At 69.4% G+C, this 54,517-nt stretch carries 57 protein-coding genes and 2 pseudogenes; 32 read left to right on the plus strand and 27 right to left on the minus strand.

Going from position 1 to position 54,517, the window contains the following annotated elements:
* Positions 1 to 71, minus strand: a pseudogene (locus ABZ420_RS22710) (signal peptidase II); the annotation flags it as partial.
* Positions 72 to 168: 97 nt separating this feature from the next.
* Here ABZ420_RS22710 and ABZ420_RS22715 point away from each other — a divergent pair.
* A complete protein-coding gene (locus tag ABZ420_RS22715) occupies positions 169 to 537 on the plus strand; it encodes a DUF3817 domain-containing protein (protein WP_062971737.1) in 369 nt (122 codons plus the stop codon).
* A 61-nt stretch (positions 538 to 598) separates the two neighbouring features.
* The gene (locus ABZ420_RS22720) at positions 599 to 1,447 is read left to right on the plus strand and encodes a tetratricopeptide repeat protein (RefSeq protein ID WP_357126321.1); all 849 of its coding nucleotides are present in this window, start codon (positions 599 to 601) and stop codon (positions 1,445 to 1,447) included.
* A 443-nt stretch (positions 1,448 to 1,890) separates the two neighbouring features.
* Here the strand turns inward: ABZ420_RS22720 and glgB are convergent, their stop codons facing one another.
* From glgB to ABZ420_RS22740, 4 genes are all read right to left on the minus strand, one after another.
* Positions 1,891 to 4,044, minus strand: coding sequence for a 1,4-alpha-glucan branching protein GlgB (glgB, locus tag ABZ420_RS22725; RefSeq protein ID WP_357125992.1), 2,154 nt, complete (start codon positions 4,042 to 4,044; stop codon positions 1,891 to 1,893).
* A complete protein-coding gene (locus ABZ420_RS22730; protein WP_357125995.1) occupies positions 4,041 to 6,044 on the minus strand; it encodes an alpha-1,4-glucan--maltose-1-phosphate maltosyltransferase in 2,004 nt (667 codons plus the stop codon). The genes glgB and ABZ420_RS22730 overlap by 4 nt, the downstream gene beginning before the upstream one ends.
* Before the next feature lie 223 nt (positions 6,045 to 6,267).
* Positions 6,268 to 6,909 (minus strand): LysE family translocator, encoded by a 642-nt coding sequence (locus tag ABZ420_RS22735; RefSeq protein ID WP_357125998.1) that lies wholly within the window; start codon positions 6,907 to 6,909, stop codon positions 6,268 to 6,270.
* A gap of 151 nt (positions 6,910 to 7,060) precedes the next feature.
* Positions 7,061 to 7,504, minus strand: a complete 444-nt coding sequence (locus ABZ420_RS22740) for a hypothetical protein (protein ID WP_157172668.1) — start codon at positions 7,502 to 7,504, stop codon at positions 7,061 to 7,063.
* A gap of 293 nt (positions 7,505 to 7,797) precedes the next feature.
* Here ABZ420_RS22740 and glgP point away from each other — a divergent pair, with 293 nt between their 5' ends.
* From glgP to ABZ420_RS22755, 3 genes are all read left to right on the plus strand, one after another.
* A complete protein-coding gene (gene glgP / locus ABZ420_RS22745) occupies positions 7,798 to 10,371 on the plus strand; it encodes an alpha-glucan family phosphorylase (RefSeq protein WP_357126001.1) in 2,574 nt (857 codons plus the stop codon).
* A 109-nt stretch (positions 10,372 to 10,480) separates the two neighbouring features.
* The gene (locus ABZ420_RS22750) at positions 10,481 to 11,842 is read left to right on the plus strand and encodes an NCS2 family permease (protein WP_357126005.1); all 1,362 of its coding nucleotides are present in this window, start codon (positions 10,481 to 10,483) and stop codon (positions 11,840 to 11,842) included.
* Between the two features lie 161 nt (positions 11,843 to 12,003).
* Complete coding sequence (locus ABZ420_RS22755) at positions 12,004 to 12,537, plus strand: DoxX family membrane protein (RefSeq protein WP_357126008.1); 534 nt, start codon at positions 12,004 to 12,006, stop codon at positions 12,535 to 12,537.
* Positions 12,538 to 12,603: 66 nt separating this feature from the next.
* On the opposite strand, the gene ABZ420_RS22760 is transcribed toward ABZ420_RS22755, so the two are convergent.
* Positions 12,604 to 14,652 (minus strand): ATP-dependent DNA helicase, encoded by a 2,049-nt coding sequence (locus ABZ420_RS22760; RefSeq protein WP_357126010.1) that lies wholly within the window; start codon positions 14,650 to 14,652, stop codon positions 12,604 to 12,606.
* Between the two features lie 57 nt (positions 14,653 to 14,709).
* Positions 14,710 to 15,276: a nicotinamidase gene (locus ABZ420_RS22765; RefSeq protein WP_357126013.1), complete on the minus strand. Its 567-nt coding sequence runs from the start codon at positions 15,274 to 15,276 to the stop codon at positions 14,710 to 14,712.
* 183 nt (positions 15,277 to 15,459) lie between these two features.
* On the opposite strand from ABZ420_RS22765, the gene ABZ420_RS22770 reads away from it, so the two are divergent.
* Positions 15,460 to 15,651, plus strand: a complete 192-nt coding sequence (locus tag ABZ420_RS22770; protein WP_357126016.1) for a hypothetical protein — start codon at positions 15,460 to 15,462, stop codon at positions 15,649 to 15,651.
* A 2-nt stretch (positions 15,652 to 15,653) separates the two neighbouring features.
* Here ABZ420_RS22770 and ABZ420_RS22775 read toward each other — a convergent pair whose 3' ends face one another.
* A complete protein-coding gene (locus tag ABZ420_RS22775) occupies positions 15,654 to 16,964 on the minus strand; it encodes a nicotinate phosphoribosyltransferase (protein ID WP_357126019.1) in 1,311 nt (436 codons plus the stop codon).
* Between the two features lie 123 nt (positions 16,965 to 17,087).
* Here ABZ420_RS22775 and clpS point away from each other — a divergent pair, with 123 nt between their 5' ends.
* The 10 genes from clpS (at position 17,088) to rdgB (ending at position 24,361) form a co-directional block, all read left to right on the plus strand.
* Positions 17,088 to 17,438, plus strand: coding sequence for an ATP-dependent Clp protease adapter ClpS (clpS, locus tag ABZ420_RS22780; RefSeq protein WP_039796380.1), 351 nt, complete (start codon positions 17,088 to 17,090; stop codon positions 17,436 to 17,438).
* A gap of 22 nt (positions 17,439 to 17,460) precedes the next feature.
* Positions 17,461 to 18,030 carry a DUF2017 domain-containing protein gene (locus ABZ420_RS22785; protein ID WP_062971711.1) on the plus strand — a complete coding sequence of 190 codons (570 nt, stop codon included), beginning with the start codon at positions 17,461 to 17,463 and terminating at the stop codon, positions 18,028 to 18,030.
* Between the two features lie 61 nt (positions 18,031 to 18,091).
* Positions 18,092 to 19,156, plus strand: coding sequence for a P1 family peptidase (locus ABZ420_RS22790; protein ID WP_357126022.1), 1,065 nt, complete (start codon positions 18,092 to 18,094; stop codon positions 19,154 to 19,156).
* 110 nt (positions 19,157 to 19,266) lie between these two features.
* The gene (locus ABZ420_RS22795) at positions 19,267 to 19,686 is read left to right on the plus strand and encodes a M67 family metallopeptidase (RefSeq protein ID WP_062971793.1); all 420 of its coding nucleotides are present in this window, start codon (positions 19,267 to 19,269) and stop codon (positions 19,684 to 19,686) included.
* Between the two features lie 33 nt (positions 19,687 to 19,719).
* A complete protein-coding gene (locus tag ABZ420_RS22800; protein WP_357126025.1) occupies positions 19,720 to 19,992 on the plus strand; it encodes a MoaD/ThiS family protein in 273 nt (90 codons plus the stop codon).
* A gap of 8 nt (positions 19,993 to 20,000) precedes the next feature.
* Positions 20,001 to 20,963, plus strand: coding sequence for a cysteine synthase (locus ABZ420_RS22805; RefSeq protein WP_357126028.1), 963 nt, complete (start codon positions 20,001 to 20,003; stop codon positions 20,961 to 20,963).
* A gap of 58 nt (positions 20,964 to 21,021) precedes the next feature.
* The gene (locus ABZ420_RS22810; protein ID WP_357126031.1) at positions 21,022 to 21,744 is read left to right on the plus strand and encodes a rhomboid family intramembrane serine protease; all 723 of its coding nucleotides are present in this window, start codon (positions 21,022 to 21,024) and stop codon (positions 21,742 to 21,744) included.
* 69 nt (positions 21,745 to 21,813) lie between these two features.
* Positions 21,814 to 22,578, plus strand: coding sequence for a cyclic nucleotide-degrading phosphodiesterase (locus ABZ420_RS22815; RefSeq protein WP_357126034.1), 765 nt, complete (start codon positions 21,814 to 21,816; stop codon positions 22,576 to 22,578).
* A 401-nt stretch (positions 22,579 to 22,979) separates the two neighbouring features.
* Complete coding sequence (gene rph, locus ABZ420_RS22820) at positions 22,980 to 23,750, plus strand: ribonuclease PH (protein WP_357126037.1); 771 nt, start codon at positions 22,980 to 22,982, stop codon at positions 23,748 to 23,750.
* The gene (rdgB, locus tag ABZ420_RS22825; protein WP_357126040.1) at positions 23,750 to 24,361 is read left to right on the plus strand and encodes an RdgB/HAM1 family non-canonical purine NTP pyrophosphatase; all 612 of its coding nucleotides are present in this window, start codon (positions 23,750 to 23,752) and stop codon (positions 24,359 to 24,361) included. Before rph ends, rdgB begins: the two co-directional genes overlap by 1 nt.
* A 21-nt stretch (positions 24,362 to 24,382) precedes the next feature.
* Here rdgB and ABZ420_RS22830 read toward each other — a convergent pair whose 3' ends face one another.
* The 4 genes from ABZ420_RS22830 to ABZ420_RS22845 form a co-directional block, all read right to left on the minus strand.
* Positions 24,383 to 24,682, minus strand: a complete 300-nt coding sequence (locus tag ABZ420_RS22830) for a DUF3817 domain-containing protein (protein ID WP_245659928.1) — start codon at positions 24,680 to 24,682, stop codon at positions 24,383 to 24,385.
* A gap of 62 nt (positions 24,683 to 24,744) precedes the next feature.
* Positions 24,745 to 25,212, minus strand: coding sequence for a transcriptional regulator (locus ABZ420_RS22835; RefSeq protein WP_357126042.1), 468 nt, complete (start codon positions 25,210 to 25,212; stop codon positions 24,745 to 24,747).
* Between the two features lie 162 nt (positions 25,213 to 25,374).
* Positions 25,375 to 26,250, minus strand: a complete 876-nt coding sequence (locus ABZ420_RS22840) for an oxidoreductase (RefSeq protein ID WP_357126045.1) — start codon at positions 26,248 to 26,250, stop codon at positions 25,375 to 25,377.
* 114 nt (positions 26,251 to 26,364) lie between these two features.
* On the minus strand, positions 26,365 to 27,777 hold the full coding sequence (locus ABZ420_RS22845) for a lipase family protein (protein ID WP_357126048.1): 1,413 nt from the start codon (positions 27,775 to 27,777) through the stop codon (positions 26,365 to 26,367).
* A 161-nt stretch (positions 27,778 to 27,938) separates the two neighbouring features.
* On the opposite strand from ABZ420_RS22845, the gene ABZ420_RS22850 reads away from it, so the two are divergent.
* The 4 genes and pseudogenes from ABZ420_RS22850 (at position 27,939) to ABZ420_RS22865 (ending at position 31,201) form a co-directional block, all read left to right on the plus strand.
* Entirely contained in the window at positions 27,939 to 28,601 is a 663-nt protein-coding gene (locus ABZ420_RS22850) for a TetR/AcrR family transcriptional regulator (protein ID WP_357126052.1), read from the plus strand.
* 97 nt (positions 28,602 to 28,698) lie between these two features.
* Positions 28,699 to 28,958 (plus strand): annotated as a pseudogene (locus tag ABZ420_RS22855) (MFS transporter); the annotation flags it as partial.
* 216 nt (positions 28,959 to 29,174) lie between these two features.
* Positions 29,175 to 29,819 carry a PadR family transcriptional regulator gene (locus ABZ420_RS22860; protein ID WP_357126055.1) on the plus strand — a complete coding sequence of 215 codons (645 nt, stop codon included), beginning with the start codon at positions 29,175 to 29,177 and terminating at the stop codon, positions 29,817 to 29,819.
* 179 nt (positions 29,820 to 29,998) lie between these two features.
* Complete coding sequence (locus ABZ420_RS22865) at positions 29,999 to 31,201, plus strand: FAD-dependent monooxygenase (protein ID WP_357126058.1); 1,203 nt, start codon at positions 29,999 to 30,001, stop codon at positions 31,199 to 31,201.
* Positions 31,202 to 31,369: 168 nt separating this feature from the next.
* Here ABZ420_RS22865 and ABZ420_RS22870 read toward each other — a convergent pair whose 3' ends face one another.
* A complete protein-coding gene (locus ABZ420_RS22870) occupies positions 31,370 to 32,161 on the minus strand; it encodes a helix-turn-helix transcriptional regulator (protein ID WP_357126061.1) in 792 nt (263 codons plus the stop codon).
* 86 nt (positions 32,162 to 32,247) lie between these two features.
* Between ABZ420_RS22870 and ABZ420_RS22875 the strand changes: the two genes are divergently transcribed.
* Both ABZ420_RS22875 and ABZ420_RS22880 read left to right on the plus strand, forming a co-directional pair.
* On the plus strand, positions 32,248 to 32,691 hold the full coding sequence (locus tag ABZ420_RS22875; RefSeq protein ID WP_357126064.1) for a hypothetical protein: 444 nt from the start codon (positions 32,248 to 32,250) through the stop codon (positions 32,689 to 32,691).
* Positions 32,688 to 33,707, plus strand: coding sequence for an NAD(P)-dependent alcohol dehydrogenase (locus ABZ420_RS22880; protein WP_357126067.1), 1,020 nt, complete (start codon positions 32,688 to 32,690; stop codon positions 33,705 to 33,707). Before ABZ420_RS22875 ends, ABZ420_RS22880 begins: the two co-directional genes overlap by 4 nt.
* Positions 33,708 to 33,710: 3 nt before the next feature.
* Here the strand turns inward: ABZ420_RS22880 and ABZ420_RS22885 are convergent, their stop codons facing one another.
* Positions 33,711 to 34,433, minus strand: coding sequence for an HNH endonuclease family protein (locus tag ABZ420_RS22885; RefSeq protein WP_357126070.1), 723 nt, complete (start codon positions 34,431 to 34,433; stop codon positions 33,711 to 33,713).
* A gap of 691 nt (positions 34,434 to 35,124) precedes the next feature.
* On the opposite strand from ABZ420_RS22885, the gene ABZ420_RS22890 reads away from it, so the two are divergent.
* Together ABZ420_RS22890 and ABZ420_RS22895 are read left to right on the plus strand one after the other, a co-directional pair.
* Positions 35,125 to 35,997 carry a haloalkane dehalogenase gene (locus tag ABZ420_RS22890; RefSeq protein ID WP_357126073.1) on the plus strand — a complete coding sequence of 291 codons (873 nt, stop codon included), beginning with the start codon at positions 35,125 to 35,127 and terminating at the stop codon, positions 35,995 to 35,997.
* A 64-nt stretch (positions 35,998 to 36,061) separates the two neighbouring features.
* Positions 36,062 to 36,922: an RNA polymerase sigma factor gene (locus ABZ420_RS22895; protein WP_357126076.1), complete on the plus strand. Its 861-nt coding sequence runs from the start codon at positions 36,062 to 36,064 to the stop codon at positions 36,920 to 36,922.
* 33 nt (positions 36,923 to 36,955) lie between these two features.
* On the opposite strand, the gene mmuM is transcribed toward ABZ420_RS22895, so the two are convergent.
* Together mmuM and ABZ420_RS22905 are read right to left on the minus strand one after the other, a co-directional pair.
* Positions 36,956 to 37,900: a homocysteine S-methyltransferase gene (gene mmuM, locus ABZ420_RS22900; RefSeq protein WP_357126324.1), complete on the minus strand. Its 945-nt coding sequence runs from the start codon at positions 37,898 to 37,900 to the stop codon at positions 36,956 to 36,958.
* A 24-nt stretch (positions 37,901 to 37,924) separates the two neighbouring features.
* Positions 37,925 to 38,587, minus strand: a complete 663-nt coding sequence (locus tag ABZ420_RS22905) for a PhoU domain-containing protein (RefSeq protein ID WP_357126079.1) — start codon at positions 38,585 to 38,587, stop codon at positions 37,925 to 37,927.
* Positions 38,588 to 39,137: 550 nt separating this feature from the next.
* On the opposite strand from ABZ420_RS22905, the gene ABZ420_RS22910 reads away from it, so the two are divergent.
* Together ABZ420_RS22910 and ABZ420_RS22915 are read left to right on the plus strand one after the other, a co-directional pair.
* Entirely contained in the window at positions 39,138 to 39,533 is a 396-nt protein-coding gene (locus tag ABZ420_RS22910; protein ID WP_357126082.1) for a nitroreductase/quinone reductase family protein, read from the plus strand.
* A gap of 70 nt (positions 39,534 to 39,603) precedes the next feature.
* Positions 39,604 to 40,695 carry an ionic transporter y4hA gene (locus tag ABZ420_RS22915; protein WP_357126085.1) on the plus strand — a complete coding sequence of 364 codons (1,092 nt, stop codon included), beginning with the start codon at positions 39,604 to 39,606 and terminating at the stop codon, positions 40,693 to 40,695.
* Between the two features lie 40 nt (positions 40,696 to 40,735).
* Here the strand turns inward: ABZ420_RS22915 and ABZ420_RS22920 are convergent, their stop codons facing one another.
* Together ABZ420_RS22920 and ABZ420_RS22925 are read right to left on the minus strand one after the other, a co-directional pair.
* Positions 40,736 to 41,116, minus strand: a complete 381-nt coding sequence (locus ABZ420_RS22920; RefSeq protein WP_357126088.1) for a DUF5313 family protein — start codon at positions 41,114 to 41,116, stop codon at positions 40,736 to 40,738.
* Entirely contained in the window at positions 41,116 to 41,604 is a 489-nt protein-coding gene (locus ABZ420_RS22925; RefSeq protein ID WP_357126091.1) for a MarR family transcriptional regulator, read from the minus strand. Before ABZ420_RS22925 ends, ABZ420_RS22920 begins: the two co-directional genes overlap by 1 nt.
* 117 nt (positions 41,605 to 41,721) lie before the next feature.
* Here ABZ420_RS22925 and ABZ420_RS22930 point away from each other — a divergent pair, with 117 nt between their 5' ends.
* Positions 41,722 to 42,726 carry a DUF418 domain-containing protein gene (locus tag ABZ420_RS22930; protein ID WP_357126094.1) on the plus strand — a complete coding sequence of 335 codons (1,005 nt, stop codon included), beginning with the start codon at positions 41,722 to 41,724 and terminating at the stop codon, positions 42,724 to 42,726.
* A gap of 43 nt (positions 42,727 to 42,769) precedes the next feature.
* On the opposite strand, the gene ABZ420_RS22935 is transcribed toward ABZ420_RS22930, so the two are convergent.
* Together ABZ420_RS22935 and ABZ420_RS22940 are read right to left on the minus strand one after the other, a co-directional pair.
* Positions 42,770 to 43,210 (minus strand): hypothetical protein, encoded by a 441-nt coding sequence (locus ABZ420_RS22935; protein WP_357126096.1) that lies wholly within the window; start codon positions 43,208 to 43,210, stop codon positions 42,770 to 42,772.
* A 724-nt stretch (positions 43,211 to 43,934) separates the two neighbouring features.
* Positions 43,935 to 44,129: a heavy-metal-associated domain-containing protein gene (locus tag ABZ420_RS22940; RefSeq protein WP_062971665.1), complete on the minus strand. Its 195-nt coding sequence runs from the start codon at positions 44,127 to 44,129 to the stop codon at positions 43,935 to 43,937.
* Between the two features lie 113 nt (positions 44,130 to 44,242).
* On the opposite strand from ABZ420_RS22940, the gene ABZ420_RS22945 reads away from it, so the two are divergent.
* Genes ABZ420_RS22945 through ABZ420_RS22955 form a run of 3 tightly spaced genes read left to right on the plus strand, consistent with a single transcriptional unit; the run spans position 44,243 to position 45,045 of the window.
* Complete coding sequence (locus ABZ420_RS22945; protein ID WP_062971663.1) at positions 44,243 to 44,683, plus strand: hypothetical protein; 441 nt, start codon at positions 44,243 to 44,245, stop codon at positions 44,681 to 44,683.
* Positions 44,684 to 44,706: 23 nt separating this feature from the next.
* A complete protein-coding gene (locus tag ABZ420_RS22950) occupies positions 44,707 to 44,862 on the plus strand; it encodes a DUF6131 family protein (protein WP_085994835.1) in 156 nt (51 codons plus the stop codon).
* Positions 44,863 to 44,871: 9 nt separating this feature from the next.
* Positions 44,872 to 45,045, plus strand: a complete 174-nt coding sequence (locus ABZ420_RS22955; protein WP_083863269.1) for a CsbD family protein — start codon at positions 44,872 to 44,874, stop codon at positions 45,043 to 45,045.
* Positions 45,046 to 45,124: 79 nt separating this feature from the next.
* Here ABZ420_RS22955 and ABZ420_RS22960 read toward each other — a convergent pair whose 3' ends face one another.
* From ABZ420_RS22960 to ABZ420_RS22975, 4 genes are all read right to left on the minus strand, one after another.
* A complete protein-coding gene (locus ABZ420_RS22960; protein WP_357126099.1) occupies positions 45,125 to 45,853 on the minus strand; it encodes a VIT family protein in 729 nt (242 codons plus the stop codon).
* A gap of 57 nt (positions 45,854 to 45,910) precedes the next feature.
* Complete coding sequence (locus ABZ420_RS22965; protein WP_357126102.1) at positions 45,911 to 46,285, minus strand: hypothetical protein; 375 nt, start codon at positions 46,283 to 46,285, stop codon at positions 45,911 to 45,913.
* 107 nt (positions 46,286 to 46,392) lie between these two features.
* Entirely contained in the window at positions 46,393 to 48,333 is a 1,941-nt protein-coding gene (locus tag ABZ420_RS22970) for a UvrD-helicase domain-containing protein (protein ID WP_357126105.1), read from the minus strand.
* Between the two features lie 136 nt (positions 48,334 to 48,469).
* Positions 48,470 to 49,504: an AraC family transcriptional regulator gene (locus ABZ420_RS22975; protein WP_357126108.1), complete on the minus strand. Its 1,035-nt coding sequence runs from the start codon at positions 49,502 to 49,504 to the stop codon at positions 48,470 to 48,472.
* Positions 49,505 to 49,574: 70 nt separating this feature from the next.
* Between ABZ420_RS22975 and ABZ420_RS22980 the strand changes: the two genes are divergently transcribed.
* The gene (locus ABZ420_RS22980) at positions 49,575 to 51,080 is read left to right on the plus strand and encodes an NAD(P)/FAD-dependent oxidoreductase (RefSeq protein ID WP_357126111.1); all 1,506 of its coding nucleotides are present in this window, start codon (positions 49,575 to 49,577) and stop codon (positions 51,078 to 51,080) included.
* Between the two features lie 55 nt (positions 51,081 to 51,135).
* Here the strand turns inward: ABZ420_RS22980 and ABZ420_RS22985 are convergent, their stop codons facing one another.
* Positions 51,136 to 51,945, minus strand: coding sequence for a DUF1460 domain-containing protein (locus ABZ420_RS22985; protein ID WP_357126114.1), 810 nt, complete (start codon positions 51,943 to 51,945; stop codon positions 51,136 to 51,138).
* Positions 51,946 to 52,122: 177 nt separating this feature from the next.
* Between ABZ420_RS22985 and ABZ420_RS22990 the strand changes: the two genes are divergently transcribed.
* Positions 52,123 to 52,500: a hemophore-related protein gene (locus ABZ420_RS22990; protein ID WP_357126117.1), complete on the plus strand. Its 378-nt coding sequence runs from the start codon at positions 52,123 to 52,125 to the stop codon at positions 52,498 to 52,500.
* Positions 52,501 to 52,593: 93 nt separating this feature from the next.
* On the opposite strand, the gene ABZ420_RS22995 is transcribed toward ABZ420_RS22990, so the two are convergent.
* Positions 52,594 to 53,757, minus strand: coding sequence for a HAMP domain-containing sensor histidine kinase (locus ABZ420_RS22995; RefSeq protein WP_357126120.1), 1,164 nt, complete (start codon positions 53,755 to 53,757; stop codon positions 52,594 to 52,596).
* On the minus strand, positions 53,754 to 54,410 hold the full coding sequence (locus ABZ420_RS23000) for a response regulator transcription factor (RefSeq protein WP_357126123.1): 657 nt from the start codon (positions 54,408 to 54,410) through the stop codon (positions 53,754 to 53,756). Before ABZ420_RS23000 ends, ABZ420_RS22995 begins: the two co-directional genes overlap by 4 nt.
* Positions 54,411 to 54,517 lie beyond the last annotated feature (107 nt).

Consider the following 54,517-nt stretch of genomic DNA (forward strand, 5'->3'; position numbering starts at 1 on the left):
ACTCCGACGACGACGGCGGCGGCGACCAGGGTGAGCAGCCAGGTCATGCCGGTGGCCATGGAGAACGCCGCCCGCGAACCCGCAGCGCCGCAGGCGCTGCAAATCGAACACAGCAAATTAGACAGAGCTCACTACGACAGTGTGTAGTGCATCCGGCACAATGGGCGCATGGGCAATGTCTTCGACCTGAGCACGGTGGCCAAGCGGTTTCGATTCGTCGCGGTGCTGGAGGCGATCTCCTGGTTTCTGCTGATCATCGGGATGGTGTTCAAGCGGATTCCCGAGCCGGTGCTGTGGCCGGTCAAGGTGTTCGGCATGACGCACGGCATCGTGTTCGTGCTGTTCGTGATCACCGCGATCGTTGCCGCGCGCGAGCTGGGCTGGAGTGCCAAGACGACCGTTCTCGCGCTGCTGTCGAGCATCCCGCCGTTCTGCACGGTGCTGTTCGAGGTGTGGGCGGTGCGCTCGGGGCAGTTGGGTGAGCTGAGCAACGCCGGTTCGGCCGAGTCCGGGGCACCCGCATCCGCCACGTCGTGACAAACTGGAAGTCGTGAATCGACCAGCCGCACGCCGTCCTTCGCCCGCTGTCGCCGCCGCCATGTCCGGCGCGGTCGATCTGTCCAGCCTGAAGCAGCCCGTGGCAAGCGCGGGCGGTGCGGCAGGCGGCGACCACGCGGTGTCGGAGGCGGATTTCGAGACCAAGGTCCTGCGCCGTTCCATGCAGGTGCCCGTGGTGGTCGTGCTGTATTCGCAGCGCAGTCCGGGCAGCGTCGAACTGGTGCGGACGCTGGAGCATCTGGTGGCCGCCGACGGCGGTACCTGGGACCTGGCCACGGTCGAAGCCGAGGCCAATATGCGGATCGCGCAGGCGCTGCGGGTGCAGGGCATCCCGACGGTCATCGCGATCGCGGCCGGGCAGCCGCTGGCCGATTTCGAGGGCGCGCAACCGGAGCCGCAGGTACGGCAGTGGCTGAACGCGGTGGTCGACGCGGTCGCGGGCAAGCTGGAAGGTGGCGAGCAGCCACAGGAGCCTGCCGAGGACCCGCGTTTCGCGGCGGCCGAGGCGGCGCTGGAGCAGGGTGACCTGGCCGGCGCGGAGGCCGCCTACCAAGCGATCATCGACGCCGAACCCGCGAACGAGGAGGCCAAGGGCGCGCTGCGCCAGCTCCGCTTCCTCGCCCGGGCACAGGAACTGCCGGAGTCGGCCATCGCGGATGCCGACGCCGACCCGTCGAACGTCGACGCCGCGATCCAGGCCGCCGATCTCGAGTTGTTCCAGCAGCGGCCCGAGGCGGCCTTCGATCGCCTGATCGCCGTCGTGAAGCGCACTTCCGGCGACGAGCGCACCAAGGCGCGTACCCGTCTGCTGGAGTTGTTCGAGCTCTTCGACCAGGCCGAGCCGTTCGTCGTGGCCGCGCGCCGCAAGCTGGCCGCAGCGCTGTACTGAGTTCGCCGGTCCGCCGGGTGGCCCGTGTCGCGGGCGCTGGGGCAGGTCGTCCGCTCGGAGCGGGCGGGGCGGATGCGCTGGGTCCGAATCGGCGGCGCGATCCGCTCGCTGCCCTCCCTGGGGCCCAGCCGCGAACCGCGCACTCACGTGCTCGATTACGCGGTGAGTGGGTCTGCCCCCGAGTCCGTTCGTCGCCTATCCGGCGCAGTGCCGACGCGGATGTTCATCCCGGTCGGCGGCGCAATTCGGGCGTCGCTGCGGGCCCTGCGGCCGACGCCGGTCCGGTAGGGGGATGTGGTGTCGGTCGATTCGTCGCTGGTGTGATGCGACTGCCGCGCACGTGCCATGATCGAGCATCGCAGTCGGCGGGCTCGGAGCCGCGCCCTCGGCCGTACCCGGTGTTGCCGGACGGGTGTGCCAGGGCTGGAAGTGGTGTTCGGGTTCTAGACCGGACGCAGCCAGACCGCGCTGTGCGGCGCGAGCGTCACGGCGGCCGAGGCGGGACGGTCGTGCCACGGCTCGTCGGTCGCCAGCACCTCGCCCAGGTTGCCGAGGCCGGAGCCGCCGTAGTTCTCCGCGTCGGTGTTGAGGATCTCGCGCCAGCGGCCCCGGTGGGGCAGGCCGACCCGGTACGCGTCGTGCGTCGCCCCGGAGAAGTTGTAGACGCAGGCTAGGACGGAGCCGTCGGAGCCGTAGCGCAGGAACGCCAGCACGTTGTTCGTCGCGTCGTTCGCCTCGATCCAGGCGTGGCCGCCCGGGGTGGTGTCCTGGCTCCACAGGGCGGGGTGGGCGCGGTAGACCGCGTTCAGGTCGCACACCAGCGCGGTGATGCCCTGGTGCAGCGGGTTGTCCCGTTCGTGCCAGTCCAGGCCGCGATCGTGCGACCACTCTTGGACCTGGCCGAAGTCCTGGCCCATGAACAGCAGTTGTTTACCGGGGTGGGCCCACATATAGGCCAGCAGCGATCGCACACCCGCGGCCTTGGCGAAATCGTCGCCGGGCATTCTGGTCCATAGCGTGCCTTTGCCGTGCACGACCTCGTCATGGCTGATCGGCAGCACGTAGTTCTCGCTCCATGCGTAGACCAGCGAGAAGGTGATCTCGTTGTGGTGCCAGGAGCGGTGCACCGGGTCGCGGCCGAGGAACCCGAGGGTGTCGTGCATCCAGCCCATGTTCCATTTCATGGTGAAGCCGAGACCGCCGACGTCGGTCCCGCGGGTGACGCCGGGCCAGGTGGTGGACTCCTCGGCGATCGTCACGACGCCGGGGTGGTGCCGATGCAGGGTTTCGTTGAGGTCCTGCAGGAAGTCGACGGCCTCCAGATTCTCCCGGCCGCCGTGCACGTTGGGCTCCCACTGACCTTCGGGACGCGAGTAGTCGAGGTAGAGCATGGAGGCGACCGCGTCGACGCGCAGGCCGTCGATGTGGAATTCCTCGATCCAGTACCGCGCGTTGGCGATGAGGAAGTTGCGCACCTCGTGCCTGCCGAAATCGAACACATAGGTGCCCCAGTCGAGTTGCTCGCCCCGGCGCGGGTCGGCGTGCTCGTAGAGCGGTGTGCCGTCGAAGCGGGCCAGCGCCCATTCGTCGCGCGGGAAGTGCGCCGGGACCCAGTCGAGCAGGACGCCGATATCCGCCGCGTGCATGCGGTCGACGAACGCGCGGAAGTCGTCCGGGGAGCCGAAACGCGCCGTCGGCGCGTAGTAGGAGGTGACCTGATATCCCCAGGAGCCGCCGAACGGATGCTCGGCGATGGGGAGCAACTCGATATGGGTGTATCCGGTCGCTTGCACGTACTCGGCGAGCTGCTCGGCCAGTTCGCGGTAACCGAGGCCCGGTCGCCATGAACCGAGATGCACCTCGTAGACGCTCATCGGGGCGCGGGTGGGGTCGGTGGCGGCGCGCCGCTCGAGCCACGCGCGGTCGCGCCACGCGTGGTGGCTTTCGGTGACCACTGACGCGGTCGCCGGAGGATGTTCGGTGGCGAAGGCGAGCGGGTCGGCGTGATCGACGGTCCGCCCGTCGGCGCCGTGCACGCGGTATTTGTACTTGGTGCCCGGCTCGACACCCGGGACGAAGACTTCCCAGATACCGGACGAGCCCAGCGCGCGCATCGGCGCGGTGTCACCGCTCCAGCCGTCGAAGTCGCCGAACACGGTGACGCCGCGCGCGCTCGGCGCCCACACCGCGAACGACGTGCCCGTGACCTCACCGTCGAGGGTGGTGTAGCGGCGCGGGTGCGCGCCGAGCACCTCCCACAGGCGCTCGTGACGTCCTTCGCCGATCAGATGCAGGTCGAGTTCGCCGAGTGTGGGCAGGAAGCGGTAGCCGTCGGCGCTGACGATCGTCTGACCGCCGGGATAGGTCGTCACGACGCGATAGTCCATGAGTTCCGGGTACGGCAGCACCGCGGCGAATACGCCGTGATCCAGGGACTTCAGCGCGTGATCGACGCCGCCGACCCGCACCGACACGGTCTGCGCGTGCGGGCGCAGCACCCGCACCGCCGTGCCGTCGGGATGGGTATGCGCGCCGAGCACGGTGTGCGGGTCGGGATGGGTGCCCGCGGCGAGCAGCATGAGATCGCGCCGTTTCATCGCAGGGTCCTGCGGTAGGCCAGCTCGGTGCGAGCCTGCTGGGACACCGGGGGCAGCGCGATGATGTGCGCGACGGTATGCGCGGGGTCCAACCGCACGTAATTGGTCTGGGCCCAGTGGTATTCCTCACCGCTGACCTCGTCGTACACCACCGGATGGTCGTGCCACTCGCGGCCGATCGCGGGCAGATCGAGCGAGAGCATGCCCCATTCGGCGGCGTAGGGGTTGAGATTCACCACGACCAGCACCGCGTCGCCGCCGACGGGGTCGATCTTGGAGTAGGCGAGCAGCGCGTCGTTGTCCACGTGATGGAAATGCAGGCAGCGCAGCTGTTGCAAGGCGGGGTGCGCCCGACGGATCTCGTTGAGCCGGGTGAGCCACGGCTCCAGCGATTCTCCGCGCGCGAGCGCCTCGGCGAAGGGGCGCGGCCGCAGTTCGTACTTCTCCGAGTCGAGGTACTCCTCGCTGTCGGGGCGCACCGCCTGATGCTCGAACAGCTCGAAGCCGGAGTAGACGCCCCAGGTGGGGGCGAGGGTGGCGGCCAGGACGGCGCGGATGGCGAACATCCCCGGTCCGCCGTGCTGGAGGCTCTCGTGCAGGATGTCCGGGGTGTTGACGAAGAGGTTCGGACGGGCCTCGTCGGCCTTCGCGGCCAATTCGTTGCCGAACTCGGTGAGTTCCCACTTGGCCACCCGCCAGGTGAAATACGTGTAGGACTGGCTGAACCCGCGCCGGGCGAGTCCGTAGAGCCGGGCGGGGCGGGTGAACGCCTCGGACAGGAAGATGACCTCGGGGTCGGTGCGCCACACGTTGCCGATCAGCCACTCCCAGAAATCGGCGGGCTTGGTGTGCGGGTTGTCGACGCGGAAGATCCTGACGCCGAGGTCGATCCAGTGCCGGGTTACCCGCAGCACCTCGGCGTAGAGGCCGTCGGGATCGTTGTCGAAATTGACCGGGTAGATGTCCTGGTACTTCTTCGGCGGGTTCTCCGCGTAGGCGATGGTTCCGTCGGGCAGCGTGGTGAACCACTCCGGGTGCGCCTGCACCCAGGGATGATCGGGCGCGCACTGCAAGGCGAGGTCGAGCGCCACCTCGAGGCCGAGTTCGCGGGCCGCCGCGACGAATTCGGCGAAATCGTCTTCGGTGCCCAGATCCGGATGCACGGCATCGTGACCGCCGTGCTTCGAGCCGATGGCCCACGGCGAGCCGACGTCGCCCGGCTCGGCGGTGAGCGCGTTGTTGCGGCCCTTGCGGTTGATTTCGCCGATGGGGTGGATGGGTGGCAGGTACACCACGTCGAAACCCATGGCCGCGATGCGCGGAAGCTCCTTCGCCGCCGTGGCGAAGGTGCCGTGCACGGGTTTGCCGGTGCCGTCGCGGCCGCCGGTCGAGCGTGGGAAGAACTCGTACCAGGAGCCGTAGAGCGCGCGGTGCCGCTCGACCTGGACGATGTGCTGCGGCCCCCGGGTGACCAGGTCGCGCAGCGGCGTGGCGCGCAGGATCTCGGCGACCTCCTCGGTGAAGGCCGGTGCCACCCGCGCGGGCAGTTGGTCGTCACCGCGCAGCGCCGCCGCGACCGCGCGTAAGCGCTGGAATTGCTTCTTGGGTACGGCCTGGGCAGCGCGATCGAACAGGCGGGCGCCCAATTCGAGGTCGTTGGCCAGATCGGCGGCGCTCTGCCCGACCGCCAGCTTCGCCTCGATCGCCGAGCGCCAGGTCGCGATCGGATCGCTCCAGCCTTCGATCCGGTAGGTCCACACTCCAGGAGCGTTGGGTGTGAAGGTCGCGTTGAAGACGTCGGGCTCGTAGTCCGGCGTCATGCGGATGCGGGAGGGCCGCGAGGCGCCGGGGCCGCGGACGACGAGGGTGGCGGCGACGGCGTCGTGCCCTTCGCGCCACACCACGGTGCGCACCGGGAATACCTCGCCGACCACCGCCTTGGCGGGCCGGCCGCCTGGGATGGACGGTGCAGTGTCATCGATAGCGATGCGGCCGGTCACGGGACCCAACCTACCGGTTACCGGCCTTCCGGACGGGATCGGCGAGGTTTCGCGCCCGCCCCGGCCGAGGTCGCGGCTGCTGAATCCGCATCGGCTCGCCGCGCGGTTGCCGAAGCGACCCCGGCGGTCGAGCCGGGAGCGTTGCCGGCCGCACCTCCGCATTCCGGTGGGGCGTGCGGTCGAGCCGACGAGTGCCGCCGGCGCAGCTACTGCGCTGTTCCGGTCAGCGCGCGTCGGCGGCGAGGCCGAGGCCGAGCGCGACCAGGACCGCGCCGAGTGCGCGTTCGACCCGCTGCCGGATCCCGGTGCGGCGCAACCACGCGCCCGCGCGGTCGGCGGCCAGGACCACGCCGACGCACCACGCGGTGTCGAGCACCAACTGGATCAGCGCCAGGATCACCACGGTCGGCAGCACCGGACCGTCGGACGGAAGGAATTGCGGAAGGATCGTCAATCCGAAGACGGCCGCCTTGGGATTGGCCGCGATCGACACCAGCGAGGCGCGGAAGGCGGCGGCGGGCGTGCGACCAGCGGGCAGCATCTTCGTCATCGCACTGCCGAACTCGTCGCCACCGCGCGCACCTCGCCATGCCTGCACGCCGAGCCAGATCAGCACGAGCGCGCCGATCACGTGCACCGCCGTGTTCACGGCTCGGTTCGCGACGAGCAGGACCGACAGCCCCGCCCCACCCGCCAACGTCCAGCCGAGCACGCCGATCTCGTTTCCGGCCACCGCCGCCAGGCCCGCGGTGCGACCGTCACGCACCGCGCGCTGGAGGAACAACGCGGTCGCCGGGCCCGGCAGCGCGGCGAGGAGCAGGCAGGCCGTCAGGAATTGCGGAAGAACGTCGACCCAGTGCGGCATCAGCCGATGCTGTCACCTCGGCTTCACTCGGGCCACGAATTTTCGCGCGTGCGCGCACCGTGCGGCAATTGCGAGGTGCCCGGGTGGCCGCGGCCGGAGAGCACCGCGCTGGTGGCCACCCGGGCGCTCACCTGCCTGCCGGAAGTCGCGCTTACGGCATGACCATGCAGGCGAAGCCGAGATTCATGCCGTTGCCCACCGTCATCACCGGTGAGGTCCAAGCGGGACCGGTGCCCTGCACCGCGGAGATCGTGTGTTGCCCGGTCGCGTCGGGCATCCAGACGGTGGTCGCCTGATTGCCGACCACCGGCGCGGGATTCGGGGAGAACGTGCCCGCGGCGCTGTCGGTGAACTGGACGGACTCGGACGACGGAATGTTGTCCACCGTGGCCGTTACCCGGTACTGGCAGTTGGTCCCGTAGTTCCCGAAACCGAGAGTCATTCCTTGGGCCGGGCTCGCCGTTGCCGTCGTGACCGCCGCCCCGGCGGTGGGCGCGACGAGAACGAACGCCGCCGCGAGAGCTCCGAACCCCGTGAGCGCTGCTCCAGTGCGTGACCAGCGCCGATCGCGGGCGCGATTTGGGTGTGCTGTCATCCACATCTCGATCACTCCCGTACTGATTTCGGTTGGTGCGGCCGGTTGGTCCGCACAGCTTGTGGGTTTGCCCGGCGTTCTCGGGTTCACAAGCGAGTGCGGGTCTCGATCGGGTAGCGGGAGCGGGCGCGTCGGTGCGCGTCGTGTGGCCGTTCTGTGACGGTAGAGCGCGTTACGCACGATCGGGTGGGCTGATCTCATCGCGACCTGACCGGGAAACATGCTGGTGGAAAGGTTTTCCGGGGCCTGATCACGCGGGGCGGCCGCTCCCGGCGCCGTGTAGTTTCTACCGAATGAAGGCATTGCGTCGTTTCACCGTCCGTGCCCATCTGCCCGAGCGCCTGGCGGCCCTTGGTGAGCTCGCCACGAATCTGCGCTGGTCGTGGCATCCGCCGACGCAGGACCTGTTCGCCGCGCTCGACCCGCGGCGGTGGCAGGAGATGGGGCACGATCCGGTCCGGATGCTGGGCGAGGTACCCGCGGCGCGGCTGGACGAGCTGGCCGCAGATGCCGGCTATGTCGCGCGAGTCGACGCCGCGGCGGCGGAGCTGCGCGATTATCTGGCGGCGCCGGGCTGGTTCCAGCGCCGGGCGGGGGAGGAGGGTGTGCGGGGCATCGCCTACTTCTCGATGGAGTTCGGCGTCACCGAGGTGCTGCCGAATTACTCGGGCGGCCTCGGCATCCTGGCGGGCGACCATTTGAAGGGCGCCTCCGACCTCGGCCTGCCGCTGATCGGGGTGGGATTGCTGTACCGCTCGGGTTACTTCCGGCAGTCGCTGACGACCGACGGCTGGCAGGCCGAGCACTATCCGGCGCTGGACCCGCAGGGCTTGCCGTTGCGGGCGCTCACCTCAGACGGCTCGCCGGTGCTCGTCCACGTGGCGATGCCCGACCGCAGGGTGCTGCGTGCGCGGGTGTGGATCGCCCAGGTGGGCCGGGTTCCGCTGTTGCTGCTGGACTCCGACATCGCCGAGAACGACCCGGAGTTGCGCGCGGTCACCGACCGGCTCTACGGCGGCGATCAGGAGCATCGCATCCGCCAGGAGATCCTCGCGGGCATCGGCGGTGTTCGCGCGGTGCGCGCATACACCGCGTCCGCGGGGCTGCCCGATCCCGACGTGTTCCACATGAACGAAGGCCACGCGGGTTTCCTCGGTGTGGAGCGCATCCGCGAATTCGTCGCGGCGGGGCAGGATTTCGATTCCGCACTCGCCGCCGTGCGGGCGGGCACGGTGTTCACCACGCATACACCGGTCCCGGCGGGCATCGATCGTTTCCCTATGCCGATGGTGCGGCGCTACTTCGGCGGTGCGCACGGAGAATCCGAATCCGCTCTGCTGCCCGGTCTTTCGGTGGACCGCATCGTGGCGCTCGGCCGGGAAGCCGACCCCTCCGTCTTCAATATGGCGCACATGGGTCTGCGACTGGCGCAGCGCGCCAACGGTGTCTCGAAGCTGCACGGCGCGGTGAGCCGGTCGATGTTCGCCTCGCTGTGGCCGGGTTTCGACCCGGCGGAGGTGCCGATCGGTTCGGTCACCAACGGCGTGCACGCCACCACGTGGGCCGCGCGCGAATGGGTGGACAAGGCGCGCGAGCACATCGGCGCGGAACTGCTCGAGGAGGGGCGCGGCTGGGAACGGCTGCGCGACGTCGATCTCACCGAGCTGTGGTCCACCCGTAACACCCTGCGCGGCATCCTCGTCGACGAGGTGCGCCGCAGGGTGCGCGCGTCCTGGTTGGAGCGCGGCGCCGCGGAGGCCGAACTCGGCTGGGTGAACGGGGTCTTCGACCCGAATGTGCTGACCGTCGGATTCGCCCGCCGGGTGCCGACCTACAAGCGCCTCACTCTCATGCTGCGCGACCCGCAGCGGCTGCGTGCTTTGCTGCTGGACCCGCGGCGGCCGATGCAACTGGTCGTCGCGGGCAAGAGCCACCCGGCCGATGACGGCGGCAAGGCGCTCATCCAGCAGGTGGTCCGCTTCGCCGACGATCCCGAGGTGCGGCACCGGATCGTCTTCCTGCCGGACTACGACATGTCGATGGCCCGCTACCTGTACTGGGGTTGCGACGTCTGGCTGAACAACCCGCTGCGCCCGCTGGAGGCGTGCGGCACATCCGGCATGAAATCCGCGCTGAACGGCGGGCTCAATCTGTCCATCCGGGACGGCTGGTGGGACGAGATGTACGACGGCGAGAACGGATGGTCCATTCCGACCGCGGAGGGCGTCCGGGACGAGCACCGCCGCGACGATCTGGAGGCCGCCGCGCTCTACGACCTGTTCGAGCGGGCGGTGGCGCCGCGCTTCTACGAGCGCGACGCGTCCGGGATGCCGGTGCGCTGGGTCGAGATGGTTCGCCACACTTTGCAGACCTTGGGGCCGAAGGTCCTGGCTTCCCGGATGGTGCGCGACTACGCCGTGGAGTACTACGCTCCCGCCGCCGCGGCTCATCAGCGGGCGACGGCCGACGATTTCGCCGTCGCGCGGGCCGTCGCCGAGTACCGGCACCGGGTCGAGTCGGCCTGGCCCTCGGTCAAGGTGATCCAGGTCGACAGCGCGGGGCTGCCGGACACGCCGGTCATCGGGGCGCGGCTGTCGCTGACCGCGCGGGTCGAGCTCGGCGGATTGAGCGTGCCCGACGTGGTGGTGCAGGCGGTGCTCGGCCGGGTGTCGGCGACCGACGACCTCTCCGACACCACGACGGTCCCGATGACGCACACCGGGTCCGACGCCGGCGCCGAGCTGTTCACCGTCGACACTCCGCTGCCGCTGTCCGGCGCGGTCGGCTACACCGTGCGCGTGCTGCCGCACAACGAGCTGCTGGCCTCCGACGCCGAACTCGGGTTGGTCTCCGCGCCGAGCGCCTAGTCCCGGTGGCGCCGGTCACGATGGCGCCACCGCGGGTTGCCCCAGGTAGTGAACCGTCGGTTACCGTGCCCTTGGCACGCCCCGATTCGTTCCTCGACTGGAGTCACCCATGGTCACCGATGTTCTGCACCGGACTCGAGGACGCCTCGACGGGTACTTCGGCGTCCGCTCGAACGGCTCGACCGTCAAGCGCGAACTCATGGCGGGCACGGTCACGTTCCTGGCCATGTCGTATGTCCTCGCGGTGAATCCAGCGGTGCTCGGCGATCAGGGCGCTCTGGGCGACAAGGGCATCCCGATGCAGGCGGTGTTCACCGCCACCGCCGTCGCGGCGGTGTTCGGCACGCTGGTCATGGGGCTGTGGGCCCGGTATCCGATCGCGCTCGCACCGGGTATGGGACTCAACGCGTTCTTCGCGTACACGGTGGTGCTCGAGATGGGGATTCCGTGGCAGGTGGCGCTGTCGGGCACGTTCCTGTCCGGCGTCATCTTCTTCGTCCTCGCCGTGACCAAGGTGCGCGAACGCATCCTCAACGCGATCCCGATGCAGCTGAAGCTCGCCGTCGGCGCCGGTATCGGGTTGTTCGTGGCCTTCCTCGGCCTGAAGAACGCCGGGATCGTGGTGAACAGCGAGGCGACGCTGGTCACGCTGGGCGACTTCACCAAGGGCACCACGCTGCTCGCGCTGTTCGGCCTGCTGGTGACCGTGGTGTTCCTGGTGCGGGGCTGGCACGGCGCGGTGCTCTACGGCATCGTGCTGACCACGATCGTCGGCATCGTGAGCGGCTTGGTCGATCTGCCCAAGGGCGTCTTCGCCGCGCCACAGGGGCTCGAGCACACCTTCGGTCAGGCGATCGTCCATCTGCCCGACGCGTTCACCGGCCAGATGGCCGTGGTGGTGCTGACCATGCTGTTCGTCGACTTCTTCGACGCGTCGGGCACCCTGATCGGCGTCGCGAACCAGGCGGGCCTGCTGGACGACAAGGGCAAACTGCCGCGTGCCGCGAGCGCGCTGGCGGCGGACTCGGTGGGCACCATGGCAGGCGCGGTCATCGGCACCTCGACCACGACCGCCTATGTGGAATCGACCGCGGGCGTCTCGGCGGGCGGCCGGACCGGGCTGACCGCCGTCACCACCGCGGGCTGGTTCCTCGTCGCGATGTTCTGCTATCCGATCTTCGCGGTGGTCGCGGGCTCGGGTGAGGTGACCGCGCCCGCGCTCATCGTGGTCGGCATCCTGATGGCCCGCGCGCTCGGCCAGATCGACTGGAACCGTCTCGAATACTCGGTGCCCGCGTTCGTCACCGTCGTGATGATGCCGCTGACGTACTCCATCGCCAACGGCCTTGCCATGGGCATGCTGCTGTATCCGGTGGTCATGGCGGCCAAGGGCCGGATCAAGGACGTGCACCCGGCGATGTGGGCGTTGATGCTGGTGTTCCTCGGCTACTTCTTCTTCCTCGCGGAGTAACCCTCCGCTCGCTTGCGCGCTGAACCGTCCTTCCCACCCGGACGTGGAATACACCGAAAGGTTGGGTAGTTGGCTCCTTCGTGCGAGAATCGGACCGTAGTCCGTTTATTCGCCGAGCTAACGATCGTGCCCCGAACGGCAGCACAGGGATGAGGACCAGCATGACCATGAGATCCGTACTCGACAGAACCGGCACCCGCACCGAGTTGGACGGCGTCGCCACCGACATCGGCCTGCTGATCGTGCGAGTCGTCTTCGGCGGTTTGCTCGCGGCACACGGAGCGCAGAAACTCTTCGGCTGGTGGGGCGGCCCGGGCCTGCAGGCCAATGCCGACGGCTTCGAGCAGATGGGCTACAACCCGGGCAGGGTGTTCGGCACCCTGGCGGGCCTGAGCGAACTCGGTGGTGGCCTGCTCCTGCTGCTCGGACTGCTGACGCCGCTGGCCGGTGCGATCGTGGTGGGCACGATGATCAACGCCATCAACGCCACCTGGGCCGGTGGTCTGCTGGGTGGTTACGAAATGGGTCTGCTGTTCGCGGTGGTCGGTGCTGCGCTGCCCTTCACCGGGCCCGGCAAGTTCTCGTTGGACGCCGGGCGTCCGTGGGGACGTCACGGATTCGCGTGGGGAGTCGGCGCGCTGATTCTCGCGGTCGTGACGGGCGCGCTCACGCTGATCCTGAAGTGGGCTCTCTGAATCTCCGGCACAGCCGGATCAGCGGCGCGGTGACCTCGGTCGCCGCGCCGCGGCCGATATCACATATCACACCGTCGCGGCGGCGGACAGCCGCCGCAAGGCCTTGACCACGACCTCCGGGTCGGCCGTCTCCCAGTACGGCGGCAGCGACGCGCGCAGGTAGCCGCCATAGCGGGCGGTGGCGAGGCGGGAATCGAGGATGGCGACCACGCCGCGATCGTCGACGCTGCGCAGCAGGCGTCCGGTGCCCTGCGCGAGCAGCAGAGCCGCGTGGCTGGCGGCTACCGTCATGAACCCGTTTCCGCCCCGCATCTCCACGGCACGCTGCCGGGCCGCCAGCAGCGGATCGTCCGGCCGGGGGAAGGGGATGCGGTCGAGGATCACCAGGCTCAGCGACGGTCCGGGCACGTCGACGCCCTGCCACAGCGACAGCGTGCCGAACAGCGAAGTCTCCGGGTCGTCGGCGAATTTGCGGACCAACGCGCCCGTCGAGTCGTCGCCCTGGCACAACACCGGGGTCTGCAACCGTGGGCGCAGCGCGTCGGTGGCCGCGCGGGCGGCGCGCATCGAGGAGAACAAGCCGAGGGTGCGCCCGCCCGCCGCGGTGATGAGCCGCTCGATCTCGTCCAGGTAGGCCGGTGCGAGCCCGTCGCGGCCCGGCGCGGGCAGGTGCTTGGCGACGTAGAGAATGCCGGACTTGGCGTGGTCGAACGGTGAGCCGACATCGAGCGAGCTCCAGCGCACGGTCTCGGTGTCCGCTGGCGGCTGGGCCCCGTTCGCGGTGGCCGGATCGGTGCGACTGCCCGACTGCGCGGGCAGGCCCCACGTCACCGCCAGGCCGTCGAAGGAACCGCCGATCTGCAACGTGGCGGAGGTCAGCACGACGGTCGCGGTGCCGAAGAGCCTGCTGCGCAGCAGCCCGCCCACCGACAGCGGCGCCATCCGCAGCGAGCGGCGCACCACGCCGCGGATCTCGTCGGCGGCCAGCCAGATGACGTCCCGGCGCGCGGCGGGATCGGGCTCGTCGAACGCCGTCAGCGCGCGGACCGCGCTGTCGTGCACCTCGTCCAGCGCGGCCACTGCCATGGTGCGGGCGGCGGAGGTCTCCGGATCGCCCTGCGCGGTGGTGCTACCCGGCGGCGCGAGCGCGGTGCGCGCGTTCCAGGCGGCATCGCGGATCAGGGCCAGCACCGGGGCGACGCCGTCGGGCAGGGTGTCCCACCGGGCGGCGGGCAGCTCGTCCAGCACGGTGTGCCAGGCCTCGGCGGCGCCCTCCAGGCGGTCCACCTCCCGCTCATCGATGAGCTTGGCGCAGCGCCGGGCCGCCGCGCTGATCGCGGCGGAGGCCAGTTCGGCGGTGGCCACGCCGGTGACCCGGTCGACCAGCTCGTGCGCCTCGTCGATGACCACCACGTCGTGCTCGGGCAGCACCTGGATGCCGCTGATCGCGTCGATGGCCAGCAGCGCGTGGTTGGTCACCACCACATCGGCCTGCGCCGACTCGGTCCTGGCCCGCTCGGCGAAGCAATCCTGGCCGAAGGAGCAGCGTGACTTGCCGAGGCACTCCCGCGACGACACGCTGACCTGCCGCCAGGCGCGATCGCTCACCCCGGGGGCGAGTTCGTCGCGGTCACCGGTCTCCGTGTCGGAGGTCCACTCGTTGAGCCGTTGCACTTCGCGGCCGAGGCGGGAGATCGCGAACGCGTCGAACAGCTCCGCCTCGGCGGGCTCGTCGGGAATCGCGCTGTTGATCTTGTTCAAGCACAGGTAGTTGTTGCGCCCCTTGAGGATCGCGAACTTCGGCGTGCGCCCCAGCGGCGCGCTCAGCGCGTCGGCCAGCCGGGGGAGATCGCGGTCGACCAGCTGCCGCTGCAGCGCGATCGTCGCGGTGGAGACCACCACGGTGCGGCCGGTGCGCACGGCGTGGCGCAGGCTCGGCACCAGATACGCCAGCGACTTACCGGTGCCCGTCCCGGCCTGCACCGCGAGGTGTTCCTTGGTATCGATCGCGTGGTCGACCGCGGCGGCCATCGTCGTCTGCCCGGCGCGCTCCTTGCCGCCGAGCGCCTGCACTGCGGTGGCCAAAAGGTCGGAAACGGGCGGGAGTTCGGGCACGCGAGCAGCCTACTCGTCGCCTCCGACAGGGCAGGACGGTCGCCGAGACCGGGCGGTCTACCGGTTGACGCTCCCCTCCAGGTCGACGCCCGCCCCGCGCATGCGGTCCAGCGCGGCGGCGACCGTATCGGGGGCGACACCCGCGGTGAGGTCGAGCAGGACGCGGGTGTCGAAACCCTCGATGCGCGCGTCCAGCGCGGTGGCGCGCACACAATGGTCGGTCGCGATGCCGACCACGTCGACCGCGTCGACGCCGCGCTCGCGCAGCCAGTCGGCCAGCCCGGTGCCGTCCTCGGTCGTGCCCTCGAACCCGGAGTAGGCCGCCGAGTACTCGCCCTTGGAGAAGATCGCCTGGACGTCTCCGGTGGCCAGCGCCGGGTGGAAATCGGCGCCCGGCGTGCCGACCAGGCAGTGCGGCGGCCAGGTGTCGACGTAGTCGGGCGCGTCGGAGAAGTGCGCGCCGGGATCGACGTGATAGTCCCGGGTCGCGATGATCGCGCCGTACTTCGCCGCCGTGAGGTACTCGCTGATCCGGGCCGCCACGGCGGCTCCGCCGGTGACCGCGAGTGAACCGCCCTCGCAGAAATCGTTCTGGACGTCGACGATGATCAGTGCCCGGGTCATGGTGACCTCCCGCGGTGTGCTGAATGACTGTTTCAGATTCTGCCGCGCGGTCGCACGCTCGTTCGCCCGACTCGCGGGAATTCCGCGCCTCGCGATGTAAACGCGACCACCGCCCGGGGTGATTACCGAGTGCCCCTTTCGTCGGCGGCGCGGTTCGCCGCCTTTCCGTTCGGAGACCTTCTCATGAGTCCTGCCAAACTCTTCCGCAGCGTGATCACCGGCACCACCGTGTTTCTCGCGGTCCTCTTCTTGCTGGGCTCCCGTCCCGCCGAACCGTCGGCCTGGGTGTGGTTCGGGATCACCGGCGTGGTGTTCGCGCTGCTGTTCGCCGCCGGACTGCTACTGGTCTCCCGAGTCGACCCGCGCAGGCGCTGACCTCAGGCGAAGGTGGTCACCACGGCGGGCTCACCCGCCGAGAGCTTGAGGCCCTCCCACGGCAGGCTGATCAGGCCGCGCGCGACCAGATCCCGGCTCTCGGCGAGGGTGGGCAGGTCCTCGACCTGCTCACCGCCGCGCACCAGCGGGACGAGCGGCTGCCTGGCTTCGAAGCCGTTCGCGGGCGGCACCGGTCCGGCCGCCGGGTAGACGATCTCCTCGACGATCGTTCCGGTGTCGCGGGCCAGGCGGATCACGTTCTTGGTGCCACCGCGGGATTGCTTGTGGCTGCTGCGTTTGGCGACCGGCACCCCTTCGACCTCGACCAGCTTGTAGACCATGCCCGCGGTCGGCGCGCCGGAGCCGGTGACCAGCGCGGTGCCGACGCCGTAGACGTCGACCGGCTCGGCGCGCAGCGCGGCGATGGCGTACTCGTCGAGGTCGCCGGAGACCACGATGCGGGTGTTGGTGGCCCCGAGCGCGTCGAGTTGGTCGCGCACCTGCCTGGCCAGGACGCCGAGATCGCCGGAGTCGATCCGCACGCCGCCCAGTTCGGTGCCCGCGACCTCGATGGCGGTCGCGACGCCCCGTGTGATGTCGAAGGTGTCCACCAGCAGTGTCGTCCCGACCCCGAGCGTCCGCACCTGGCTGCGGAACGCTTCGGCCTCGTGCGCCCCGTCGGGGCCGCTGTGCAGCAGGACGAACGCGTGCGCGCTGGTGCCCGCGCCCGGAATCCCGTAGCGACGCACCGCCTCCAAGTTGGAGGTGGCGTCGAAACCGGCCAGATACGCAGCGCGTGCGCAGTCCGGGGCGGCCAGCTCGTGGGCGCGCCGCGAACCCATTTCGATCATCCTGCGGCCGCCGGCGGCGCTGACCATCCGCGCGCCCGCGGCCGCGATCGCGCTGTCGTGATTGAGAATCGCCAGGATCAGCGTCTCCAGGACGACGCATTCGGCGAAGCTGCCGCGCACCGACAGGATCGGGGAGCCGGGGAAGTGCAGCTCGCCCTCGGCGTAGCCGTCGATGTCGCCGGTGAACCGGTAGTCGCGCAGCCAGTCGAGCGTGCGCCGGTCGGAGAACGAGGCGGCGACGGCCAGCTCCGCCTCGCCGAAGCGGAACTGCCGCAGCGCGTCGAGCACCCGGCCGGTACCCCCGACAACGCCATAGCGACGACCGTTCGGCAAACGCCTAGCAAACACTTCGAACGTGCACTGCCGATGCGCTGAACCATCGGCGAGCGCCGCGGCGAGCATGGTCAGTTCGTACTGGTCGGTCAGCAGCGCCGTGCTGGCGACGCCGTCACGCAGGTCCACGCTGTCACTGTAGACAGAACGGTCGGCTCACGGTGTCCGGCATCGGCTCGGTGAACTGGTGGAAACGCGAATCGGGGCTGCGTGGGTGGTGTTTATCCGGGGTCGAGTCGTACCCTTGACCGTATGGCCTTGTGCAACACAGTCCGGGGTGACGTCGTTGTGGACGCCGCGAACGCGACATTGTCGGCGGCACAGGCGACACCCGAAGCGGTCGAATACACCGAGATCCTGGAGGCGGAGGACCGCCCCTGGGTGACCGTCGTCTGGGACGACCCGGTCAATCTCATGCACTATGTGACCTACATCTTCCAGAAGCTGTTCGGCTACAGCAAAGCGAAGGCGACCGAACTGATGCTGAAGGTTCACAACGAGGGCAAGGCGGTGGTCTCGTCCGGTTCGCGGGACAAGATGGAGCACGATGTCCAGCGGCTGCACGCCGCGGGGCTCTGGGCCACCATGCAACGGGACGACTGAGCTGGACGACTACCCTGACGCCGTGCGCAAGTGGAGCAGGAAGAACTCGCTGAGCGGTCTCAAACTGCGATCCGAGATGGACGCACGTGAGGCCGATGTGCTTCGGTCGCTGGTCGGTGCGGTCTCCGGGCTGCTGAACGAGCGCGCCGAGTCCGCGCCCGACGACGACTTGGCCGCCCTCACCGGACTGCGATCCGGCAACACCATCCCGCCGGAGGATCCGCGGCTGCGCAGACTCCTCCCCGACTTCCATCGCAGCGAGCCCGGCTCGCCGGACGCCGAACGCGCCGATCTCAACAGCGCCCTGCGCGGATTGCACGAGCCCGACATCATCGACGCCAAGCTGGCGGCGGGGTCGGTCGTGCTGGACACCGTGCCGAGCGCGGGCGGCAAGATCGTCCTCACCCCCGAGCAGGCCGACGCGTGGTTGACCGCGCTCACCGACGTCCGGCTGGCGCTCGGCACGGTGCTGGATATCGACGCCGACACGCCCGACCATCTCGACCCCGACGATCCGCGCGCTCCGCACCTGGACGTGTATCACTGGCTGACCTGGATGCAGGACTCGCTGCTGCAAGCGCTGGCTCCCTGACCGGCTGTGCTGCGAAGATCGGCGCGAGGCGACCGGAAGTCCCGCGCCGTGAGGAGTAGAGATGGTGAACGCCGCACCGGGAGAACGTAATTCGATCACCGACGTGCCCGGAGTGCTGGTCGGGCACCACCACGTCCTCGACCGAGACGCGACGCTCGGCTCCGGCGCGGCGACGGGCTGCACGGTCGTGCGGGTGCCGGGCGGCGCGGTGGCGGCGGTCGACGTGCGCGGCGGCGGCCCGGGTACCCGCGAGACCGATCTACTGGATCCGATGAACACCGTTCGCCAGATCGACGCGATCCTGCTCACCGGCGGCAGCGCTTTCGGCCTCGCCGCGGCCGACGGGGTGATGCGCTGGCTGGAGGAGAACGGCGCGGGCATCGTGATGGACCCGACCGACCCGAGCCGGGTGGTGCCGATCGTCCCCGGCGCGGTGATCTTCGATCTTCCGGTCGGCGCGTGGGACATTCGCCCGACCGCGGAATTCGGTTATCGGGCCGCGGCGGCGGCGGACATCGACTTCGCCCGGGGTTCGGTCGGCGCGGGCGTCGGGGCGCGCGCGGGATCGATCAAAGGCGGGGTGGGCACCGCGAGCGTTGCGCTGGGCGAAGGCGCCGCCGCGGGAATCACCGTCGCCGCGCTGATCGTGGCGAATCCCGTCGGCTCGGTGTTCGACCCGCGTACCGGGTTGCCGTGGGGGTGCGGCACCGACGGGCCCGATTTCTTCGGGCTGCGGCCACCGAGCGCGGAGCGATTGGCGGCGGCGAACGCGCTGCCGGTGAAGGGAACCGTGCTCAACACCACGATCGGCGTCGTGGCCACGGACGCCCCGCTCGATCCGGCGGGATGCAAGCGGGTCGCGGCCACCGCGCACGACGGGCTGGCCAGGGCGATCCGTCCGGCGCATTCGCCGCTGGACGGCGACACCCTCTTCGCGATCGCCACCGGGACCGCGGAGGAGGGCACGGATCTGCCGCTGCCGCCCGCTTTCCCCGCCGATCTACTCGTCCTGGACGAGATCTGCACGGCCGCCGCGGTCTGCGTCGAACGCGCCGTCGTCGACGCGATCCGCTCGGCGCGTTCGGTGGCGGGCATCCCGGCCTACCGTGACCTGTTAGGGGTCTGAACAGGCGATGCCTCGAACCGGGGACCGGGCGATGTCGCCGGGGGAATACCCGAATATCCTGGCTCGTTGTCGACTGCGATGGGTCGGCGTTGTGGAAAGGTGTGCGACTCGTGCTGGTGATCAGGGCCGACCTCGTGGAGGCGATGGTGGCGCACGCGCGCGCCGATCACCCGGACGAGGCCTGCGGTGTGATCGCGGGGCCGGAGGGTTCGGATCGTCCCGAGCGCTTCATCGCCATGGTCAACGCCGAGCGTTCGCCCACGTTCTACCGCTTCGACTCCGGCGAGCAGTTGAAGGTGTGGCGCGCGATGGACGACGCCGACGAGACGCCGGTGGTCATCTACCACTCGCACACCGCCACCGAGGCCTATCCGAGCCGGACCGACGTGTCCTACGCCTCCGAGCCGTTCGCGCACTACGTGTTGATCTCCACCCGCGACCCCGAGCGGCACGAGCTGCGCAGCTACCGGATCGTCGACGGCGAGGTCACCGAGGAACCGGTGCGGATCGTCGACGCGTACGAGAACTAGACCGATGCCTGTTCGCGAAACCGAGGAGTACCCATGCCGGTAACCGTGTCCATTCCGACCATCATGCGCGGCCTCACCGGAGGTGAGAAGCGCGTGCAGGCCGAAGGCGCCACGCTGTCGGCGCTCATCGATGATCTCGAGGCCAACCACCCCGGGCTCGCCGAGCGCCTGCTCAAGGACGGCAAGCTCAACCGCTACGTCAACATCTACGTCGACGACGAGGATGTGCGCTTCGCCGGCGGCCTCGCGGCCGAGGTGCCGCGGGACGCCAGCGTCACGATCCTGCCCGCCGTCGCCGGAGGCTGACCCGTCCCGTGGCGCGTTACGAATCGCTGATCGCGACCCTCGGCAACACCCCGCTGGTCGGCCTGCGCACACTGTCTCCCCGATGGGACGGTGACAACCACGTGCGGCTGTGGGCCAAGCTGGAGGATCGCAACCCCACCGGCTCGATCAAGGATCGGCCCGCCCTGCGGATGATCGAGCAGGCCGAGGCCGACGGCCTGCTGCGGCCCGGGTGCACGATTCTGGAGCCAACCAGCGGCAACACCGGCATTTCGCTGGCCATGGCCGCGAAGCTCAAGGGCTACCAGCTGATCTGTGTGATGCCGGAGAACACCTCGGTGGAGCGGCGCCAGCTGCTCACCATGTTCGGGGCGCGGATCATTGATTCCCCCGCGGCGGGCGGCTCCAACCAGGCCGTGGCACTGGCCAAGCAGATCGCGGCGGAGAACCCGGACTGGGTGATGCTCTACCAGTACGGCAACCCGGCCAACGCGTCGGCGCACTACGAGACGACCGGCCCCGAGATCCTGGCCGATCTGCCCGAGATCACCCACTTCGTCGCTGGTCTGGGCACCACGGGCACGTTGATGGGGACCGGCCGCTTCCTGCGAGAAAAGGTGCCGGGCATCGAGATCGTGGCCGCCGAGCCGCGTTACGGCGAACTGGTCTACGGCCTGCGCAACATCGATGAGGGATTCATCCCGGAGTTGTACGACGAGAACGTGCTGACCAGCCGTTTCTCGGTCGGCCCGTACGACGCGGTGAAACGCACCCGCGAACTGGTGCTCGAAGAAGGCATCTTCGCCGGGATCTCCACCGGCGCCATCCTGCACGCCGCGCTCGGCGTCGCCCGTAAGGCGGCGAAGGCGGGAGCCCGCGCCGACATCGCGTTCGTGGTCGCCGACGGCGGGTGGAAGTACCTGTCGACCGGAGCGTACGACGGCACGCTCGAAGAGGCGGAAGAGCGGCTCGACGGCCAGCTCTGGGCCTGATTCCCCCGGTACCCTCGATGTGGCGGGGCCACGTCCCCGCCACGGCGAGGAGGTGGCCATGGCCGGCGCGGGACTCGGGGCGTCGTTCGACCCGGATCGGATCGCGGCGATCCGCGCGCGACTGGGTGAGCCCGTCGGTGCGCCGGGGCCGTCCGCGCCGCCGACCGGCGGCATCGGCGCGATCAAACAGTTGTGGCTGCGGGCCGGTGTGCTGATCGCCGGATTCGTGGGGGTCCTCTACGGGATCGAGGGCGTCGATACCGCCCTCGGTGGGCGGCTCGACTCCGCGGGTATCGAGCCGCGCCGTGCCGACGGGCTGACCGGCGTCCTGTTCGCCCCGTTGCTGCACCATGGCTGGCCGCACCTGATCGGCAACACGCTTCCGGTGCTGGTGCTCGGCTTCCTCGTGTTGCTGGCGGGCCTCGGGCGCGGGCTGGCCGCGACCGCGATCATCTGGCTGCTGGCGGGGCTGGGCGTCTGGCTCACCGGAGCTACCGGCAGTGTGCATCTCGGCGCGTCCTCGCTGGTATTCGGGTGGTTGACCTTCCTCATCTCCCGCGGCTGGTTCGCCCGCAACATAGGGCAGATCGTGCTCGGTCTCGTCGTGCTCGTCCTCTACGGGTCGCTGCTGTGGGGTGTGCTGCCCGGACAGTCCGGAATCTCTTGGCAGGGGCATCTATTCGGCGCGTTGAGTGGATTGCTGGCCGGCTGGGTACTCTCTGGAGATGCACGACGAAGCCGCCGCGGAGCCCGAGCCGGAATCGGCGCGGCGCCGCGGTGAGCGCGCGGCCCGCCGGAGAATGTGGGGGATCCTTTCTTGAGTGAGAAATCCGCGTGGCAGCATGGGGGAATGCGCCTTACCGTCCTCGGGTGCTCGGGCAGTGTGTCCGGCCCGGACTCTCCTGCGTCGGGTTACCTGCTGACCGGCCCGGACATGCGGCCGACGGTCATCGATTTCGGCCCGGGAGTGCTCGGCGCGTTGCAGCGTCACGCCGATCCCGGTGAGGTCGACATCTTCCTGACCCATCTGCACGCCGACCACTGCCTGGACCTGCCCGGTTTGCTGGTGTGGCGTCGTTACCATCCCACTCCGCCGGAGGGGAAGGCGATCGTGCGCGGCCCGTCGGACACCTCGGTGCGCATCGGCAACGCCTCCGCCGAGGTCGGCGGAGAATGCGACGACTGGTCCGACGTGATCGACATGCGGCCCTGGGTGGAAGGCGAGCCGATCAAGTTCGGCCCCGGCCACACCGTGACCGCGCGCCGGATGTTCCACCCTCCGGAGTCCTACGGCCTCCGGTTCGTCACCGCGAGCGGACGCACCTTCGTCTACACCGGCGACACCGCGCTGTGCCCCCAGGTCCACGAACTCGCGCAGGGCGCCGACGTCCTGATGGCGGAGGCCTCCTGGACCCACGACCCGGCGAATCGTCCCCCCGGCATTCACCTTTCGGGCACCGAGGCAGGCCAGATCGCCGCCGAGGCAGGCGTGAAGGAACTCCTGCTCACCCACATCCCCCCGTGGACCTCACGCGAGGACGTGATCGCCGAGGCGAAAGCCCAGTTCACCGGCCCCGTACACGCGGTCGCCCCGGGCGAAACCTTCGATATCTGACCGAACCCGAGTCAGGGCGGGGCAGACCAGTAGGTCTCCTCGACGCACATAACTGCCGCTGAAGGCTGTAGCTCCGCTCGGCTATGCGGCCGATACGCCCGCGTCAGGGTGTGCCCGGAGCAGCACCCCCGCTCCGATTGGGTGGCTCAGAGGGTTGCCACTGCGCGGTTGCCCCTTGGCAACGACCGTCACAACATCGCCGTGGCGTGATCGCCGAACACCGGATCACAACCGTCGTTCCCGACGCGCCCAGCGCACCTCAACTCCCGGTTTCGAGCGAAGCGAGACCGAGCATGCGAACACCCAGTGCCGAAGGCGCTGGAAAAACCAGCACAGCCATGAAGGGGCCGCGAACACGCCGCGACGAAGTCGCGGCAAATCCAACACAGTAGGCTGTGGCCGTGTCGAGACGAGCCGATGGCAGGGCGGACGATGAGCTCCGCGAGGTCCGGATCACCCGTGGTTTCACCACGCACCCAGCTGGTTCGGTGCTGGTGGAGTTCGGGCAGACGCGGGTGATGTGCACCGCGAGCGTCACCGAGGGGGTGCCGCCGTGGCGACGCGACTCCGGATTGGGCTGGCTCACCGCCGAGTACGCGATGCTGCCCGCCGCGACGCACACCCGCAGTGGGCGGGAATCGGTGAAGGGCCGCATCGGCGGACGCACCCAGGAGATCAGCCGCTTGGTCGGCCGGTCGCTGCGCGCCTGCATCGACCTCGCCGCGATCGGCGAGAACACCATCGCGATCGACTGCGATGTGCTCCAGGCCGACGGCGGTACCAGGACGGCCGCCATCACCGGCGCCTATGTGGCGCTGTCGGATGCCGTGACCTATCTCGGCGCGGCGGGCGCGCTGGCCGACCCGCAGCCGATCTCGTGCGCGATCGCCGCGGTGAGCGTCGGCGTGGTCGACGGCCGGGTGCGGCTGGATCTGCCGTACGAGGAGGATTCGCGCGCCGAGGTGGACATGAACGTCGTGGCGACCGACACCGGAACGCTGGTGGAGATCCAAGGCACCGGCGAGGGCGCCACTTTCCCACGCTCGACGCTGGACAAGCTGCTGGACGCCGCGCTGGCGGGCTGCGAGCAGTTGTTCGTCGTGCAGAAGGAGGCGCTGGCGCTGCCGTATCCCGGCGTGCTGCCGGAGCCCGCCGAGGCGAAGAAGAAGTGATGACCCGCCGTCTGCTGGTGGCCAGCCGCAACGCCAAGAAACTGAACGAACTGCGCCGCATCCTCGACGAGGCGGGTGTCGTCGGGATCGAGATCCTCGGATTGGACGACGTTCCCCCGTACGACGAGGCGCCCGAGACCGGCGCGACGTTCGAGGAGAACGCGCTGGCCAAGGCCCGCGACGGCGCCGCTGCCACCGGGTTGGCCTGTGTCGCCGACGATTCCGGCATCGAGGTGGACGCGTTGAACGGGATGCCCGGTGTGCTGTCGGCGCGTTGGTCCGGCAGGCACGGTGACGACGCGGCCAACAACGCGCTGTTGCTGGCGCAACTGTCGGACGTGCCGGACGAGCGTCGCGGCGGCCGGTTCGTGTCGACCTGCGCGCTGGTGGTGCCCGGCGGCGCGGAGACCGTGGTGCGCGGCGAATGGCGCGGCTCGATCGGGCGCAAGCCGGTCGGAGACGGCGGTTTCGGCTATGACCCGCTGTTCATCCCCGCGGGCGGCGATGTCACGGCCGCTCAGTTGACGCCAGCGCAGAAGGACGCGGTGTCGCATCGCGGGCGGGCGCTGGCTCTGTTGACGCCCGCCCTGGCGGCGCTCGCCGAAGGCTGACGCGAGCGGCGATCGGTCGGTTCAGACGCCGAAGTCCTGCTTGACCTGCTTGGCGTTGACATGCTCGACGAAGAACGACAGCAGCGGGATGGTGCCCGCGAGCAGGGTGCCGACGGTGCGCAGGGCCGGCCAGCGGACCTTGACCGCGAGGTCGGCGGTGACCAGGAGGTAGACGAAGTACACCCAGCCGTGCACGACGGCGATCCAACTGGGGGTGTGCACGTCGAAGCCGTACTTGGCGATCATCTCGCCGGTGAGCAGCAGCAGCCAGAGTCCGGTGATCCAGGCCAGCGCCCGGTAGCGCAGCAGCGCCGGACGGATCTTGGCGGCGTTGCCCGCCGGGGCCGGGACGGCGGTGGTCTCGGTGGAATTCTCGCTGGTGGTCAACCGGCGCTCCTCTCGCTGGTGTGCAGGCCTGCCGCGCGGACCTGGTCATCGATGTCGTGGGCGTGCAGCGCGGCCAGGTACCGGTTGTACTCGGCGAGCACAGGATCCTCGTCCCGGACGGCCTTCGGGCGCTCGGGTAGCAGACCGGCCGGCAGCTCTGTGGGCGCGACCGGTTTCGCGGCGCGCCCGGCTGCGGTGGAAGCGCGCCGCGCCGCCGCGGTGGACTCGTCGTCCTCCGCGCCGGCCTCGCGCTCGAGCCGGACGAACCGGAAGTACGCGAAGACGGCGAACCCCGCGAACAGGGGCCATTGCAGCGCGTATCCGAGGTTCTGGGCGGTGCCGCTCGCGGACTCGTACCGCTCCCACTGCCACCAGGCCAGCGCCAGGCAGCCCAGCGCGGCGACGATCACCAGCGCGATGAGGGCCGGGCGGTTGTGTGCCGAGCGGCGGGGAGAGGCGGACACGGCTTCTACGGTACCCGTTCTACTACGCGGGCCGTAGAGCCAGGTACAGGCACATGCAAGGACCGCTCGCCACGGATGAGCCGTTGCGAGCGAGCGGTCCGCCGGTGCCCCCGCGGCGAGCCGCCCGCCTCGCGGGTCACCGGTCCCCGGACTGTGCCCGGCTCAGAACGGGTAGATGACGCCGGTCTTGCGCTCGGACTCGGCCCACAGCCGCTGCCACAGCTCCCGGTTCTGCGACAAACGGGTGGACGGGGAGGGCCGTACCGGTCCCTGGCTTCCGAAGAGCCGGGTCGGCCCCCAGTAGATCTCGGGATCGGCGTCGGGCATGGTCGCGGCGAACAGAGTCGAGTGCGCGGCCTTGGCTGGTGAGTGTCCGATCAGACGAATGAACGGCTTCGAGACGTAATCGAGCGGCGTCTCGGTGTGGGCGAAGAGGTCGGTGGCCGAGACACCGGGGTGCACACCGTAGGAGCGCTTGTCCGAACCGGATTCCCGCAGCCTGCGCTGCAATTCGCGGGCGAACATCAGATTGCACAACTTGGATTGCGCGTAGGCGAGATTGCGCTGGTAGCGACGGTTCTCGTAGTCGAGGTCGTCGATCCACAGCTTCGGGGTCTGCTTGTGCGCGATGCTGGAGAGGGTGACCACCCGGTCCTTGATCCGGTCCAGCAGCAGGCCGGTGAGCGCGAAGTGTCCGAGGTGGTTGACGCCCCACTGGGTTTCGAACCCGTCCTTGGTCCGCGAGAACGGGATGTTCATCAGGCCAGCGTTGTTGACCAGGACGTCGAACTCGCCACCGGCGTCGGCGAACTTGCGCACCGAGGCCAGATCGGCGAGGTCGAGTTCGGCCACGCGGACGTCGCCGTCGATGCCGCCGGCGACCTCTTTCGCCTTGACCGCGTTGCGGCAGGCCATGATCACGGTCGCGCCCTTGGCCGCCAAGACCTTCGTGGCGACGGCGCCGAGACCGCCGTTCGCGCCGGTGATGACAAAGGTGCGTCCCGTCTGGTCCGGGATCTCAGTTGGTTTCCACGCCATGCGTCAACCTTACTTTGGAGTAAGTTACGGGGGAAGGGTTTCGAATCGATCGTCTCAGACGCGGATGCTCGTGTCGCGGAACATGCCCGCGACACGAGCTCTCACCAGATTTTCTCAGCGGCCACTGCCGATGGGTTGCTGGAAGGCGGCCGCGAGGACGGCGCCCACCGTATCGCCCCACACCTGCCAGGTGGCGGGATCCAGCGTCATCGAGCCCACATCGGTGATCGTGACCCCCTCGGCCACCGGCGCACCCGCGAACCGGTCCTTCAGCCACAGCAGCGCGCGCGGCGCCGCGATCGGGTCGAGGGTGAGGTGCTCACTGAAATGGTCGCGGATGTACTCGACCCGTGCGCCCGGGTCCTGGGCGTAAATCCCGACCAGTTCGTTGACGGGCCCGACGGGGATCAGCCAGTCGGCGTTGGCTTGGTACATCAGCATCGGCATGTCCGGCACGGCTCGGCCCAGCTTCGTCTTGTTCAGCACCTCGACGACGACGGGGTCGGTGAACGGGTTCTTCGCCAGCATCCCCAGGTTGTCCGCGAACGGGAACAGTGCGGCCTGGTAGCTCGCGCAGAGTTGCTCCTTGCCCGCGATCATGAGTCTGCCCAGGCCGTTCGCGTTGTCGTCGAGGAATTTCCGCAGCTCCGGATACTCGCGCGAGACGCCGAGCGCGCCCGCGAAGATCAGCCCCGCGGAGAGATTGCCGTTGGCCATCCGCAGTGCGGCCGACAGGTCCGCGGGGATGCCGCCCTCGGCGGCGCCCACCACGTTCAGCTCGGGCGCGTAGTCGCGCTTCAACTCGGCGGCCCAGCCGGTGGCGATCGCGCCGCCGGAGTAGCCCATCATCCCGACCCTGGTCCGGGTCCCGGACAGTTGCATCGGCGCGAAGTTCTCCGCGGCGCGGATGCCGTCGAGAGTGATGCGGCCGGCCAAAGGCCCTGCGGCGTATGCCGAGTCCGGTCCTTGGTGATCCGGGATCACCGCGGCCCAGCCCTGGGCCAGCGCCGCCTGCACCTCGAGGAACTGCGCGGCCACCAGGGTGGATCCGGTCAAGGCCGCGGGGATGCTGCCCATCTGGAGCTGATACGACGGCATGCAGTAGTTGCCGGTCGAGTCCTCGGCGATCTGGTAGGAGAACAGCGGCCGGTCGGCGACGTAGCCGCGCGGCTTGATCACCGTGGCCACGGCGGGGATGGCCTCGCCGCGGGAGTTGGTGGAGCGGTAGGACAGCTGCCAGGCGTCCACGTTCAGCGGGATCAGCGACAGGTTGGCCAGATTGACCTGGCGTGCGGCGATGATCCGGCCGGGAGCCAGATCGGCGTAGGTCTGCACGGGCGGCCGATAGAACGCCGGGTCGAAACCCGGCGGTAGCGGGGGAACCGGGAACGGCAGCGCGGGCTGGATCACCTGGTCGTCGGGCGGCGGCTCGGCGGCCGCGGACCCGGTCGGTAGGAAGGGCAGCCCCACGGCCACCGCGGCGAGTGCCGCGAGCAGCTTCGGTGCGTGCTTGCGGGAAAGGGCCATGCGAGAACCTCTTCGTTCGGCGAGCCACATATGTGAGCCCCATCGGTTTCAGACTGTGCTCGAGTATGCGGTGTCATGGCGCGGATCACAAGAACGGATATCTCCGGCCCCGGTGGGAAGGCATGGTTCGCGGTCGCCGCGATTTCGCTACGGTAAGAGATGTGACGGCGACAGTGGGCAGGCAATACGGCGGGCGTGCCGTCGTGGAGCGGAAAGCCGAGCGGCGTCAGCGGTTCCTCGACGCGGCCACCCGGATCTTCGCCGAGCGCGGCTACGCCGATTGTTCGCTGGCCGACGTGTGCGCCGCCGCGGGCTTGTCCAAGCGGCAGTTCTACGAGGAGTTCCAGGCCAGGGAGGACGTGCTGGTCGCCGCCTATGACCGGATCCAGGACGAGGCCGCCGCCGCCGTGCTGGGGCGGCTGAGTGATCTCGACCCCCGCTTCGACCTGCCCGCTGCGATGACCGCCGTCGTGACGGCCTACCTGGCCTCGATAGGCTCCGACCCCTACCGCGCGAAGGTCGCGTTCATCGAAGTGGTCGGGGTGAGCGACCGGATGGAGCGGCACCGTCGCGAACGGCGGCACGGGTGGGCGTCCATGCTGGAGTCGCACGTGGTGCCGGTGGTCGCTCCGGGTTCGCGGGTGCGTGGCGCGCCGGGGTGGGGTGTGAGCGCCTTGATCGGCGCGATCAACGGGCTGGCGCACGAGTGGGTGCTCGCCGACCCGCGTCCGACGGTGGCCGAGCTCGTCGATCTGCTGGTCCCGATCGCGATGTCGCTGATCGAGCGGGCGGACGAGACGGCGTCCGAGGACCTGCCCGCCTGATTCGCTGTCGTGTCGCTGGATATCCATCCATGCGGCGAAGTCCCATACTGGGCTGATGGCCGGTTCGGTTGCTGTCGCCGCGGACCCCGGTGCCCCGATGGGCGGGGCCAAGACCGACATCATTTTCGGCACGATCGTGCTCGGCATGCTGATGGCGGCGCTGGACCAGACCATCGTGGCCACCCGCTGCCCACCATCGTCGCCGACCTCGGCGGGGCCGGGCACATGGCGTGGGTGGTCACCTCGTACCTGCTTGCCGAGGCTGTGGCGACGGCGCCGGCGGGCAAACTCGGTGACCTGTTCGGCCGCAAGCCGGTGTTCCAGGTCAGTGCCGTGATCTTCATCGTGGGCTCGATGTAAGGCGGCCTGGCGGCGCTGGCTCGACGGCAGGCTCGACGACTGGAACGAAGCCGATCCCGCCGATCGGGCGCTGCTGGACCAGGCGTTGACGAACATCGCCACGAAGTTGCTCGAAGAGCAGGCGCGCGAGCAGCAGACGGTGCCCGCCTGAACCGCTTGCGGCTTATTACTCGTCGACGTATATTCGTACACGAGTAATGAGGAGGTGCCGCGATGAAGAAACGCAAGGTCGACAACCTGCTGGCGCTCGCGGTGCTGTCGGTGATCATCGAACGCCCGATGCACCGGTACGAGATCGCGCAGACCCTGCGCGACCGGGGCAAAGACCACGACATGGCGATCAAGTGGGGTTCGCTCTACACGGTCGTGCAAAACATGGCCAAGGTCGGCTTCCTCGAGGTGGTCGGCAGCGAGCGGGCGGGCGCGCGACCGGAGCGGGTGATCTACCGGATCACCGACGCGGGCCGCGCCGAGATGGCCGATTGGACCAGGGAGCTGCTGGCGACTCCGGAACCGGAACATCACCGGTTCGTCGCGGGTCTGTCCGTTCTCGCGGTGCTTCCGCCCGCCGAGGTGGTCGAACTGCTCGGTAGCCGTCTCGAAGCGCTCGAACAGACCATCGGGACGGTTCGCCGCGAACTCGGCGAACTCGCGAGCGCGCTGCCGCGGCTGTTCGTCATCGAGTCCGAGTTCGGGCTGGCGATGCTGGAAGCCGAGGCGGCGTGGACACGTTCGCTGCGTGACGAGCTGACCGAGGGCACCTTCCCCGGACTGGCGCAATGGCGTGAGTGGCACGAGCGCGGCGCGCTGCCGTCGGAGGTCACCGAGCTGGTGGAGAGGGGGATGACCGAGAACTAGCCGAAACCGGACCCGGCGTGGTGCGGCAACACCGCCGCCGGGCCCGATCGAACAGTCTCGAACCGCGCCCGCGAACGCGCACCCGGCTACAAGGCTGGCAACCACAGGATAACCGGGTGGGTGGCGCGTGGGTCGGTCCGGGAACCGAAACCCGTATCGCACGAATCCTGGAGACACCCATGTCCACAACACGTACCGCCCTGGTGATCGGTGGCGGCATCGCAGGCCCCGTCGTCGCGACGGCCCTGCGCAAGGCGGGCATCGAAGCCCGCGTCTACGAGGCCTACCCCGGCCCTTCCTACGGCATCGGCAGCGGACTCGCGCTGGCGCCCAACGGCATCGCCGCCCTCGACATCATCGGAGCGGGCGATCCGGTCCGCGAGATCGCGCTGCCGGTCACGAAGATGAACATGGCAGTAGGAGACAAGGTGCTGGCACTGCCGGGCCTCTCCGATGTGCCGCCGCTGCAAGTGGTCGACCGCAGCGAGTTGCATCGAGCGCTGCACCGGCACGCGATCGCGGCGGGGGTGCCGTTCGAGTACGACAAGCGCCTGGTCGACGTGCACGAGGACGAATCCGGCAGCACCGCCCGGTTCGCCGACGGCAGCACGGCCACCGCCGACGTGCTGATCGGCGCGGACGGCATCCGCTCGCGGGTGCGCACGCTGATCGACCCGAACGCCCCCGGGCCCGGCTACACCGGCATGCTCGGCTTCGGCGCGACCACCGAGTGCGACGCCGAGATCCCGGCCGACACCATGACCTTCGCGTTCGGCAAGCGGGCGTACTACCTGTACTGGCCGCTCGGCGACGGGCGGGTGGCCTGGGGAGCGAACCTGCCGCACAAGGAGTACCTCTCGCTCACCGCGGCGCGGGCGGTACCGAACGCGCACTGGTTGAAGATCCTGCGCGAGACCTACCGCGACGACAGCCCCGGCGGCGAACTCACTCGCCGCACCACCGAGGACCAGCTGGAGGTGGTGGGCGCGCTGCACATCATGCCGCCGGTGCCGCACTGGCATCGCGGACGCATGGTGCTGGTCGGCGATGCCGTGCACGCCCCGTCCAACAGTTCCGGCCAGGGCGCGTCGCTGGCGATCGAGAGCGGTGTGCAGCTGGCCAGGTGCCTGCGCGATCTGCCCGCTCCGGAGGCGTTCGCGGTGTACGAGCGGCTGCGGCGCGAGCGTGTGGAAGGCGTCGCGGCCCGCGCGGCAAAGATCAACCACAGCAAGACGCCGGGGCCGGTGGGACGCAAATTCATGCCGCTGCTCATGCCGCTGATGGCCAAGACCGTGATGAAACCGGAGAAGACCATGGGACCCGAACAGCGCTACCGGATCGATTGGGACGCACCGGCCGAGCACGAACTCGCGGCGGTGTGAGTCGACGGTGAAGTCCCGCTGGGCCGACCTGCGGGACTGATCCTCGAGTGAGCGGCGATTCGGCGGCGGGAATCGGACCGCCGGATCGACACGGTTCCTGGGCGCCACCTCGCCCGCATGTCGATCCGGTCCAGCCCCGGCTGGTCGTGGCGGGCGCGATAGCCCCGATCAGCGTCGTGCCGCGCGCTCACGCAGAATTCGCGTGGTCTGCTCGTCGCCGGGCAGAAACGCCTCCAGTTGCAGCTCGGCGAGCGTGACGTCCACCGCGGTGGCGAACGAGGTGAGCGTGGTGATCAAACGCAATTCCCCTTCGGCGCAGCGCAGGCGCAATGGCACCGCGAAACCCAGATGCCCCGGCCCCGGCTCGATGGACGGCAGATAGGTCTCCAGCTCGTCGATCAGCTCGTCGAGGACGGGATCGGGGCTGCGGGCCATCCGGTTGCGCAGCGCTTCGGTGACGTGCCTTCCCCATTCGGGCAGGTTGACCACGCGGGCGGCCAAGCCGTCCGGATGCAGCGCGAGCCGCAGCACGTTGACCGGTGGTTCCAGCAGCCAGGGCGCCGCGTCCTCGGTGAGCACGTCGAAGGCCGCGTTGGCGGCGAGCAGGATGCCGTAGGGCCGCACGACCAGCGCCGGGTAGGGCAGATGGCCGTCCAGAATGGCGCGTAACGCCTCCAGCACCGGTGCCAGTTCCGCGGTGTCGAGTTCCGATTCGGGGAAGATCGGCGCGTATCCCGCGGCCAGCAGCAGTCCGTTGCGTTCGCGCAGGGACAGCTCCAGTGATTCGGCCAGCCGCACCACCATGGTGCGGCCGGGGCGCGAGCGGCCCTGCTCCAGGAAGCTCAGATGACGCTGCGTGGTGTCGGCGCGGATCGCGAGGTCGAGTTGGCTGACCCGGCGCAGCGTCCGCCAATGCTTGAGCTGCCGGGCGAACCCGGTGGACTCGATCGCCGTTGTCATAACAGCAGTATCGGCGGGCGGGCAGCGGGCTCGCCATACCCTGCGGGGAATCGCGCGGACTTCGAACGGCGGCAAAACTCTGCCGCATGAGCAACGAATTCGATGAGCAGGAACTCTCGCGATTCGCCGAACGGTACATCGCGTTGTGGAACGAGCCCGACGCCGAAGCCAGGCGCAAGCGGATCAGGCAGCTGTGGTCCGAGGACGGCGCCCAGGTCCTGGTGGATCCGCCGCAGGGTATGCGGGAAGCGTTGGCCGCGCTGTCCTTCCCGATCCCGACCGTGGAGATCCGTGGCTATGAAGCGCTGGACCGCCGCGTCGACCGGGCGTACGACGAGTTCGTCGCTCCAGGCGAGCACGTGTTCGTGGCGCAGCGGCAGGCGGTGCGCCTCTCGGTGAACCTGATCGGCCTGACCTGGCACATGGTGACGAAGGCCGACGGCGCCGTGGTGGGCGGCGGATACGACGTCATCGCCCTCGACGACGACGGCCGGATCCGGTGGGATCACCAGTACATCGGCGTCGCATGAGGCAAGCCGTCGCCTACCATCTCGACCCCTCGCGCGGCGCGGGCGCGCTGACCGCCGCCCCGCAGGAGATGCCGGTGCCCGGCCCACGGCAGGTGGTGATCCGGGTGCGGGCGGCGTCGCTGAATCGTCGCGATCTGATGCTGGTGGACGGTACGTACCCACTGCCCGCCACCCCCGGCGTCGTCCCGCTCAGCGACGGCGTCGGCGAGGTGATCGCCGTGGGCGACGACGTGACCCGCGCCGCGGTGGGCGACCGGGTGACCGCCACCTACTTCGTCCGCTGGGTCGACGGTCCGCAGCGTCAGTCGCACGTCGTCGAGCAGTACGGCGCCACCTATCCCGGCATGCTCGCCACTTATGCCGTGCTGGAGGAGGATTCGGTGGTGCACGTGCCCGGTCACCTCACGGACTCGGAAGCCGCGACGCTGACCTGCGCCGGGGTGGTGGCGTGGGCCGCGCTGAGCACGCCGTTGCCGGTGCGGCCGGGCGAGACAGTTTTGACCGTCGGCAGCGGATCGGTGGCGCTTTTCGGCGTACAGCACGCGAAAATGCACGGCGCCAGGATCATCTCGATCACCTCGAACGATCGCAAAGCCGAGCGGTTACGCGCGCTCGGAGCCGACGAGGTGATCGATCGCAGCCGGACCCCGGAGTGGGAAAGCGTCGTGCTGGACCGCACCGGCGGTGATGGCGCCGACCACGTCCTCGACGCGGTGGGCATGCCGACACTGGCGAGATCCGTGCGGTCGGGCGCGTACAACGCGCGGATCACGATGATCGGCGCGATGCCCGCCACCGATCCGCCCGCGGGCAATCCATTCGGGGCGTCGTATCTGTCGATCCGCCGCATCGCGGTGGGCAGCCGAACGGATTTCGAGGCGATGAACCGAGCGATCGCCGTCCATCGGATGCGTCCCGTCATCGACCGGGTGTTCGCGTTCGAGGAAGCCGAGGCGGCCTACCGGTATCTCCGCACCGGTGACCCGTTCGGGAAGGTGGTGATCGAGATTCCCTAGGGCTCAGGGGCAGGCGGTCAGGATCCGCACCATGGCGTCCTTCTCGGCCGGGGTGACCCAGAGCTGGTAGGCCGCCTTAACCTGGATCTGCCTGGTCAGGTAGGCGCAGTGGTAGCCCTTGCTCGGCGGCAGCCATTCGGCCGCGTCGGAGTCGCTCTTGGACTGGTTGGTCGGGCCGTCGACGGCCTGCAGGTTCAGCGGGTCGTTGGCCAGGTCGCGGCGGCGTTCGGCGGAAAGCTGCTGTGCGCCTTTCTGCCAAGCGTCCGACAGCGCGACGACGTGATCGATCTGCACGTCGTCGGAGGACTTCGTGCCGCGCTTGAAGGCGATGGTCTTGCCGGTGTACGGGTCGGCGAGCGTTCCGGTGGCGACGATGCACTTGCCCGACTTGAAGGTCACGTCGGTCATGTCGCGCTGGAGGATGTCGTTGCGGGTGTCGCAGCCGTTGCCGCCGCCGGGCACCGAGACGTTGTCGGTCCAGGGCGGCCCGAATTCGTCCCTGCTGTAGCCGGTTTTGGGCGCGCGCTCCGCCACGCGCAGGGAGTTGAGCAGGGCGAGAGCGTCGCGGCCGGGAATCGGGGCGGCGGCATCGGCGCACGCCCGGCCGCCCGAACCGCATCCCGCCGCCGTCGACTGGCTGGGGTGAACCGAGGAGCAGGAGATCAGTCCGATGGAAGTCGCCACCATGATGCCGATCAGAGCCAGCCGCCGCGTTGTGGACTTCATCGAACTTCCTAACGCCGAACCCACTTGAAACTGTAACCGGCGACAAGGTATCCAGTGGCAGGGTTCGCGCAACCCAACGGCGCGTATGAGATTCGGCACAGCCGACCGTTAACGGGCGATGCGCCGGAGCGATCGGGCAGGAGTGGGCCCGCCCCCGAATCGCCGTGCCGGCGCCGATTCGGGGGCGGTCTATCACGAGGAGACCTGGGGAGCCGCGCGGTTGTGCGGATGGTTGTCCACTCCGAAAACCGCACTGGTACGACACCACGGGGCTGATGAGGGGGAGGTCCCGAGGTGTCGAGCCGCGCCTGCTCCGGACTCACTCGTGACGATCAGGGGTGATCGGGATCAGGGGGGTGACCAGGGAAGTCCCTACCCGGGTAGGGCGCCAGCACGCATCCGCTCCATCTCGATCTCACTTGTTCCTACGTATCAAGACAGTAGATAGTACGCGTGGCGATTGGCAAGTTCGTTGTGAAGGATCGAAATATTTCTCAGCCGATCTTCAGTTTCGGCCATGCATCTACTGCATGAGTACCGAGGTGGGCATGAGATGGCGGTGCGGTGTGGCGCCGTCGCCGTCCGGCCGGCCGTGCGTGTGACGATGATCACTTCATGTCCGGTCACAGGCAAGCAAATCCTGTGTCGAAACGGGTGTGGGCAAGCAAGCCCGACCTGAAAGGACCACATCATGCCGACCGTCGACGTTCTCGACTCCTTCATCAACTACCGCGACACCGGAGTGGGGGACACCCCGGTGGTGTTCCTGCACGGCAATCCGACCTCGTCCTACCTGTGGCGCAACGTGATCCCGCACGTCGCCGATCGAACCAGGGCGCTGGCGCCGGACCTGATCGGGATGGGGGAATCCGGCAAGCCGGACAGCGGCTACCGCTTCACCGACCACGCCGCCTACCTGGACGCCTGGTTCGACGCGCTCGGCCTGGACGAGGTGGTGCTGGTCGGGCACGACTGGGGCGGCGCGCTGGGCATCGACTGGGCCGCGCGGCATCCCGGCCGGGTGCGCGGCATCGCGCTGATCGAGACCTTCTTGCGCCCGATGCGCTGGGACGAACTGCCTGCGCTCGGCGCCGAGCTGTTCCGCAAGTTCCGCTCCCCGGAAGGCGAGCGGATGATTCTGGAGGAGAACACCTTCATCGAGTTCAACCTGCCGAAGGGCATCGCCGACCTGGCCGCCGAGGATCACGACGTGTACCGGGCGCCGTACCCCACCCCGGCCACACGCAAGCCGCTGCTGGTGTGGCCGCGTGAGTTCCCGCTGGACGGCGAGCCCGCCGACGTCGTCGAGCTGGTGCGGAACTACGGCGCGTGGGCGGCCGCCACACCCGAGGTGCCGAAATTGCTGATGGCCCTGGAGAACGGCGTCGGATTGGGTGCGGCGGAGGCGATCGACTGGGCCGCGAGCACCTTCGCGAGCGCCGAGGTCGCGCCGATCGGCCCGGCGGGCCACCACGCGCCGGAGGACCGGCCGGACGAGATCGGCCGGGCGGTCGCGCAGTGGCTCGACCGGCACGCCCTGATCGGTGCGGCCGCTCGCTCGTGACCTCGTGCCCGGTGTGACCGGGGCGTGCTTGCGCCGACCGCGACGCAAGCCGAATGATGGCCGGATGAGCACCGAGCACGACCGGGTCGCGGCGGAAGAAAAGGCCATGGTCGCCCGCGCGGTCGCGGGCGACCGGGACGCCATCGCCCAGGTGGTGCGCCTGCTGCAGGACCCGCTCTATCGGCTGGCCCTGCGCATGGTGTGGCGGCCCGCGGAGGCCGAGGACGCGACGCAGGAGATCATGGTGCGGGTCCTCGACCATCTGCACAGCTGGCGCGCCGAGGCGAAACTGCTCACCTGGGCCTATCGCATCGGCGTCAATCACCTGCTGAATCTGCGGCGGCAATCCCCGCAGGAGGCCGCGCAACTGAGCTTGGACTCCTTCCGGGACGGGCTGGCCGACGGATTGTCGGAGGCGGATCACCGCGGGCCGGAAGCGGTGCTGCTGACCGCCGAGGTGCGGCTCACCTGTAGCCAGGGCATGTTGCAATGCCTGGCCCGCGACGAACGGATCGCCTTCGTGCTCGGTGAGGTGTTCGAACTGAGTTCCGCCGAGGCCGCCTGGATCCTCGAGGTCACCCCGGCCGCCTATCGAAAGCGGTTGCAGCGAGCCAAGAAACGGCTCGGGAACTTCCTGAACGCGACCTGCGGCCTGGTCGATCCCGCGGCGTTCTGCCGCTGCTCGCGCCGGGTGGACCGAGCGCTCGCCTCGGGACGGGTCGACCCGCGCCGCCCGGTGTACGCGCGCCATCCGGTCAGCGCGGGCGGTCGTACCGCGGCCGAGGCCGAACGGCAGATGATCCGGTTGCACGACGCGGCGTCGGTGCTGCGTGCTCATCCGGACTACGCCGCGCCGCAAGCGAAGATGGACGCGATCGCGGGGCTGCTCGGTTCCGGTCGTTTTCCCATGCTCGAGCAGACATGACCCGAACGGCGGCTCGCGTCGCGGCCGAATCGCTCAGCCGGGCGCTCCAGGGCCGGACGAGCCGGTGGCGGTCCGGGTGGCGAAGAGAGAAGTTCCTCGTAGATCCCTTGCGAGATGGGCGATGTCGGCGGGGCCGACACGGCAGCATCCGCCGATGATCCGCGCGCCCCGCGCGTACCACTCGCGGGCTTGCCCCGGCCTGAACTGTGGGGGACCGGTCCAGCGCCGGCGCGCCGCATCCCAGCCTTCGCCGCTGTTGGGGTAGACGACCACGGGTTTTCCGGTGCGGGCGGCGAGTTCCACCGCGGCCGAGACATCGGCGGGCGCGCAACAGTTCACGCCGATCGCGACGATCGAGGCCGAGTCCGCGGCCACCGCGAAGGCATCGGCGAGCGGTTGACCGGCACGCGTGCGGTCGCCGTCGATGGTGTAGCTGAGCCATGCGGGCACCCCGAACTCGTTCACCAAGTCCACGAGGGCCTCGGCCTCGTCGATATCGGGAACGGTCTCCACGGCCAGCAGGTCCGCGCCCGCCTCGGCGAGCACCTCCATACGCGGCCGATGCCATGCTCGCAGTTCGGCCACGGTGCGGCCGTAGCGGCCACGATATTCCGATCCGTCGGCGCGCGCGGCGCCGTACGGGCCGATCGAGGCGGCGACCCACCGGCGCCGCCCATCGCCGGCGCGGGCATCGCGCGCCGCGCGGGCCAGCGCCACGCCGCGCTGCCACAGCCGTACCGATTCCGTCCTGGTCAGCCCCCGCGCGGCGAAACCATCGAGGGAAGCCTGATAGGTCGCGGTGGTCGCGATGTCGGCGCCCGCGCGGAAATAGGCGGCGTGCACCGCCTCGATCGCGGCGGGTTCGTCCACGAGCAGGCGCGCCGACCACAACGCGCCGGACAGGTCGTGGCCGCGGGCCTCCAGCTCGGTGGCCAATCCGCCGTCCGAGATCAGTGCCCCCGCCGCGGGGTCGAACAGCACGGTTCCACTGTAGGACGCGGCTTATTCGTCGTCGCTGGGCTGGGCGGTCGGTGGCACGCCGGTGTCGAGGAAGCGGATGAGCCGCTCGATGCGCGCCGTGTGGTCGACGCAGCGTTCCAGGTGATGTCCCAGCAGGGCGATATCGATCGCTACCTCGGTGGACGGCTGGGTCGCCGGGTCGCGCAGCGCGGAATGCAGCTGCTGGTGCAGCGTTTCCATCGGGCGACCGGCGGGTGTCTCCTCCTCCGGCAGCGGGTGGCGGCCCGCGACCGCTTGCCCGGCCAGCGCCGTGCGCTCGGCCGCCAGCTTGCCCATCGCGGCGAGGATGTCCAGGATCGGTTGCTCCGCCGCGTGTCCGGGATGACTCTGGTACACCTTGTCGGCGACGCGGCTGGCGAGCCGGCCGATGCGGGACAGTTCACCGGCGATCTGGATCGCCGTCACCACGTGCCGCAGGTCGCGGGCCACCGGCGCCTGTAATGCGAGCAGCACCACGGTGCGCGCCTCGCACGCGCCGTACATCTTCTGCAGCTGCTCGTCGAGCGCGAAGACCTCGTAGGTCGCGGTGAGATCGGCGTCGACGAGCGCGTCGGTGACACGCTCGACGGCGTCGTGGGCGAGCGTGCACATCAGCGTCAGATCATTCGTCAACGCGATGAGCTCGGCAGTGAACTGGGTGCGCACCGCCAAATTCTCACCCATGGAGGGGCGCGGGGTCGATTCCTTGCCGGATGTTCTTCGGTAACGGCATCGCCAGGGCCGACCGGCCGGCCTGCCTCGCGGAGGGGGACGCCGGAGATCGCCCGCTCGCAAAGCTATGGGCTCGGCTGAAAGCCACAGGTCCGGCATCTTTTTGGAGCTGCTTCGCGCTGCGGCGAAACCCGGCGCGCGAGATCCGGGGGACGGGGGCCGATCGCCCGGCGAACGGGCTGCTGGTCGACGGGAGTTCAGCGGGGCCGGGGAGAGATATTGCGAGACGGCCGATTTGTGGCTCGCATCACAGAAAGATTCTGGTGCACAACGGGCCTCGCCCGATTGCCCACCGCACGCCCCACGCTGTCCGGTGCGGCGGCACGGAACTGTCGGCACTGCGCGATGCGAGGGGGCGGCCGTTTGCGCCCCGATGCCTGGCGGTGCAATTGCGCACCGCATGCGGGCTCGTGCCCTGTTCGAGACCCGAATCGCGGACACGGCGCGGCCTGCCGACGGGTGTGACCGGTGTTACCGTCGCGGCATGCCGAACTTGCGCGACATCCAGCATCGGGTGGTGACGGCGTTCCAGCGCCGCGTGGGCAATCCGCTGCTCAGCACGCTTCCAAAGCAGACCCTCTTGGAGACCACCGGCCGGGTCAGTGGGCAGCCGCGGACCACGCCGATCGGCGGGCGGCGGGTCGGGCGGGAGTTCTGGCTGGTCTCCGAGTTCGGTGAGCGTTCGCAGTATGTCCGGAACATCAAGGCCGACAATCGAGTTCGGCTGCGGTTGCATGGGCGCTGGCACACCGGCACCGCGCATCTGCTGCCCGAGGACGACCCGCGTGCCCGCCTTGCCGCCCTGCCGCGCGCCAACAGCGCGGCCGTCCGGTTCGTCGGTACCGATCTGCTCACCGTGCGCATCGATCTGGACGACTGAGCTCGCGCCCGGGGCGGGGATACCCATCACCCGACCGGGATGCGAATAGTTTGCTGGGACGATGGTGGGCATGATCCGTGTGTTGCTCGCCCGCTGGACCGTAGTGGTACCGCTGCTGGCCGTCCTCGCCCTCGCGGCCACTTGGGGCCGCGGTCTGCCCGGTGTCGCGGTGGCGATCGTGGTGCTGGCGTTGATCGGGGCGGTGCTCGCGGCGGTGCACCACGCGGAAGTGGTCGCGCGCCGCATCGGTGAACCGTTCGGCTCGCTGGTGCTGGCCGTCGCGGTGACCGTGATCGAAGTGGCGCTCATCCTCACCCTGATGGGCCAAGGCGGTGACAAGACCGCGACTCTGGCCCGCGACACGGTCTTCGCCGCGGCGATGATCACCTGCAACGGGATCTTCGGTCTCTGCCTGCTGGTGGGCGCCTTGCGGCGGCGGGTGGCGGTATTCAACGCGGAAGGCACCGGTGCGGCGCTGGCCACCGTGGCGACGCTGGCCACGCTCAGTCTCGTGCTGCCGACCTTCACCACGAGCAAGCCCGGTCCGGAGTTCTCGTCGGCGCAGCTGGCTTTCGCCGCGGTGGCCTCGCTCGCGTTGTACGGCTTGTTCGTGCTCGTGCAGACGGTGCGTCATCCGGACGACTTCCTCCCGGTCGAGGTGGGCGGCACCGTCGCCGACGGCGACGAGCACATCGAGTCGCCCAGTGTGCGCACCGCGCTCGCCGCCCTGGCTCTGCTGCTGGTCGCCCTCGTCTGCGTGGTCGGGCTGGCGAAGGTGGTCTCGCCCGCCGTCGAGTCGGCGGTCGAGTCGGCGGGATTGCCGCAGTCGGCGGTCGGCGTGGTGATCGCGTTGCTGGTGCTGCTGCCCGAGACGCTCGCCGCGATCCGGGCCGCGCGCCGCGACCAGGTGCAGATCGGTCTCAATCTGGCCCTGGGTTCGGCCATGGCGAGCATCGGCCTGACCATCCCGGCGATCGCGGTGGCGAGCATCTGGCTGGACGGCCCCTTGGTGCTCGGTCTCGGCGCGACCCAGATGGTGCTGCTGGCCCTGACCGTCGTCGTCGGCGGCCTGACGATCGTCCCCGGACGCGCGACACTCCTCCAAGGGGGCGTCCACCTGGCAGTGTTCGCGGCTTTCGTCGGCCTGGCCGCCAGCCCCTAGCATCAGACTTCGCGGCCTGTTCCACTGCGGGGCGCAGTGGTCAGTGGGGGTGTTGTGCGGCGTATCTGGCGCGTTCCCGCGCTTCCCGCTGGGCTTGTCGCGGGTTCTTCAGATCGGCGGGCAATCCGTGCTTCGCGAGCCGGTGCGCGCGGTTCATCGGCATGAAGGCGACGGTGTAGAACAGGGCCAGCAGCAGCGCCAGCAGGACCATCGCGCCGCGCAGCCACAGTTCGCCGGGAAACAGCAGGAACGCCGCGAACAGCGGTGTGAACGGCACCAGCCCGCGCAAGACGTGCCGGGTGGCCGCGAACCTGCCGGTCAGGTCGTCGCGCACCCACTCGCGCATCGAATCGGGCAGGCGGCGTCCGAATGCGTAGCCGATCCACTGGATCGGGTGGGGCCGTCGTCGTTCGCGTGTCACTACCGGGCTCCTCGGTTGGGGGACGGGGCGTCGGGCTCCGCGAGCACCGACCGCCGGGCCGCCTCGTTCACCCGGGTGAGGGCGTCGCGCAGCTGCTCGAGGTCGGCCATGGCCACGCCGAGGCGCCGCACGACGGCGGGCGGGATCTGCTCGGCCTTCGCGCGCAGCGCGGCTCCGTCCGAGGTCAGGTTCACCACCAGGTTCCGCTCGTCCCGGCTGTCCCGTTCGCGACTGATCAGCCCGGCCGCTTCCAGGCGCTTGAGCAGGGGGGACAGCGTCGGAGAGTCGAGCTGGACAGCCTCGGCGATCGCTTTGACCGACATCGGAGCCTCACCCCACAGCGCGAGCATCACCAGATACTGCGGGTGGGTCAGGCCGAGCGGCTCCAGCAGCGGCCGGTAGACGGCCAGCACGGCCCGATTGGCCACCGCCAGCGCGAAGCACACCTGGCGGTCCAAGCGCAGCGGATCGTCGATCACGGGCTCCATCGGTCCTCCTTTCCGCGCTCCAAGTTAGCGCATTAATAGTTAGTGCGTTAATCGATGTGGGCGACATCTCGGCGCGAGATCCCGGCTCCGAGGCCGCCGCTGGATACCGTGAGATCCATGCACTACGGACGCGGGGCCGATCCGCGCATCCAGGAACTCGACGCGGTTCGTGGCTTCGCGCTGTGCGGCATCCTGGTGGTGGATATCTGGCGGATCGCCGACATGGCGGCCACGGATGAATCGGGCGCGCCGATACCGATCCGGCACGTGCTGTCGGTGGTGTTCGAGGGCCGGTTCTTCCCGATCTTCTCGTTCCTGTTCGGAATCGGCTTCGCATTACTGCTGGACAATGCCGCGGAGCGCGGCGAGCGCCCCCGGTTGGTCCTGATCCGCCGCTTGCTGGCGCTCGGGGTGATCGGCGCGGTCCATCAGCTGTTCCAGCCGGGTGAGGCGCTGCTTCCGTACGCGCTGGCCGGGCTGGTGATCCTGCTGCCCGCCTCGGCGCTGCCGAACTGGGTGGTGCTGGTGGCCGGACTCGCGGGCACGTTCGGCGTGGCGCTGGCCCTGGGCGGCGGACTGGCCCTGGCGCCCGGGTTGTTCCTGCTGGGCCTTGCCACCGCGCGCGCCGGAATCGTGGACACCCTGGCCGATCGGGTCTGGCAGATCGGCGCCGTGTTCGCCCTCGCCCTACCCGCCGCGATAGTGGCGGGAATGTGGGAGTACCGCACACCGTATCTGGAGCTGTGGTCCACGCCGGCCACGGCCGTGGCGGGCCTGCTGGGCGCGCTGGCCTACGTCACCGGATTGCTGCTGTTGCTGCGCGTCGAGCCCGGTCAGGTCCTTGCGGAGGTGTTGCGGCCGCTGGGCCGCATGGCGTTGACCAATTACGTGGGCGCCACCGCGCTGATCCTGCTCGCCGCACCGCGTCTGGGTCTGTACGGCTCCGGCGACTACGCGCCGGTGCTGGGGTTGGCGGTCGCGATCATCCTGGTACAGGCGGTGATCAGTGCGGTGTGGTTGCGGTTATTCGAATACGGTCCCCTGGAATGGGTGTGGCGGTGCGTCACCTGGTGGACGGTGGCGCCGATCCGGCGGGTGCGGATGCCGAGCCGCCCGTATTGAACTCGGCCGCCGCCGTCTTCGGGCTCGGCGCCATCCGGATTGTTCAGCGTTGCTCGTTCTCGATGCGCCGCAGGACATTCAGCATCGCCAGCACCGACTCGGCGCGAACCGTGCCCTGTCGCAGCCCGTCGCGCAGCACCGGTTCCAGTGCCTCGTGCGCGGCGTTCCCCCTGAGCGCGTTGATCAATGCCAGTTCGCTGCCGCGCGTCGCCGCCAGACGGGGTTCGGTGAACGGGTCCAGGCTGGTCAGCCCGAAGTAACCGCGGAACACCTCCAGCGTCTCGTAGGACGGGTTCACCGCCTGCCCGGTGCGCAGCTTCCAGAGGTAATTGGCGGACAAGCGCGCGCCGGTGGCGCGGTGGATGTCCGCGGCCAGCGCGCGGTGAGTGATCTGGTGCGGCTGCCCGTCTTTCCCGGTGGGCGGGTGCATTCCGTCGATGAGCGTGTTGAGCGCCCGCGTGAACGGGTGTAAGTCCTCCCCCATGGCAGCGTTGTCTCCTGTGGTTGACAGGGCATGTGGCGTAGATCATACTCGTGCGTGCTCCGCCTGCGCATGCCGTTGTGGTCGCCCCGAAGGGTGAGTGACCGCGAAGGGTTCGGCGCCCGAGAGCGGTAGCAGGTGGGGCGATCATCGTCGCTCGCCCCATCTCCTCGGCGTTCGCGGGGCGGCCCGTGTGCGATACCGGAAACCGCAGCGCCAGAAGATTTCTCGCGCATATGCCGCGAACGTCCTAACGCTCCGGATGCGGACGGGTTCGAAAGCGGCGCGGATGACAGGGCGAACCCACGTGTTGCCCGAGCGGGTGCGTGTGCCGTAGACGGGGGTGCCGAGGTTCGATGCCCTTGGCGGACCGAAGGTTTCGAGATGGTGGCACCGGTGACCATCACGCGGTGACGCGGGCGCGATCGCTCCACCGACGGCGGCACTGTCGAATCGACCGGCCCGCGAGGACCTTCCGGTGCCGATACATCGAGGCTCGCTCGGTGTCGACGGCGGTTCGGGGCGTGGCGATGCGAGGAACGGCCTGCGCACGCATGCGTTGGGGTGTCGGCCACCGATTCGGTGGAAACTCGACGTCCGACCATGTTCGTCACCCGCTCGGTGCCGGTGAGGAAACCGGAGGGTGTGCGGTCGGGCCCGCGGGGTGCCTACCAGGGCTTCGCCCGGGTCGGAGGTCCCGGGCAGCCGCGCGGCGGACGAACGTCGATCAGGAGGCGGAGGCTCCGGTCTGCCGGATCGCGTCGAGAACCTCGCCGTAGGTCATCGTCGTCGAGTTCACCAGCGCGCGCTCCGACGACACGTCGATGTCGACGGAGTCGATGCCGTTGACGCCGCGCAGCGCCGATTCGATCGCCGACGCGGACTCGCGCGTAACGTTGTGCAGGGTAACTGTGTACGTCATGCGAATCGCATTGACCGATTCGATCCGCTCAAACTTTCCTTTTTGTCGCGTTTGACTGCCGGGGGCCCGGGAATAGCGGAGTTGTCAAACGACTCGACGCAACAGGGATTGCCATGATCATCATTATCGGGCTCATCGCCTTGATCGCGGCCGTGATCGTCGGCGTTGCCGCCGTAGTGGGCAACACCGGCTCCGCTCAGCAACTGACGAGCGATTTCGCGGTATTCGACTATCACTTCCACGGTTCCACCGGAGCACTGTTCGGTTACGGAGTGACCCTCGGTGCGATCGGGATGTTCGGACTGGCCCTCGTGCTGACCGGCGCCTGGCGGGTGACCCGTCGCGGCGTGGTGGCGCGTCGTGAACTCGCGAAGTCTCGCCGCGAGATGGCGGCGGTGCGGCGTGATCTGACGGCGGACACTTCCGCACCGGCGGCGCGGGCTCCTCAGCAGGAGCCGGCCTGGCGGCGGTGGCTGCACACCCCCCGTTCGGGTACTGCCCGGACCGATCGCGGCGCGACGGTCTCGACTTCGAAACCTGTGACCGCGAAGTAATTGAGAAGAAAAGGAATACGACAATGATCATTCTCGGCCTCATCCTCTTGGTCCTGGGCTGGCTGCTCGGAATTTCGCTGCTCACCACCGCGGGCATCATCGTGCTGATCATCGGGCTCGTGCTGCTGGTGGCCGGCTCGGTGGGCCGTCCGGTGGGTGGCCGCCGCTGGTATTACTAGGGATTGCTCATGAAGTTCGAAGATCGCCTCGCGCACCAAGTGCAAGCGACCAGGGGCAGCGTGAAGAAATTCCTCGGCCGAGCGACCGGCAACCCCCGGCTGGAGGCCGAGGGACGGCGTGAGCAGGGCCGCGGCAACGTCAAGCGCGCCGCGGACAAACTGCGGGACGCTTTCAAGCGCTGACCGCGCACCGCCCGTGCCGGGCGAAGGCCATCGGCCTTCGCCCGGCATCGGCGTGTCCGGAGCAGTGCCCGCGTTCGAGTCAGATGCCGGCGACGTCGGTGAGCTGGCCGATGCCGTAGGTGACGGCCATGGCCAGCGCGCCGCCGAGCACCACCCGGATCACCGCCCGGCCACGGGAGCTACCACCCAGCCGGGCGCTGACCGAGCCGGTGAGCGCGAGCGCGGCGAGCACGGCCCCGAACGTCACCGGGATGCGGGCGGTAACCGGCGGTAGCAAGATGGCCAGCAACGGCAGCAGCGCGCCGAGCGTGAATGCCACCGCCGAGGAGAACGCCGCCTGCCACGGATTGGTCAGTTCCGCGGGATTCAACCCCAGTTCGGCCTCCGCGTGCGCGGTGAACGCGTCGTGCGCGGTGAGTTCTTCGGCGACCTTGCGCGCCGTTTCGGGCGTCAGGCCCTTGGCCCGGTAGATTCCGGTGAGTTCGGCCAGCTCGTAGTCCGGTTCGTCGCGCAATTCCCTGCGTTCTTTCGCCAGCAGAGCCCGCTCCGAATCGCGCTGGGTGCTGACCGAGACGTATTCGCCCACCGCCATCGAGATCGCCCCCGCCGAAAGACCCGCGATGCCCGCGGTGAACAGGGCCTGGGTATCGGTGGTCGCCGCCGCGACGCCGACGACAAGTCCCGCCGTGGACACGATGCCGTCGTTCGCGCCGAGCACCCCCGCGCGCAGCCAGTTGAGCTTGGATGCGAAGCCGTTGCCGTGCGGTTCGTGCGGATGTGCGCCGGAAGCGCCGGTCGTGCGGTCCATGAAGACGCACCTTAATCACCCCGCGACGCGCGGGCGGGAACCACGACCCGGGCGCGGCTACGTGCGGGGCGGGCGGGGAACCGCGAGCGGATGCGGAAGCATCGTGCGGTGGATGACCTGGAGGATCAGCAGGAACAGCACCGAAAGCCCCGCGGTGGCGAAATCCCCCGCCAGCACCGCGAGTACGGCGAACGCGCCGAATACCGGGAGCTCCAGCACCGCGCACCAGCGCAGGATCCGCAGCCGCCTGGCGTTGGCGCTCAGCCGCTGCACACCGTCATCGATGATGGTCAGCGCCGTCTCGTAGCGCACCATGCCGTCGCCGACCTGGACGAACATGTGCACCGCCTGGTCGCGGCTGAGTTCGCCGAGCCAGGCCCGGTCGATCAGCCGCTTGCCCTCCTCGGCGACCTCCTTGATAACCGCGTCCATGCGGCCCCCTTCCCAGTCGATCGGAGAGTCTAGCGGCCGAATCACGCCTTCCCAGCGGCGATTCGAGCGGGTGACGCCGTGCGGGCCGCTGCCGCACCCTCAGACGGCTACGAGGACCGCTCGATCTCCGAACGGTCGTCACGAATGCCGAGCCACGCGAAGTCCCGTGCCCGGGTGATCGCGACCAGCTTCTGGCGCTCGGCCGACTGGGCTCGTTCGCGGCTCGCGCCCGTTCGGGGCCCCGCGCCACCGGACCAACTCGGATGGAAGACGGCCGCGAAGTCGAGCCCCTTGGCGCGGTGCACCGTGCCGACCTTGACCGCGGGGTGCGGCATCCCGTCGTGGTCCTCCAAGGGCAGCGTCGCGATGCCGACGGCGTCGAGCGCCCCGGCGAGCCGGGCGGCCTCCTGCCGCGTCCGGGTGAGTACCGCGATGTCGGACAACGGTTTCCCGCATTCGCGTATGCCGTCGACCAGCGCCGACTCCAGGTAGTGATCCGGTCCGCGCCAGATGCGCACCACGCCGTCGGGCAGGGTGACGTCGGCGTCGCGCAGCAGCACGCCGGGCGCGTCGTCGAAATCGCCGAGCTCGTTCACCGCATCGATCCCGGCGGCGTTCTCCCAGACGCGACGGCGGTTGCGGTAGTTGACCCGCAGGACCTCGCCGCGCCCGCGCAGGTCGATGCCCGCGTCGGCCATGCGCCAGCCCCCGGCGTACACCTGCTGCTGGCCGTCGCCGAGCAGCAGCAGGGGGCTCGACCCGTTGCCGCCCGCGATGGCGTGGGCCAGCCGCAGCCCGGCCAGCGTCATGTCCTGCACTTCGTCGACGACGACCGCGTCGTAGGGTTCGGGCAGCGGTTCGTTGCGGATCTCGGCCAGGGCGATGGCGATGACGTCGCTGTAATCGGAGATCCCTCGTTCGCGCATCTCGCTCACGTACGGGACGTAGAGCTCGTGCCACACCTCGGCACGCCGGTCGTCGTCGAGACGAATGCCGTTGCGTCCGTGGCGCTCCGCGCGCTGATAGACGTCGAGATCGTCTATTTCACGGCCCTTGATGACCCGGTCGATCTCCTCGCGCCAATAGCTTCCGTGCGGCTCGATGTCCTCGAAGACGGCTCTCGCCTGTTCCCAGACCCGGCCGAACACCCGGTCGGCTCCCCGCGGGTCGAGCTTCGGCGCCGCGATCCGCTCCCTGAGGAAATCCATGGCCCAGGAATGCAGGCCGGCGAACTGGACGCGCTCCTCGGTTCCCGGCGCGAGTCGCCGGAAATAGGTCTCCTGGCAGTTCGCGAGCGTCTTGACGAACGTCGTGTACAGCTGACGACCGGTGGACCGCTTCGCCTGCCTGGCCATGCGGTGCAGCGCGACCACCGTCTTGCCGGTGCCCGCGGGACCGGCGATCCGGGCGGGGCCGGTGTAGGTGCGCGAGACCAGCACCTCCTGTTCGGGATCCAGGAAGGTCATCCAGCGCTGGAACGGCATCTCCAGGGCCGCATCGCGCTGCGGCGACAGCACTTCCGACCGATCGAGCAGGGCCGGATCCGGCGCGGCCGGCGTCATGTCCTCGATCTCGAGCAGGTCGTAGGCCCGGGCCGACTGGTGGGCGACGGTGTTCGCGATGGCCTGTACCCGGGTGGGCCGCAACTGCCGGTGGCGTGCGCGGATCACCCGATCGAGCGCACCCGGCCCGGCGACGGCGAACCGGCCGTCCCCGCGCCGCCGGATCTCGCCGGGTACGAGCAGAACGATCTGCGCGTCATGGGCGACGATCTTCTCGCGCCCGAACTGCAGTTTGCCGAACGTCGCTTCGACATGGCGGCGGATGCCGTCGATTTCGGCGGGGACGTCCTCGGCGAATCGAAACGCGAAAAGCCCTGTGCGGCAGATCAGCAGCGCGTGGGCATGGTCGGCGGGCACCGGATCCCGGTGGACGAGAAGGTACCGTCCCGGCTCGGCCAGCGCCTCGGCGAAGAACGTCCGCTGGTGCGATGTGTAGCCGGGGACGCGGGTCAGCGCATCGGTGACAAGCGAAAGCCAGGTGTTCATGGAGTCCCCCTTCCGGTGCACACCTACCCCGTCTTCGACGGTAAAGACACGGCGTCGAGGAGGGAATGGGCCGAGAGCTTTCGGGGGCAACCGTTATCGAAACGGACGGATCGGACGCCGGAATGTTGTCGCCGCGTCACCCGAATGTGTTGTGCGGCCGAGTTCTTGCCTGCGCGCCGGTGCGGCGCACGGCGCTGGGCGTTGTGCCCCACCATCTTCGGGCGCATCGGGTGAACGTCGCCTGCTCGGACAACCCGATCAGCGAGGCCACCTGACTCATCGGCATGTCCGTCGTGGTCAGATACCGTCGCGCCGCGTCCCTGCGAACCTCGTCCAGGATCGCGGCGAACGAGGTGTGCTCGGCGGCGAGACGTCGTTGCAGGGTGCGCGGGTGCACCATGAGAAGCCGTGCCACCGCGCCGATCTCGGGTGCGGCGGTGCCGAGCAATTGCTGCACCGCGGCGCGTACCTGCGGGGCGAACGCCGCCGCGTCGCCGGACTGCGCGGCCAGGAACGCCATGGCCAGCCGGTGCAGGTTCTCGTCACCGCCGGTGAGCGGCCTGCTCGCCAGGCTGCTCGGCACCCGCAGCGCCGCGAACGGCCGCTCGACCCGCACCGGCGCGCCGAAGAACTCCTCGTAACCGGCGACCGCCGCTGCCGGGCGATAGGGCAGCTCGACCGAGCGCAGTCCGTAGCGGTCGTCCAGCAAGCGCTGAATGGTGCGATGCACGAATGCCAGCCCGAGGTCGGTGCCCTGGACGGGTGTGGGAAGTCCGGGCCGCATGCCGTAGCGCAGCGCGATCACGCCGCGATCGCCATACGGGTCGGGCTCCAGCGTCAAGCTGAGCGACCGCGCGTGCAGGAACAGGTATCGCGACGAACACTCGAGCACGTCGGCCAGCGACGCCGAATTGCGGATGGCCAGCGCCAGCGGGCCGAGCATGTCCAGGTCCTGCCGATGGGAGATCCGCAAGCCGAGGTCGGGACAGCGCAGCTGGTGCGCGGCCAGTTCCAGCACCGCCGCGACGGACTCGTCGGGGACGAGCAGGTCGTCGGCGTCCAGGGCGGCCACCGGCAGGCCGCACGCCGTGGCCAGTGCCTCGGCGTCACCACCCAGCTCGGCGACAGTCGCGCGAAATCCGCGCAACCCCGCGGAGCGAATCACCGACATGTCGTCGAGGATCAAATACTTGTCGCGCAAAGTCAAGAAAGCGGCCGCGCTCGGCTCGCACACTGGAGACATGACCGAAGCCGCCGCAGCACCGGACCACCTCGATGTCGTGATCGTCGGCGCCGGACTATCCGGCATCGGCGCGGCCTACCGGCTGCAGACCGAGTGCCGGGGCAAGACCTACGCCATCCTGGAGGCTCGCGACACCCTGGGCGGCACCTGGGACCTGTTCAAATACCCGGGCATCCGATCGGACTCGGACATGTTCACCCTCGGCTACCCGTTCAAGCCGTGGCGTGACGCCAAGTCGATCGCCGACGGCCCGTCGATCCTGCGCTACATCACCGAGACCGCGACCGAGCACGGCATCGACCGGCACATCCGCTACCGCACCAAGGTGATCGCCGCCGACTGGGACAGCGGCGCCGCGCGCTGGACGCTGACCCTCGAGCAGCGCGACGAGTCGGGCGCCACCGAGACGCGCACGCTCACCTGTGGCTTCCTCTACGCCTGCGCCGGGTACTACGACTACGAGCGGCCCTACGCGCCGGAGTTCCCCGGCATCTCGTCGTTCGCGGGCGAAGTGGTGCACCCGCAGTTCTGGCCCGAGGACTTCGACTATCGCGGCAAGCGCGTCGTGGTGATCGGCAGCGGCGCCACCGCGGTCACGCTGGTCCCGGCCATGGCGGAGCAAGCGCAACTGGTGACGATGCTGCAACGGTCGCCGACCTGGATCAGCGCCGTTCCGGGCCGGGACAAAGTGGCCGACAAGATCCGCGAGCTGCTGCCGCCGCGCCCTGCGCATCGCCTGATCCGAACCAAGAACATCCTGTTCGGCATCGGCTTCTACCAGTACTGCCGGCGCCGTCCGGAAGCGGCGCGCAAGCTGCTCACCGGCCTCACCACCCGCATCCTGAAGGACGACCAGGCCGTCGCCGAGCACTTCACACCCAGCTACAACCCCTGGGACCAGCGGCTGTGCGCCGTCCCGGACGCGGACTTCTTCAAGGCGATGAAGAAGGGCAAGGCCGAGGTCGTCACCGACCACATCGACACGTTCGTGCCGGAGGGCATCCGTCTGAAGTCCGGCCGGGTGCTCGAGGCGGACGTCGTGATCACCGCTACCGGGCTGCAACTGCTGGCCTTCGGCGGCATCACGCCCAGCGTCGACGGGGCGCGGGTCGAGTTGTCCGACCAGTTCGTCTGGCAGGGGACCATGCTCACCGGCGTCCCCAACTTCGCCGTGTGCATCGGATACACCAACGCTTCGTGGACGCTGCGCGCCGATCTCACCTCTCGGTTGATCTGCAAAGTGCTCAATCACATGGACCGCAAGGGTTACGCCGCCGTGGTGCCCGAGCCGCGGAGCGAACTCGGCGAACACCCGCTGCTGGATCTGGCTTCCGGCTACATCCAGCGCTCCATCGGCGACTTCCCCCGCCAAGGCGACCGTCATCCGTGGAAGGTGCGGCAGAACTACCTGCTCGACTCGGCGACCACCCTGCGCACGGACTTGGACAAGACGCTCACCGGCACGCCGAAATCGGCGGTCCGGCCACCGGTGCCCGTTTCCTAGCTCGGTGGAGGTGACCTATTCCGCGCCGAGGCGAGCTATTCCGCGCCGAGGCGACCTATAGCGTGCGGAGGACGACGATGCCCGGGGTGGACCGCACGTACTCGGTGAAGGGCGAGTCCACCACTTTGTCGTTGCCCGCGAGCGAGGACGCGTTACGGAAGACCGGCCCCGCGTCGGTCATGACGAAGATGCCGACGTGGGTGACGTCCAGGCCCGGCTGGTCGGTGTAGGCGCCGATGTAGTCGCCGGTGCGCAGCCCGTTCACGACGCTCTGGTCGACGGCCGCGCCGGGAATGTAGGTGATCGCGCGATCGACCACGGGGAGCCCGGGAAGGTAGTTGCCGCCGTCGGCTTTCGCGTTGAGGTGCTTGGTGACGGTCACCGCCGCGGGGCTCACCGCCGCCGTGACGTCGGTGGCCGCGACTCCGGTGGTGTGCGCCCAGTCGGTGAAGAAGTGTTTGCGCTGCCGGAAATCGACTCGGCCATCGGCGTAACGCGTCTCGATCAGGTTCCTGGTGAACTGGTCGCGGTCGGCGGATCTGCTGAGCGCCTCGACGTAGTCGAGGTAGGTGAAGCAGTCCACCCTGCGGAAGTCGATGACCAGTTGTTCGGGCTGGGTAGCCGACCCGACCAGCATGTTCGCGCCGTAGGGCGTGCCGAGGAACGGACGCGACAGCAGCTCGATCAGCTCCGCCTTGCTCGCCGAAGCGGGTGCCTGGGCGCGCAACGACAGCACTTCGTCGAGCTTGCGCGCGGTGAGATCGTCGAGCCGAGCGGCGTCCGGGGCGGCGAGCGCGGGCGGTGCCGACACCGCGGCGCAGACGAGGGCCGCGAGAACGAGCAGTACACGAGCGATGGTGCGCAAGACGCCTCCAGCAGCGGTGATCAGCCGATCGGGACACAACAGCGACCCCCACGGTAGCCCGGCGGCGGGCGCGCGGGGGGCGTCATCGCCTAGCGCCGTCCAAACACCCTTCCTGATGGACTGAACGCCGGGCCGCGTCGCAGCGACCCGAACGTCCAACCGAAAGGGATATCCGACATGACGAGAATCGTTCGAGCCACCCTCGCTCTCGGCGGTCTGCTCGCCGCGGGTGCGCTGCTGGTTCCGGCGACCGCCTCCGCTCAGCCGCGCCCCGGCGGACTGCTCGAAACGACGTGCAGCTTCGCCCAGCTCGACGCCGCCGTCCACGCCCAGTTCCCCGATCTCGCCGCCCGGCTCGACGCGCATCCCGACCGCAAGGCGAAGTTGCAGGAGTTCCTGAGTCTCCCGGTGGAGCAGCGCAAGCAGCGCGCCGAGGAGTTCCTGGACAAGCACCCGGAGGCCAAGGGCAGGTTCGAGGAGCGCCGCGACTCGCCGCAGGCGCAGGAGCACCGCGACAAGATGCGCGTCCTCGCCGAGACCTGCCACAACTACTGAGCCCGGACGGGCGAGGTGTCGGACTCGCCCGTACCCCTCGGGTAGCCGCCGCGCTGGGGCCGCGTCGACGTCGACGCGACCTCGGGCGGGGCGTCATCCCTGGGCGCGCGGGAATTCGACGGTGACCGCGAGACCGCCGTCCGGACGCGCCGCCGCACGGACCGTGCCTCCGTGGGCCTGCGCGACGGAGCGCACGATCGACAGGCCGAGCCCGGCGCCGCGTGCGCCGGAATCGGCCAAGCGTTCGGTGGTGGAGAGTCGGCGGAACGGTTCGAAGAGGCTCTCGACCTCGAAAGCGGGGACCGGCGCACCGCTGTTCTCCACGGTGAGCACGGCGCGGTCGCCGATCGCTCGGGACCGGATCGCCACCCAGCCGTGCTCGGGGAGGTTGTAGCGCAGTGCGTTGTCCAGCAGATTGAGCACGAGGCGTTCCAGCAGCAGCGGATCTCCGAGCACAGTCGCGGATTCGAGGTCGGCGGAGATCTCGGCCCCCGGCCCCGCGGCGCATGTTCCGACCGCGTCGGCGGCGATGTCGGCGACATCGATGCGACGGTGCTCGGTCAGCCGCTGTTCGCTGGTGGCCAGCACCAGAAGGCCGTCGATGAGCCGTTCGTGCCAGGGGTTGACCTCCAGCAGCGTGGCGCCGAGCCGGCGGGTGGACTCGGGAACGCCGGGGTCTTCCAACGCCACCTCGATCAGCGTCCGGTTGATGGTCAGCGGTGTGCGCAGCTCGTGGGAGGCGTTCGCCACGAACCGGCGCTGTCCGTCGAAGGCCCGGTCCAGGCGCTCGAGCATCGCGTCGAACGTGTCGGCCAGATCCTTGATCTCGTCCTGCGGACCGTCGAGGGCGATGCGCTCGTGCAGGCTGGTGTCGGCGACCCGCCGCGCGGTCGCGGTGATGCGCTGCAAGGGATGCAGGGCGCGTCCGGCCAGCAACCAGCCGAATCCGCCCGCCGCGATCCCCACCGCGCCGAGCGATACCAGCGACCAGACCAGCATGGCGCGCAATGTGTCCCGCCGATTCCGCTGGGCCTGCTCGGTCAGCGCTTTGAACAACTCCGTGGAGACCGGCGCCCGGTTCCGCTCGGCCCGTTCGAGCAGATACTCCCGTACCACCTGCTGCGCGCCGCCACCGGGCCGTCGCTCCAGCGACTGGTTCAGGTAGAAGTACATCAACGCGATGAGTACCGCACCGGCCAGGAAGAACGCCGTCGCGTACAGCAGGGTGAGCCGCAGCCGGATCGTGCGCCCGCTCATCGGACCCGGTACCCCACGCCGGGCTCGGTCTCGATCACCCGCGGCTCGCCCAGCTTCCGCCGCACGTTCATGATCGTGTACCGCACGACGCCGGTGAACGGGTCGATGTGCTCGTCCCAGGCCTTCTCCAGCAGTTGCTCGGCCGAGACCACGCCGCCGTCCGCGCGCAGCAGCTCGGCCAGCACCGCGAATTCCTTGCGCGACAGCGTGACCGGTTCGCCGTTCCTGGTGACGGAGAACCGGTGCGGGTCGAGCCGGATGCCGGAGCGTTCCAGCACCGGGGGAGCGGCGCTGCGCGCCCGGCGCCCGAGGGCCTGGATACGGGCGACCAGTTCGGCGAACGCGAACGGTTTCGTCAGGTAGTCGTCGGCGCCCAGTCCCAGACCCGCTACCCGTTCGGCCACGGCACTCGCTGCTGTGAGCATCAGGATCCGGGCCGAGCCGCCGGACGCGGTGAGCGTGCAGCACACCGCGTCACCGGAGACGCCGGGTAGATCCCGATCGAGTACTACCACGTCGTAGTCGTTGACGCCGGTACGCTCCAGCGCCGCCGCGCCGTCGTACACCACGTCGACCGCCATGGCATGTCGGCGCAGCCCGTCGGCGATCGCGTCGGCCAGCAATGTCTCGTCCTCGACAACAAGCACCCGCACCCCGTCATCGTGCCCCCTGCCGCTGTTGGTTGGCCGTTAGTTCGGCCCGGGGCCGCCGTCCTGGGTAGGCTCGCGACGACCCGGCGCACCCGACTCCGCAGGAGAGA

The organism is Nocardia sp. NPDC005745 (assembly GCF_040630775.1).
In the GTDB taxonomy this organism is placed as follows: domain Bacteria; phylum Actinomycetota; class Actinomycetes; order Mycobacteriales; family Mycobacteriaceae; genus Nocardia.

Excerpts from the sequence above, each read along its gene's own strand:
- ABZ420_RS22715 (WP_062971737.1), top strand. The coding sequence starts at position 169 with ATGGGCAATGTCTTCGACCTGAGCACGGTGGCCAAGCGGTTTCGATTC.
- ABZ420_RS22720 (WP_357126321.1), top strand. The coding sequence starts at position 599 with ATGTCCGGCGCGGTCGATCTGTCCAGCCTGAAGCAGCCCGTGGCAAGC.
- glgB (WP_357125992.1), bottom strand. The coding sequence starts at position 4,044 with ATGAAACGGCGCGATCTCATGCTGCTCGCCGCGGGCACCCATCCCGAC.
- ABZ420_RS22735 (WP_357125998.1), bottom strand. The coding sequence starts at position 6,909 with ATGCCGCACTGGGTCGACGTTCTTCCGCAATTCCTGACGGCCTGCCTG.
- ABZ420_RS22740 (WP_157172668.1), bottom strand. The coding sequence starts at position 7,504 with ATGACAGCACACCCAAATCGCGCCCGCGATCGGCGCTGGTCACGCACT.
- glgP (WP_357126001.1), top strand. The coding sequence starts at position 7,798 with ATGAAGGCATTGCGTCGTTTCACCGTCCGTGCCCATCTGCCCGAGCGC.
- ABZ420_RS22750 (WP_357126005.1), top strand. The coding sequence starts at position 10,481 with ATGGTCACCGATGTTCTGCACCGGACTCGAGGACGCCTCGACGGGTAC.
- ABZ420_RS22755 (WP_357126008.1), top strand. The coding sequence starts at position 12,004 with ATGACCATGAGATCCGTACTCGACAGAACCGGCACCCGCACCGAGTTG.
- ABZ420_RS22765 (WP_357126013.1), bottom strand. The coding sequence starts at position 15,276 with ATGACCCGGGCACTGATCATCGTCGACGTCCAGAACGATTTCTGCGAG.
- ABZ420_RS22770 (WP_357126016.1), top strand. The coding sequence starts at position 15,460 with ATGAGTCCTGCCAAACTCTTCCGCAGCGTGATCACCGGCACCACCGTG.
- clpS (WP_039796380.1), top strand. The coding sequence starts at position 17,088 with ATGGCCTTGTGCAACACAGTCCGGGGTGACGTCGTTGTGGACGCCGCG.
- ABZ420_RS22790 (WP_357126022.1), top strand. The coding sequence starts at position 18,092 with ATGGTGAACGCCGCACCGGGAGAACGTAATTCGATCACCGACGTGCCC.
- ABZ420_RS22800 (WP_357126025.1), top strand. The coding sequence starts at position 19,720 with ATGCCGGTAACCGTGTCCATTCCGACCATCATGCGCGGCCTCACCGGA.
- ABZ420_RS22810 (WP_357126031.1), top strand. The coding sequence starts at position 21,022 with ATGGCCGGCGCGGGACTCGGGGCGTCGTTCGACCCGGATCGGATCGCG.
- ABZ420_RS22815 (WP_357126034.1), top strand. The coding sequence starts at position 21,814 with ATGCGCCTTACCGTCCTCGGGTGCTCGGGCAGTGTGTCCGGCCCGGAC.
- rdgB (WP_357126040.1), top strand. The coding sequence starts at position 23,750 with ATGACCCGCCGTCTGCTGGTGGCCAGCCGCAACGCCAAGAAACTGAAC.
- ABZ420_RS22840 (WP_357126045.1), bottom strand. The coding sequence starts at position 26,250 with ATGGCGTGGAAACCAACTGAGATCCCGGACCAGACGGGACGCACCTTT.
- ABZ420_RS22845 (WP_357126048.1), bottom strand. The coding sequence starts at position 27,777 with ATGGCCCTTTCCCGCAAGCACGCACCGAAGCTGCTCGCGGCACTCGCC.
- ABZ420_RS22860 (WP_357126055.1), top strand. The coding sequence starts at position 29,175 with ATGAAGAAACGCAAGGTCGACAACCTGCTGGCGCTCGCGGTGCTGTCG.
- ABZ420_RS22865 (WP_357126058.1), top strand. The coding sequence starts at position 29,999 with ATGTCCACAACACGTACCGCCCTGGTGATCGGTGGCGGCATCGCAGGC.
- ABZ420_RS22870 (WP_357126061.1), bottom strand. The coding sequence starts at position 32,161 with ATGACAACGGCGATCGAGTCCACCGGGTTCGCCCGGCAGCTCAAGCAT.
- ABZ420_RS22875 (WP_357126064.1), top strand. The coding sequence starts at position 32,248 with ATGAGCAACGAATTCGATGAGCAGGAACTCTCGCGATTCGCCGAACGG.
- ABZ420_RS22880 (WP_357126067.1), top strand. The coding sequence starts at position 32,688 with ATGAGGCAAGCCGTCGCCTACCATCTCGACCCCTCGCGCGGCGCGGGC.
- ABZ420_RS22885 (WP_357126070.1), bottom strand. The coding sequence starts at position 34,433 with ATGAAGTCCACAACGCGGCGGCTGGCTCTGATCGGCATCATGGTGGCG.
- ABZ420_RS22890 (WP_357126073.1), top strand. The coding sequence starts at position 35,125 with ATGCCGACCGTCGACGTTCTCGACTCCTTCATCAACTACCGCGACACC.
- ABZ420_RS22895 (WP_357126076.1), top strand. The coding sequence starts at position 36,062 with ATGAGCACCGAGCACGACCGGGTCGCGGCGGAAGAAAAGGCCATGGTC.
- ABZ420_RS22910 (WP_357126082.1), top strand. The coding sequence starts at position 39,138 with ATGCCGAACTTGCGCGACATCCAGCATCGGGTGGTGACGGCGTTCCAG.
- ABZ420_RS22915 (WP_357126085.1), top strand. The coding sequence starts at position 39,604 with ATGATCCGTGTGTTGCTCGCCCGCTGGACCGTAGTGGTACCGCTGCTG.
- ABZ420_RS22925 (WP_357126091.1), bottom strand. The coding sequence starts at position 41,604 with ATGGAGCCCGTGATCGACGATCCGCTGCGCTTGGACCGCCAGGTGTGC.
- ABZ420_RS22930 (WP_357126094.1), top strand. The coding sequence starts at position 41,722 with ATGCACTACGGACGCGGGGCCGATCCGCGCATCCAGGAACTCGACGCG.
- ABZ420_RS22935 (WP_357126096.1), bottom strand. The coding sequence starts at position 43,210 with ATGGGGGAGGACTTACACCCGTTCACGCGGGCGCTCAACACGCTCATC.
- ABZ420_RS22940 (WP_062971665.1), bottom strand. The coding sequence starts at position 44,129 with ATGACGTACACAGTTACCCTGCACAACGTTACGCGCGAGTCCGCGTCG.
- ABZ420_RS22945 (WP_062971663.1), top strand. The coding sequence starts at position 44,243 with ATGATCATCATTATCGGGCTCATCGCCTTGATCGCGGCCGTGATCGTC.
- ABZ420_RS22950 (WP_085994835.1), top strand. The coding sequence starts at position 44,707 with ATGATCATTCTCGGCCTCATCCTCTTGGTCCTGGGCTGGCTGCTCGGA.
- ABZ420_RS22955 (WP_083863269.1), top strand. The coding sequence starts at position 44,872 with ATGAAGTTCGAAGATCGCCTCGCGCACCAAGTGCAAGCGACCAGGGGC.
- ABZ420_RS22960 (WP_357126099.1), bottom strand. The coding sequence starts at position 45,853 with ATGGACCGCACGACCGGCGCTTCCGGCGCACATCCGCACGAACCGCAC.
- ABZ420_RS22965 (WP_357126102.1), bottom strand. The coding sequence starts at position 46,285 with ATGGACGCGGTTATCAAGGAGGTCGCCGAGGAGGGCAAGCGGCTGATC.
- ABZ420_RS22970 (WP_357126105.1), bottom strand. The coding sequence starts at position 48,333 with ATGAACACCTGGCTTTCGCTTGTCACCGATGCGCTGACCCGCGTCCCC.
- ABZ420_RS22975 (WP_357126108.1), bottom strand. The coding sequence starts at position 49,504 with ATGTCGGTGATTCGCTCCGCGGGGTTGCGCGGATTTCGCGCGACTGTC.
- ABZ420_RS22980 (WP_357126111.1), top strand. The coding sequence starts at position 49,575 with ATGACCGAAGCCGCCGCAGCACCGGACCACCTCGATGTCGTGATCGTC.
- ABZ420_RS22990 (WP_357126117.1), top strand. The coding sequence starts at position 52,123 with ATGACGAGAATCGTTCGAGCCACCCTCGCTCTCGGCGGTCTGCTCGCC.
- ABZ420_RS22995 (WP_357126120.1), bottom strand. The coding sequence starts at position 53,757 with ATGAGCGGGCGCACGATCCGGCTGCGGCTCACCCTGCTGTACGCGACG.